Genomic DNA, 56,282 nt, shown 5'->3' on the forward strand with positions numbered 1-56,282 from the left:
CGCCGTGGCCTTTGGTGTGCCCTTCATCGCCAACCCGGACCTGCCAGCCCGCCTGAAGGCCGATGCGCCGTTGAACGAAGCGCACCCGGAAACCTTCTACGGCAAGGGCCCGGTCGGCTATATCGACTACCCGACTCTGTAAGCCTGCATCGCTCGATAAAAAGCCCCGACTCTCGCGAGCCGGGGCTTTTTCATGGCCTGCACATTCGTTGTAGCCGCTGCCGCAGGCTCGGGCCGCGTACGCACGGTCGCCCCGAAGGGGCGCGACCATCTCAAGTTCGATGAAGGTCCTGCGGACCTTGTCGCGGACTGCGGCAGGGGCTACAGAAAGCCATTCAGCGTTTGCGCTGGGCCCAGGCCACCGCCAGGCCGCTGAGGCAGATGACCGCGATACCGACCAGGGCGTACTGGTCCGGGGTATGGTCGAAGATCAGGTAGCCAAAGAGCCCGGCGAAAAGAATCTGCCCATAGCTGAAAGGCGCCAGCATCGCCGGCGCGGCATGGCGGAACGCCTGGGTCAGCAACATGTGGCCGAGCATGCCGCAGGTGCCCAGGCCGATCATGAACAGCCCATGAACCAGCGTCGGCGTGCTCCAAAAGAACGGCAGCAGCGCGCTCATGATCAGGCTGTTGAGGATCCCGGTGAGAAAGTTGCTGGTGGTCGGGCTGTCAACACCACTGAGCTTGCGGGTCAGCAACTGGTAGAAGCCGAAGCACAGCGCCGACCCCAGCGGCAGCAGGATTGCCGGCGTGAACAACGCGCCCCCGGGACGCACCACAATCAGCACCCCGACGAACCCCGCCAGCACTGCCAGCCACTGGGCGCGACTGACCCGCTCTCCCAGAAACGGCACCGACAGGGCAGTCACCAGCAAGGGCGCCAGGAAGTTGACCGCGGTCGCTTCTGCCAGGGGTATATAGCGCAGGCCGGTGGTGAACAGCAGGCTGGTGCCGATCAGGCACAAGGCCCGCAGCAATTGCAGCCCGGGGCGCTTGGTGCGCACCACCGCAGAGAAACCACTGCGCGGCACGAAGACCACCAGCATCAACAGGGTGTGCACCACATAGCGGGCCCAGACCACCATGACGATGGGATAAAAAGCCGACAGGTATTTGGATAACGTGTCGTGGCTGGCAAACAACAGGACCGCCAGGCAGATCAGGGCGATCCCCTTGATGGGGTGTTCCGCGCCGTTGAACGGTGAAGGGCTCACACTCATTCACACACCCGCAACAAAATCCCTACAAAATACGTAGCTCGCTATCTATCAACCTGCAGCAAGCCCGTATATAAAAGCACCCCATTGTGAAGTGCGACCCCGGGTATGAACGTCCCTCGCCTTAAATGTTGACACAACCGGACTCAATTACGCATTTTGTCTTAATGACGGAGGTTGGGGCTCAAGCGCAGCATATCCAGCCCGATGTCGATCCAGCGCTCTGCTTCGGTGTGCAGGGCGAAGCTGTCAGGGGCCAGCAACCACTGGTAGAGAATGCCATCGATGAACGCATGCAACGTGATAGCTGCCCGCGCCGCATCGAGATTCTCGGGCAATTGCCCACGATTCACTGCATTACGCAACGCCAGCTCGATGTGTACGTTGCAGTCCAGGCTGGCAGCGCGACGCTGGCGGCGCAGGTCGCACATTTCGTCGGTGAACTCGCACTTGTGAAACAGGATTTCATTGATGCGTCGGGTTTTCGGGTCCAGGGCAACTTGATGAAACAAATGAATGAGCAGCTTGCGCATGCAGCCCAACGGGTCCATTTCATCTACATTCTCACTGGCCGCGGCCATTTCATCCAAAGGTTCACGCAGGCTGTCGAGCATGGCCTGCACCAGATCGGCCTTGTTGCTGAAGTGCCAATAGATGGCACCTCGCGTGACTCCCGCCAGCGCCGCGATGTCGGCCAGGGTGGTACGCGCCACGCCACGCTCGTAAAAGGCCTTTTCGGCGGCCTCGAGTATCTGGCTGCGAGTTTCTTGAGCTTCCTCTTTGGTACGACGGACCATGGCAGTAAAACCTCGATCAGGATCTTTCAGCGATGCGTGAAGACCTTCTGAATAAATATGGAACGGCATCTCGAGTGCCGTTTGCCCAGCCTACAATTCAACACCTACAGGGGCTTTTGTAACCGGATGGGTACGCCGCAGGGGTATTTACAAACAACCATGAACGTAAGTATATTCCTTAGCAAGCTACTTATCCACTCAGCCAAGCATTTTTACCCTTCCACTTTTCTTGTGCGCATCTTGCGTGCCTGACCCGAGGATTTTCATGCAACTCAAGCCAGCTGTTACCGCTCTGGTCACTGCCGTCGCCCTGGCATCGCTGCTCAGCGGATGTAAAAAGGAAGAGGCGGCGCCTGCCCCTCAAGCCCCTCAGGTCGGCGTCGTTACCCTGCAACCACAAGCCTTTACCTTGACTTCCGAACTCCCGGGCCGGACCACTGCGTTCCGCATCGCCGAAGTTCGCCCACAGGTAAACGGGATCATTCTCAAGCGTCTGTTCAAAGAAGGTGGAGACGTCAAGGAAGGTCAGCAGCTTTATCAGATCGATCCATCGGTCTATGAGGCAACGCTGAAAAGTGCCGAGGCTAATCTGCAATCGACCAAGTCGATTTCTGATCGCTACAAGCAACTGGTCAACGAGCAGGCCGTAAGCCGCCAGGAATACGACACTGCCGTGGCCAACCGCCTGCAGTCGGAAGCCTCGCTGCAAAGCGCCCAGATCAACCTGCGCTACACCAAAGTGCTGTCGCCACTGACCGGCCGAATCGGCCGTTCCTCGGTGACCGAAGGCGCTCTGGTGAGCAATGGCCAGGCCGATGCCATGGCCGTGATCCAGCAGCTGGACCCAATCTACGTCGACGTTACCCAGTCCTCGGTGGAACTGCTGGAACTGCGTCGCGAACTGGAAAGCGGCCGCCTGCAGAAAGTCGGCGACAATGCCGCCAAGGTCAAACTGACCCTGGAAGACGGCAGCCAGTACAAGCTCGACGGCAAGCTGGAATTCTCCGAAGTCTCGGTGGACGAAACCACCGGCTCGGTGACCCTGCGCGCAGTGTTCCCGAACCCTGAGCACACCCTGCTGCCTGGCATGTTCGTCCACGCCCAACTGCAAGCCGGGGTGAACAGCGCGGCGATCCTGGCTCCCCAGCAAGGCGTGACGCGCGACCTGAAAGGCACCCCGACCGCCCTGGTGGTTGGCCCGGATAACAAGGTCGAGCTGCGTCAACTCAAGGCCAGCCGCACGGTCGGCAGCCAGTGGTTGGTGGAAGATGGGCTGAAAGCCGGCGATCGCCTGATCACCGAAGGCCTGCAGTTCGTCAAGCCGGGCATTGAAGTCAAGGCCAGCGAAGCAACCAACGTTCCAGCGAAGAACCCGGCCCCTGCACAGGCAACTGACAAAGCTGCAGGCGGCAAAGGGGAGTAAACCATGTCGAAATTTTTTATCGACCGTCCGATCTTCGCCTGGGTAATCGCCCTGGTGATCATGTTGGTCGGGGCTCTATCGATCCTCAAATTGCCGATCAACCAGTACCCGAGCATCGCGCCGCCAGCGATCGCCATCTCCGTGACCTACCCAGGCGCTTCCGCACAGACCGTGCAGGACACCGTGGTTCAGGTGATCGAGCAGCAGCTCAACGGTATCGACAACCTGCGTTATGTGTCCTCGGAAAGTAACTCCGACGGCAGCATGACCATCACCGCGACCTTCGAACAGGGCACCAACTCGGACACCGCGCAGGTTCAGGTACAGAACAAGCTCAACCTGGCCACTCCGCTGCTGCCTCAAGAAGTGCAGCAGCAGGGTATCCGCGTGACCAAGGCAGTGAAGAACTTCCTGCTGGTGATCGGCGTGGTTTCCGAGGACGGCAGCATGTCCAAGGACGACCTGTCGAACTACATCGTGTCGAACATGCAGGACCCGATCTCGCGGACCGCGGGCGTCGGTGACTTCCAGGTATTCGGTGCCCAGTACGCGATGCGGATCTGGCTCGACCCGGCCAAGCTCAACAACTACAACCTGACCCCGGTGGACGTGAAGACCGCGGTTGCCGCGCAGAACGTCCAGGTATCGTCCGGCCAGCTCGGCGGCCTGCCTGCCCTGCCCGGCCAGCAACTCAACGCCACCATCATCGGCAAGACCCGCCTGCAGACTGCCGAGCAGTTCAAGGCGATCCTGCTGAAGGTCAACAAGGACGGCTCGCAAGTGCGTCTGGGCGATGTCGCGGACGTCGGCCTGGGTGGCGAGAACTACGCCATCAGCGCCCAGTTCAACGGCAAGCCGGCGTCCGGCCTGGCAGTGAAACTGGCCAACGGCGCCAACGCCCTGGACACCGCCAAGGCCCTGCGCAACACCATCAAGGACCTGGAACCCTTCTTCCCGCAAGGGATGAAGGTAGTGTTCCCGTATGACACCACCCCGGTGGTGACCGAATCCATCAAGGGTGTGGTTGAAACCCTGGTGGAAGCGATCGTCCTGGTGTTCCTGGTGATGTTCCTGTTCCTGCAGAACTTCCGCGCCACGGTGATCACCACCATGACGGTGCCGGTGGTACTGCTGGGTACCTTCGGCATCCTTGCGGCGGCCGGTTTCAGCATCAACACCCTGACCATGTTCGGCATGGTGCTGGCCATCGGCTTGCTGGTGGACGACGCCATCGTCGTGGTGGAGAACGTCGAGCGGGTGATGCACGAGGAAGGGCTGTCGCCCAAGGAGGCGACGAAAAAGTCCATGGGCCAGATCCAGGGAGCCCTGGTGGGTATCGCCCTGGTGCTGTCCGCGGTCCTGCTGCCAATGGCCTTCTTCAGCGGCTCCACCGGGGTGATCTACAAGCAGTTCTCGATCACCGTGGTCTCGGCCATGGCCCTGTCGGTGCTGGTTGCCCTGATCTTCACTCCGGCCCTGTGCGCCACCATGCTCAAGGCCGTACCGCAAGGCGAACACGCCACCGAGAAGCGCGGCTTCTTCGGCTGGTTCAACCGCACCTTCGATCGCAGCGTGAAGAGCTACGAACGCGGCGTGGGCAACATTCTGCGCCACAAGGTTCCGTACCTGCTGGCCTACGTGCTGATCGTCCTGGGCATGATCTGGCTATTCACCCGCATCCCGACCGCGTTCCTGCCGGAAGAAGACCAGGGCGTTCTGTTCGCCCAGGTACAGACGCCGGCCGGCTCCAGTGCCGAGCGGACCCAGGTGGTGGTGGACGAAATGCGCGCCTACCTGCTGGACAAGGAAAAGGACACCGTGGCTTCGGTGTTCACCGTGAACGGCTTCAACTTCGCCGGTCGCGGCCAGAGCTCGGGCATGGCCTTCATCATGCTCAAGCCGTGGGGCGAGCGTTCCGCGGAAAACAACGTGTTCAACCTGGCAGCCCGCGCCCAGCAGCACTTCTTCAGTTTCCGTGACGCGATGGTGTTCGCCTTCGCCCCTCCGGCGGTACTGGAGCTGGGTAACGCCACCGGTTTCGACGTGTTCCTCCAGGACCGCGCCGGTATCGGCCATGAGAAACTGATGGCTGCACGCAACCAGTTCCTCGGCATGGCAGCCCAGAGCAAGGTGCTGTCCCAGGTGCGTCCGAACGGCCTGAACGATGAACCGCAGTACCAGTTGACCATCGACGACGAGCGCGCCAGTGCCCTGGGCGTGACCCTCACCGACATCAACAACACCCTGTCGATTGCCCTGGGCAGTAGCTACGTCAACGACTTCATCGACCGTGGTCGGGTGAAGAAGGTGTACATCCAGGGTCAGGCCGGTGCCCGCATGAGCCCCGAAGACCTGAAGAAGTGGTACGTACGCAACAGCGCCGGAACCATGGTGCCGTTCTCCTCCTTCGCCAAGGGCGAGTGGATCTACGGCTCGCCCAAGCTGGCCCGTTACAACGGCGTGGAAGCCATGGAAGTGCTCGGTGCCCCGGCCCCTGGCTACAGTACCGGTGAAGCCATGGCCGAAGTCGAAGCCATTGCCGCGAAGCTGCCGGCGGGTGTCGGTATCTCCTGGACCGGCCTGTCCTACGAGGAACGTCTGTCGGGCTCCCAGGCACCTGCGCTGTACGCCTTGTCCCTGCTGATGGTGTTCCTGTGTCTGGCGGCGCTGTATGAAAGCTGGTCGATTCCGATCGCAGTGATGCTGGTTGTGCCCCTGGGGATCATCGGTGCACTCATGGCAACCAGCATGCGCGGCCTGTCCAACGACGTGTACTTCCAGGTGGGTCTGTTGGTGACCATTGGTCTGGCGGCGAAAAACGCCATTCTGATCGTCGAGTTCGCCAAGGAACTGCACGAGCAGGGCCGCAGCCTGGTAGACGCCGCGGTGGAAGCCTGCCGGATGCGTCTGCGGCCGATCATCATGACCTCCCTGGCCTTCGTCCTCGGGGTCGTGCCACTGGCCATCTCCACGGGCGCCGGCTCGGGTAGCCAGCATGCGATCGGTACCGGGGTGATCGGCGGTATGCTCACCGCGACTATCCTGGCGATCTTCTGGGTGCCATTGTTCTTCGTCACCGTATCGTCCATGGGCCGCAGGAAAGCGGACCTGTCAGAAACTACTGCAACCCCTAATGAGGCTGGCCAATGAGCAAGTCGCTACTCTCCCTGGCAATCACCGCCATCGCGCTAAGTGGTTGCTCGCTGATCCCGGATTACCAGCGCCCGGAAGCGCCGGTGGCGGCGCAGTTCCCCCAAGGCCCTGCCTACTCGCCAAAGGAGGCCGCCAACGTGGCGGCCGCCGAACAGGGCTGGCGGCAGTTCTTCCATGACCCGGCGCTGCAGCAACTGATCCAGACGTCCCTGGAAAACAACCGCGACCTCAAGGTCGCGGCGCTGAACATCGATGCCTATGCCGCGCAGTACCAGATCCAGCGTGCGGACCTGTTCCCGGCGGTTTCGGCCAACGCCAGCGGCAGCCGCCAGCGCACTCCGGCACGCATGTCGCAGACCGGCGAAGCCGGGATCACCAGCCAGTACTCGGCCACCGTGGGCGTCAGTGCCTATGAACTGGACCTGTTCGGCCGCGTTCGCAGCCTGAGCGAGCAAGCCCTGCAGACCTACTTCTCCAGCGAAGAAGCCCGGCGCAGCACCCAGATCAGCCTGGTGGCCAGCGTGGCCAACGCCTACATGACCTGGCAGGCCGACAAGGAACTGCTGAAGCTGACCCAGGACACCCTCGCCGCCTACGAGGAAAGCTACCGGCTGACCTCGCGCAGCAACGAAGTGGGTGTGGCGTCGGCCCTGGACCTGAGCCAGTCGCGGACTTCGGTGGAAAACGCCCGGGTCCAGCTGGCGCGCTACACCCGCCAGGTGGCCCAGGATGAAAACAGCCTGACCCTGCTGCTGGGTACGGCGATTCCGGCCAATCTGCCGAAGGCCCAGCCGCTGTCGGCCGACCTGCTGAGCGACCTGCCGGCAGGCTTGCCGTCGGAGCTGCTGCAACGGCGTCCGGACATCCTCGAAGCCGAGTACAAGCTGAAAGCGGCCAATGCCAATATCGGCGCGGCGCGGGCAGCGTTCTTCCCGAGCATCAGCCTGACCGCCAATGCCGGTACCTTGAGCCCGGATCTCTCGGGCCTATTCAAGGGGGGCTCGGGCACCTGGCTGTTCCAGCCGCAGATCAACCTGCCGATCTTCAACGCCGGCAGCCTGCGCGCCAGCCTGGACTACTCGAAAATCCAGAAAGACATCACCGTCGCGCAGTACGAGAAATCCATCCAGACCGCCTTCCAGGAAGTCTCCGATGGCCTGGCGGCACGCCAGACCTACAACCAGCAGTTGCAGGCCCAGCGTGATTTCGTCAACGCCAACCAGGACTACTATCGTCTGGCCGAGCGCCGCTACCGTATCGGGGTCGACAGCAACCTGACCTTCCTCGATGCCCAGCGGTCGCTGTTCAGCGCCCAGCAGGCACTGATCACCGATCGCCTGTCGCAGCTCACCAGCGAGGTCAACCTGTACAAGGCCCTCGGCGGTGGCTGGAGCGAACAGACAGCGAAGAACGAGCCACTGGCGGAAAAAGCCCCGGCGCTGCACCTGTTCTGAAGCGTCACCTGGCCATATGAAAAACCCACCTGACGGTGGGTTTTTTTATATGTACCAACTGGAACATTTGTGTTCGATTACCGCCCAAAAAGTGTTTCGTCCAATTGATTGGCCCTGATCCGCGACGCACCATTCCCGGCACCTGGACACACCAATAACAACAGGTCCGATGCCATGCCCCCACGCCCTGCCCGCTACGGCTGATACCTCTGGTTCCACCCTGCTCCCCTGAAACCTGTGCCCAGACCCTTTGCGCGGCACTGGCCAGCTGCACCCCTAACAATTAGAGAGACCGACGAATGAAGCCAAGCACCCCGCCGTCCTACCTTCTGCCCAGCCTCCTGGCCCTGGCGCTGAGCAGCACCGCCCTGCCGGCACTGGCCGCAGAGTCGGGCTTTCTCGAAGATGCCCAGGCCAACCTGACCCTGCGCAACTTCTATTTCAACCGCAACTTCACCAACCCGACCAAGGCCCAGGGCAAGGCCGAGGAATGGACCCAGAGCTTCATCCTCGATGCAAAATCCGGCTTCACCCAGGGCACCGTCGGTTTCGGCATGGACGTGCTGGGCCTCTACTCGCTGAAACTCGACGGCGGCAAGGGCACCGGCGGCACCCAACTGCTGCCCCTGGATCACGACGGCCGCCCGGCGGACAACTTCGGACGCCTGGGAGTAGCCTTCAAGGCGCGACTGTCTCAGACCGAGGTCAAGGTCGGCGAATGGATGCCAGTGCTGCCGATCCTGCGGTCCGACGACGGCCGCTCGCTGCCACAGACCTTTCGCGGCGGCCAGATCACCTCGAAGGAAATTGCCGGCCTGACCCTCTATGGCGGCCAGTTCCGCGCCAACAGCCCGCGTGACGACAGCAGCATGAGTGACATGAGCATGTTCGGCAAAGCGGCCTTCACCTCCGACCGTTTCAACTTCCAGGGCGCCGAATATGCCTTCAACGACAAGCGCACCCAGATCGCCCTGTGGAATGCCCAGCTCAAGGACATCTACAGCCAGCAGTTCGTCAACCTGATCCACAGCCAACCCCTGGGCGACTGGACCCTGGGCGCCAACCTGGGCTTCTTCTATGGCAAGGAAGACGGCAGCGCCCGCGCCGGCGACATGGAGAACCGCACCTGGTCCGGCCTGTTCTCGGCCAAATATGGCGGCAACACCTTCTATGTAGGCCTGCAGAAGCTCACTGGCGACAGCGCCTGGATGCGGGTCAATGGCACCAGCGGCGGCACCCTGGCCAACGACAGCTACAACGCCAGCTACGACAACGCCAAGGAGAAGTCCTGGCAGGTGCGCCATGACTACAATTTCGCCGCGCTGGGCGTTCCCGGCCTGACCCTGATGAACCGCTACATCAGCGGCAGCAACGTGCACACCGCCACCGTCAGCGACGGCAAGGAATGGGGCCGGGAAAGCGAAGTGGCCTACACGGTCCAGAGCGGCACACTGAAGAACCTCAACCTGAAGTGGCGCAACTCCACCATGCGCCGGGACTTCAGCAACAACGAGTTCGACGAGAACCGCCTGATCATCAGCTATCCCCTCAGCCTGCTGTAAGCCCCTCCAACACGGGGCCGAGCCAAAAGGCCGGCCCCTGCAGTTGTCGGCCTTGAACCGTGGCGCCCAAGGAGAGGTCCGCTGGTCGGGCTTAGTAAAAAAAATCCAATACACAGATAAAGTAAAGGGGTATTCACTTCAGGCGGGCAGTGCTCGCTTCCAGGAAAGGAAACCTATTAATTCAGTTCCGTTATCCATCGGATGTCGTACGTGAAGCTGACGTAGCCTTGGAGGGTCTGCGTTATGAGCAAGCACATCGTCATTGTCGGAGGAGGTGTAGGCGGTACCATCCTGGCCAATCAACTGGTCAGCAAGCTCTACCCGGAGATACTCAGGGACGAGGTCAAAATCACCCTGCTGTCCGAATCGCCGGATCATTTCTACAAGCCCGCCTTCATGTATGTGGCGTTCAACCTGTTCTTCCAAGAAGAACTCAAGCGACCCGAACGCTCCCTGCTACGCCCCGAAATAACCTTCCGGGTCGACCCCGTCACCCGCTTCGATTTTGCCGGCCAGAGCCTGCACACTCGCAGCGGCAAACGTCTTGGCTACGATTTCCTGGTGATCGCCACCGGCTGCGTGCCGGCACCGGAACGGATCGAGGGGCTCAAGGAAGCCGGCGACCACTTCTACCAATACCAGCCTGCCCGGCAACTGGCACAGCGCCTGAGCCGGATCGACAAGGGCCGGGTGTTCATCACCGTGTCGTTTCCGCAAACACCCAATGTTCCTCATCAATGCGGCATCGCGCCGGTAGAAACGACCCTGATGCTCGATGACTTCCTGCGGCGGCGCGGAGTACGGGATCGGGTCGAGATCATCTACACCTACCCCAGCACCGCGCAGCTACTGCGCAATTGCCTGTTCCTGCAACGCCCGGTCGGCGAGGTGCTGCCGGATATCTTCGAACAGAGGAACATCCGCTTCCAGCGCGGCTTCACCCTGGCCAGGGTCGACCCGGACCGGCGCATCGCCTACTCGGAGGAAGGCGCTGAGCAGCCTTTCGACATTCTCATGGCCACCCCGCCGATCCGGGCCGTGGACGCCGTGCTCGAATCCGGCGCGTCTCAGGCACAGGGCCAGGAGGGCTGGTTGCCGACCCATCACGAAACCCTGCAAGTCTATGGCCTGGAGCGGGTCTATGTGATTGGCGATACCGTCGACCTGCCGATCAGCAAGGCCGGCGGCGCCTGCCACAACCAGGCCCCGGTGATTGCCAACAACATTGCCGGAGAAATCCGCCTGGGCTCTCCCGAGGCGGTTTATGACGGTAGGGTCCAGGCGGTCGCGCAGATGGGCCTCAATGCCGGCATGCCCCTTTGGTACGACTATGCCCACGACGTTCTGCCCACCCCGTCGAGCAAGTTGGGTGGCCTGCTGCGCACCGGATTCAATCGCGGCCTTTACTGGGCCGTAGCCCGCGGAATGCTTTGACCCTGCACAGGGAGGAGACAACGCCATGGACAGCTTTGATCCAAGCATGCCTGGTCCAAGGGCGACCCAGCCTGAAGTCGCCAGCACGCCAGGCCTGGAAGCCCTGATGAAAAAGCTCCAGCCGCTGCTGGACAGCGCTCGCCTGGACAACATGGTCGACCTGTTGTCCCTGCTTTGCGACCTGATCGACATGCTCGATCAGGCGATGATCGAAAAACTTGCGCAACAGTTTGAAGAAGCCACCGCTGCCAGCTGGATGCTGGGCAATGCACTACGCATGGCCAAGGCCGAAACCTCAGCGCAAGGTACCGCTCCCAGCCTGTACGGGCTGCTCTCGCTGCTGCGTGAGGAGGACACGCGACGTGGCGCAGCCCTGCTCCTCAGAACCCTGAATGTCATTGGACGACAACTTTAAAAAGGATGTTTACATGAGTACCAAGCCTCAGCCGACCACGGCCAGGAACCTCAGCACCCAATGGGATCCCCAGGCCTACCAGCAGTTCGTGCGCCTGCGAGAACGACCGGCGGTCGAGCTACTGGATCATGTCGCCCTGCAGCAACCCCATCACATCTACGACCTGGGTTGCGGAACAGGTATCGCCACTCAACTGCTGGCGCAGCGCTGGCCCTACGCGGAGCTGACAGGCGTGGACAGCTCCTCGGAAATGCTTGCCGAAGCCAGCTGCCTGCCGATCAAGGCGCTGTGGCGCAGGTGCGACCTGCTGCAATGGAAAGCCGAACAGCCTGCAGACCTGTTGTTCGCTGCCGCAGTGCTGCACTTCATGAGTGACCACGAACACCTGCTGCCGCGCCTGTTGAACCAGCTCAACCCCGGCGGCTGCCTGGCGGCGCATATGCCCAATTGGCGCGACGCCCTGTGGTATCAGTTGATACTCGAAAGCCTGGAACAGGCAGGACCGGACGGCAAGCCGCTGGGCACCCCGGAGCTGCGGGCGTTCATGGCCGAGCGCCGGGTACTGTCGCTGGATAGCTACTACCGTTTGCTGGCGCCCCTGACTCGGGAACTGGACATCTGGGAAACCGAACACCTGCAGGTCGTGGAAGGCCAGTCGCCGATCTTCGACTGGGTCAAGGTCTCGGCCTTGCGCCCCGTACTCCTGAGCCTGGACGAGCGGCAACGACAATGCTTCCTCAACCATTACCTGGCACGGGTACATCGCTACTATCCGCCCGAAGGCGATGGCCGGACGCTGTTCCCGTTCAAGCGGGTGTTCATTCTGGCCACCGTCTGAAATCGCGCGGTGCAGCCCCGGCGCCTCAACTGCGGGATTCGATGCCCAGTTCGTCCCACACCGATTCCGCCAGGTGGAAGGTGGCGTTGGCCGCCGGGATTCCGCAGTAGATCGCGCTCTGCATGATCACTTCCTTGATCTCGCTGCGGCTCACCCCATTGTTGGCTGCGGCCCGCAGGTGCAGCTTGAGCTCCTCGTTGCGGTTCATGCCGATCAGCATGGCGATGGTGATCAGGCTGCGGGTGTGTCGCGGCAGGCCCGGGCGGGTCCAGATGTCGCCCCAGGCATGGCGGGTGATCATTTCCTGGAACTCCGAGTTGAACTCGGTCAGGGCATTGAGGCTGCGGTCCACATGGGCATCGCCCAACACCGCGCGGCGAACCTGCATGCCTTCGTCATAACGCTGTTTCTCGTCCACAAAGGGCTCCTTGAATCGACTCTCAGACCAGCAGAAAATCCACGACCCGGGCGCTGAAAGCGTCGCCGGCCTGGACGTTGGACAAATGCGCGGCATAGAACTCGGCATACTCCGCGCCCGCCACATGCTGCTGGATGAAGTGCCCGCCGGACGGTGGTGTCACGGCGTCTTCAGTGCCGGCAATCACCAGGGTGGGCACCTTGATCGCCCCCAGCTGTTCACGGAAATCCGCGTCCCGCACCGCCGCGCAGTTGGCCGCATAGCCTTGCGGCGAGGTGGTCGCGAGCATGTCGGTGATCAGCTTGGCCTGGTCAGGGTGAGCTTCGGCAAAGTCGCTGGTGAACCAGCGGGCGATGGAGGCATCGCGCAGTGCCACCATGGCTGCCTGGCCGTCACGTAGCACGGTCTCGATCCGCGGGTTCCATACGGACGGGTCGCCGATCTTCGCCGCGGTGTTGCACACCACCAGCTTGTGCAGCCGCTCGCCGGCATTGATCCCCAGCCACTGGCCGATCAGCCCGCCCATGGACAGGCCACAGAAATGCGCACGCTGGATATCCAGCGCATCCAGCAGCACCACCACGTCGCGGCCCAGTTGCTCGATGCTATAGGGACCTTCGGTGACCAGGGAACGGCCGTGGCCACGGGTGTCCATGCGCAGCACCTGGAAGTGCCGGGTGAAGGCCGCCATCTGCTTGTCCCACATGTGCAGGTCGGTGCCCAGGGAGTTGGACAGCACCAGTACCGGCGCGCCCTCGGGCCCTTCGAGTTGATAGTGCAGTTCGCCCTCGGCGAGTTTCACGAATCCCACAGCAGTCTCCTTCAGGCCTTCAAGGCAAAATGTTCAGCCACGGCGCGCTCGACCCAGGCCTGCGCCTGGCCCAGGTAGTGCGCCGGGTCCAATAGACGATCCAGGTCCGCCGCCGACAGCTCGGCGGTAACCTGGGAATCCTCCCCCAATACCCCACGCAGATGGCGTTTCTCGGCCACTGCGCGCTTGCAGCATTGTTCCAGCAGATGGTGGGCGGTTTCCCGCCCCAGGCGCTGGGCCAGGGCAATGCTCACCGCTTCGGCCAGCACCAGGCCCTGGGTCAGGTCGAGGTTGTGCGCCATGCGCGCGCTGTCGACCTCCAGGCCTTCGGCCACCAGTAATGCTTGTTGCAACGCGCCAGACACCAGGCAGCAGATCTCCGGCAGGGTTTCCCATTCGGCGTGCCACAGGCCCAGGCTGCGCTCGTGCTCCTGGGGCATGGCGGCAAACATCGTCGCCAGCAGGCCGGGAACCCGGGTCGCGGCGCTGATCAGCACCGCCGCGCCCACCGGGTTGCGCTTGTGCGGCATGGTGGACGACCCGCCCTTGCCCGGCGCCGAGGGCTCGAAGACCTCCGCCGCCTCGGTCTGCATCAGCAGGCTGATATCCCGCCCCAGCTTGCCCAGGCTGCCGGCCAACAGGCCCAGCACCGAAGCGAACTCCACCAGCCGGTCGCGCTGGGTGTGCCAGGGCTGCTCCGGCAGGGCCAATTGCAGCTCGTCGGCCAGGGCCTGGGCAATCGGCAACGCCTGCTCGCCCAAAGCCGCCAGGGTTCCGGAAGCGCCGCCGAACTGCAGCACCAGCAAACGCGGCTTGAGCTGCTGCAGGCGCTCGCGGCTGCGGGTCAATGCCCCCAGCCAGCCGCCGATCTTCATCCCCAGGGTCACCGGCGTGGCATGTTGCAGCCACGTGCGGCCGGCCATCGGGGTCGTGGCGTAACGTTGGGCCTGGACAACAAGGATGTCCCCCAGGCGCTCCAGGTCCTGCTCCAGCAGGAGCATGGCGCGGCGCAGTTGCAGCACCAGCCCGCTGTCCATCACGTCCTGGCTGGTAGCCCCCAGGTGCACAAAGCGCTCGGCCTCGCCATCGCTGCGGGCGATCTGCCGGCCCAGGGCCTTGACCAGGGGAATGGCCGAGTTGCCGGCCGTGGCAATCGCCTCGCCCAGCATCTGGAAGTCATACAGCCCGGCATGGCAGGCGGCCTCGATGGGCGCTACTGCACTGGCCGGGATCACCCCGACGCGGGCCTGGGCCCGGGCCAGGGCGGCTTCGAAATCGAGCATGGCCTGGACCCGCCCCTGATCGCAGAACACCCCGCGCATTTCCCGGGCAGTAAAGTAGGCATCGAACAACTGATTGCTCGCAGTCAGGGTCATAAACAGTCCTTGGCAAACCTGCGCCCGAGCCGGGCGCAGGTACACAGGTCAAAGGTCGTGGTGCAGGTAGGCGGCCTGTTTCGGCAGGCGCAGGCTGAACAGGAAGGCAATCGCCATCATCGCCGTGACATACCAGTAAAAGGTGTTTTCCATGCCCATGTTCTTGAAGTTCAGGGCCACCCATTCCGCCGAGCCACCGAAGATCGCATTGGCCACCGCATAAGCCAAGCCCACCCCGAGTGCGCGCACTTGCGGCGGGAACATCTCGGCCTTCACCAGGCCGCTGATGGAGGTGTAGAAACTGACGATGGCCAGGGCCAGGGTGATCAGCACAAAGGCCAGGAACGGGCTGGTGACGGTCTTCAAGGTCAGCAGGATCGGCACTGTGAACAGCGTACCCAGGGCACCGAACCAGAGCATCGAGTTACGCCGGCCGATCTTGTCCGCCAGCATGCCGAACAGCGGCTGCATGCACATGTAGAGAAACAGCGCGCCGGTCATGATGTAGCTGGCGGTCTTGGCGTGCATGCCCGCGGTGTTCACCAGGTACTTCTGCATGTAGGTGGTGAAGGTGTAAAAAATCAGCGAGCCGCCGGCGGTGTAGCCGAGCACGGTGATAAACGCCGCCGAGTGGTTCTTGAACAGCGCAGCGATGCTGCCGGCGTCCTTGTCCTCACGGATTTCCTTGCTGGTGGTTTCCTTCAGCGAACGGCGCAGCAGCAGCGAGATCACCGCGGCGATGGCACCGATCACGAAGGGAATGCGCCAGCCCCAGGCCTTGAGCTCGGCCTCATCGAGAAACTGCTGGAGGATCACCACCACCAGCACCGCCAGCAGTTGCCCGCCGATCAGGGTCACGTACTGGAAGGAGGCAAAGAAGCCGCGCTGGCCCTTGAGCGCCACCTCACTCATGTAGGTGGCGGTGGTGCCGTACTCGCCGCCCACCGACAGGCCCTGGAACAGGCGCGCCACCAGCAGCAGGAACGGCGCCCAGGCACCGATGCTGGCGTAGGTGGGCAAGAAGGCGATCACCAGGGAGCCGGCGCACATCATCAGCACCGAGATCATCATCGAGTTCTTGCGCCCATGACGGTCGGCGACCCGGCCGAACAGCCAGCCGCCGATGGGCCGCATCAGAAAGCCGGCGGCGAACACCCCGGCGGTGTTGAGCAACTGCACCGTCGGATCGTCGGAGGGAAAGAAGGCCGGGGCGAAATAGATGGCGCAAAAGGCATAGACATAGAAGTCGAACCATTCCACCAGGTTGCCGGAGGAGGCGCCGACAATGGCAAAGATCCTTTTGCTGCGTTCCTCTCCGGTGTAGTGACTTGTCGTTGTTGTCATGGTTTTTTCACTCATGGGGGACAGTGTGAGTCTAGACACACTTGGCAACATTCCCGTTCCCTGCGGATAGCGCCCTGCCCGCTCCCGGGCAAGGGTCAATCGACCCTGTCAACCTGTAGCGACTGTAGCCGCTGCCAAGCCACGGCGAGGCTGCGAAAAGGCCCGAAGGGCCTTGCTTGGCGGCCTCAAGCCGAACCTCTGCCGGTCTCAAGCCCGCCGCGCCTGCTACGCAACCCGCGGCAGTGGCCACACAAGGTCGGGTCAGTAGTCGAAGAACACGGTTTCGGCGTCAGTACCCTGGAGGATCACGTTCCACTGGTAGTGACCGTCAGCATCGGCCTTGGCCAGCAAGGTGCCTCGGCGCTCCTCGGGCACGCAGGCCAGCAGCGGATCGCTGGCGTTGGCCGGCTCCCCCTCGAAGTAGATGCGGGTCAGCAGGTGCTTGACCAAACCGCGGGCGAACACCAGTACCACCAGATGCGGGGCCTGGGTCGTGCCTTTCAGGCCCGGCACCGTGCCCGGCTTGATGGTGGTGAAGCGAAAGCGCCCTTCGGCGTCCACCGGCACCCGGCCAAACCCCTGGAAGTTCGGGTCCAGGGGTTTGGCCTGATCGTCTTCGGGGTGGCGGTACTTGCCGGCGGCGTTGGCTTGCCAGACTTCCAGCATGGCGTCGTTGACGAAGTTGCCGTTGCCGTCCACCACCTGGCCGGTGATCGCCACCCGCTCGCCCAGGGTGCCTTCCTCGGTCAGGTCTTCGCGGTTCAGCCAGGTCAGGCCGATGTGGTAGTAGGGGCCGACGGTGTGGGATGTAGTCGCGGTCAGGGTCACGTTATTTCTCCATCGGCGTGGCGTCGCGGCCGCGCAGGACAATGTCCCAACGGTAACCGAGGGCGTAGGAAGGAATGGTTTTCTCCAGGTCGAAGCTGGCGATCAGGCGTTCCTTGGCGCGGGTGTCCGGCACGCAGTTGTAGATCGGGTCATAAGCCAGCAGCGGGTCGCCAGGGAAATACATCTGGGTCACCAGGCGGGTAAGAATGCTCGGCCCGAACAGCGAAAAATGGATATGCGCCGGGCGCCAGGCATTGTGGTGGTTGCCCCAGGGGTAGGCCCCGGGCTTGATGGTCTGGAACTGGTACCAGCCGTCGGCGTCGGTAACGGTGCGCCCGGTGCCGGTGAAGTTCGGGTCCAGGGGCGCATCGTGCAAGTCGCGGTCGTGGTTGTAGCGACCGGCCGCGTTGGCCTGCCAGATCTCCACCAGGATGCCCGGCACCGGCAGGCCGTTCTCGTCCAGAACCCGGCCGTGGATGATGATGCGCTCGCCCTGGGGCTGCCCTTCGTGCTGGGCCGTCAGGTCGTTGTCCCGTTCCTGGATCGACTCGGCGCCGATGCTCGGGCCGGTGATTTCCGACAGCGAGTGGGGAATGAACACCAGCGGCTTGGACGGCGAGCGGGTGTTGGTCGACTGGTAGGCCGGGTGCAGGTAATCAGGCTGAGTGCCCGCTTGCGGGCGCCGGTAACCGGGCTTGTCACTCATGGTGGTTCCTCGTTCTCTTCTTATATAAGGCAGGCAGTCAAACGCGCTCGATAGCCAGCGCCAGCCCTTGGCCGACGCCGACGCACATGGTCGCCAGGCCTTTTTTACCGCCGCTCTTTTCCAGCTGGTGCAAAGCCGTCAGCACCAACCGCGCACCGCTCATGCCCAGGGGGTGGCCCAGGGCAATCGCGCCGCCGTTGGGATTGACCTGGGGCGCATCGTCCGCCAGGCCCAGCTCGCGCAGCACCGCCAAGCCCTGGCTGGCGAAGGCTTCGTTGAGTTCGATCACGTCGAAGTCGCTGACCGCCACGCCCAGGCGCTCGATCAGCTTACGCACTGCCGGCACCGGGCCGATGCCCATGACCCGCGGCGCAACCCCGGCGCTGGCCATGCCCAGTACTCGCGCACGCGGGGTCAGGCCGTGTTTCTTGACGGCTTCGGCCGAGGCCAGGATCAGCGCCGCCGCACCGTCGTTGACCCCGGAGGCATTGCCGGCGGTGACGGTCTTGTCCGGGCCGTTGACCGGCTTGAGCTTGGCCAAGGCTTCCAGGGTGGTGTCGGCACGGGGATGCTCGTCCTGCTCCACCACTGTCTCGCCCTTCTTGTGGGCGATGCGCACCGCAACGATTTCCTCAGCGAAGAAACCGGCGGTCTGGGCCGCCGCGGCACGCTGCTGGCTGCGCAGGGCGAAGGCGTCCTGGTCAGCGCGGGACACTTTGTAGTCATCCGCCACGTTGTCGGCGGTCTGCGGCATGGCATCCACACCGTACTGGGCCTTCATCAGCGGGTTGATGAAACGCCAGCCGATGGTGGTGTCTTCCAGCTTCATGTTGCGCGAAAAGGCGGTATCGGCCTTGCCCATGACAAAGGGCGCGCGGGACATGGACTCGACGCCACCGGCAATCGCCAGCTCCATCTCGCCGCTGGCAATGGCGCGGAACGCCGTGCCGATGGCGTCCATGCCCGAGGCGCAGAGGCGATTGAGGGTGACGCCGGGCACGCTGTCCGGCAGGCCGGCCAGCAGCAGAGCCATGCGCGCCACGTTGCGGTTGTCCTCGCCGGCCTGGTTGGCGCAGCCGAGGAACACCTCGTCCACGGAGCTCCAGTCCACGCTGGGGTTGCGCTCCATCAAGGCCTTGATCGGCAGCGCCGCCAGGTCGTCAGCGCGCACTGTCGAGAGGCCGCCACCAAAACGGCCGATGGGGGTGCGAATGGCATCGCAGATGAATACGTCGCGCATCAGGCTTCTCCAGGGGCTTGGCCATGGGCCGCGGCGGTGCGCGCTTCCAGGTCACGCAGGGCGGTCAGTTCAACCTCGGTGGGTGCTGCGGTCTCGGCCACCTGGTCGGCGAAGCGGATCGCCCAGCCAGTGGCGGCCACCACCTGCTCGCGGGTCACGCCCGGGTGCAGCGAAGTGACGATGAATTCGTGGGTACCGGCTTCCGGCTCCATGATGCACAGGTCGGTGATGATGCCCACCGGCCCCGCCCCTGGCAGGCCCAGGCGCTTGCGCGAATCGCCGCCTTCGCCGTGGCCGACCGAAGTCACGAAGTCGAGCTTGTCGACGAAGGAGCGCGAGGATTGCTTGAGGATGATCAGCACGCTCTTGGCCGAACCGGCGATCTCCGGAGCACCGCCGGCGCCCGGCAGGCGCACCTTGGGCCGGTGGTAGTCGCCGACCACGGTGGTGTTGATATTGCCGAAACGGTCGACCTGGGCCGCGCCGAGGAAACCCACGTCGATGCGCCCGCCCTGCAGCCAGTAGCGGAAGATCTCGCCGGTAGGCACCACGGTGTCGGCGGTTTCCGCCAGCTCGCCGTCACCGATAGAGAGTGGCAGGACGCTGGGCTTGGCGCCGATCGGGCCGGACTCGTAGATCAGCACCACGTCCGGTGATGAGGTCAGGCGTGCCAGGTTGGCGGCCTTGGACGGCAGGCCGATGCCGACGAAGCACACCGAGCCGTTCTGCAAGCGACGGGCCGCGGCCACGGTCATCATTTCATTGGTGGAGTAGGTCATTACTGGGCCTCCGAAGCTGCGGCCAGCTTGGCCTGGAATTCGCTGAAATCGGCACTGCCGTGGATGTATTCGTTGATCCAGGCGGTGAACGCCTCACGGTCGCGGGCGATCGGGTCCCAGGCCTGGTAGAAGCGGTTGTCGCGCTCGGAGTAGCCGTGGGCGTAGGACGGATGGGCGCCACCAGGCACATGGCAGACCGCGCTCAGCGCCCAGGTCGGCAGTACGCAGGCGTTCATCGGCGCGTTCAGGTCGTCGACGATTTCCTCGACGGTGACGATGCAGCGCTTGGCGGCCAGGGCGGCCTCTTTCTGTACCCCGAGAATGCCCCACAGCAGCACGTTGCCCTTGCGGTCGGCCTTCTGCGCGTGGATTACCGTGACGTCCGGGCGCACCGAAGGCACCGCCGCCAGCACTTCACCGGTAAACGGGCAGGTCAAGGTCTTGATCAGGGGGTTGACCTTGGGCAGGTCGGAACCAGCGTAGGCCCGCAGGACGGCAAAGGGCAGGCCCGAGGCGCCGGCAACATAGGCGTTGGCCAGGTCGGCGTGGCTGTGTTCCTCGATCTCCAGGGGCTGTGGCCATTGCTTTTCCACGGCGTCGCGCAGGCGGTGCAGGGAGCCCACGCCCGGGTTGCCCCCCCAGGAGAAAATCAGCTTGCGAGCGCAACCGGCACCGATCAACTGGTCGTAGATCAGGTCAGGGGTCATGCGCACCAGGGTCAGGTCTTTCTTGCCCTGGCGGATGATTTCATGACCTGCGGCCGTAGGAATCAGGTGGGTGAAGCCTTCGAGCGCGACGGTGTCGCCGTCGTTGACGAATTGCTTCACCGCGTCGTGCAGCGAAAGGATTTCAGCCATGGATGGGGTCTCCCGATTGTTATTCAGCGACTGGAGAAAAAGGCGCTCTGGGCGCGCCGCAGTGACTGAAGATTAAGCCGGGGCCAAACCCCAAACAATCCGATAATCGACTGAGCGTTCGATTATCGAACAGATTGTTGCAGGGCTATCGATTGCTTTTCCTCAACCCCGCCACAGCCCTGCCGGCCTTCTGGGGCCGCTGCCGCGGGCGAGGATAACGTTCGAAGAACCCTCTGCGCCCTTCAGGAGCAGCGGGCCCTTCGAGCCCGGCCGCAGCCTGCGGCAGCGGCTACAGGGTAGTCCGCGGTCAGGTCGCGTCTGCGTGACTGACCATGCCCTTGATCACCACCGCGGTGGTGGCCAGGGCCGCCGGAATCACCAGGGCAGTCAGCACTTGTTCGAAGTTCCAGCCCAGGCCCAGCAGGGTCGCTCCCATCCACGCACCGAGAATGGCGCCGAAACGGCCGATGCCAAGCATCCAGGAGACCCCGGTGGCACGCCCCTGGGTCGGGTAGAAGCGCGCGGCCAACGACGGCATTGCCGATTGCGCACCGTTAACGCACATGCCGGCGATCAGCACCAGGGTGGCCAACAGGGTGATGTTGCCCAGGCTCTGCCCGACGGCGTAGGCAAAGACCCCAGCCAGCAGGTAGAAACAGCCGATCACCTTATGCGGGTTGAAACGGTCCATGGCCCAGCCCACGGCCACCGCGCTGAGGACGCCGCCAAACTGGAACAGGGCGCCGATAAAGGCCGCCTGTTCCATGCTCGCCCCGCTGTCGCGCATCAGGGTCGGCAGCCAGCTGGTGAGCAGGTAGACAATCACCAGCCCCATGAAATAGGTCAGCCACAGCAACAGGGTGCCGACGCTATAGGTGCCGGAGAAGATCACCGCGAACACGTTGCGCGCCTTCACGGTCTTCTGTTCCGGCACGCTGAAGCTGCCAGCCTCGCCGACTATGGCCGGGGCAATCGGCGCCAGGGTCTTGCGCACCTTGTCGGTGCCGCGATTGCGCACCACCAGGTAACGCGCGGACTCCGGCAGCCAGAGCACCAGCACCAGGGCCAGGATCAGCGGCAGGACCCCGCCGATCAGCAGCAGGCTGTGCCAGCCGAAGGCCGGGATCAGCTTGGCGGAAATGAAACCGCCGCCGGCCATGCCCAGGTTGAAACCGCAGAACATGCTGGTCACCAGCAACGACTTGTGGCGTTCGGGGGTGTATTCCGAAAGCAGCGTAGTGGCGTTGGGCATGCCCGCCCCCAGGCCCAGGCCAGTAAGGAAACGCAGGACCAGCAACTGGTCGACGTTGGTGCTGTAGGCCGAAGCCAGGCTGAAGGCACCAAACAGCAGCACCGCCCCCACCAGCACCACCTTGCGGCCGAAACGGTCGGCCAGGGGGCCGGAGCCCAGGGCGCCGAAGACCATGCCGATCAATGCAGCGCTCATGACCGGGCCGAGGCTGGCGCGGTCGATGCCCCAGTCCTGGGACAGCGCCGGGGCGATGAAGCCCATGGCCGCGGTGTCCAGGCCATCGAGGAAGACAATCAGGAAACACAGGATCACCACGCGCCACTGGTAACGGGACAGCGGCTGGGCATTGATGAAGGACTGCACATCAAGGCAGTTCCCTACAGCGGATTGGGGTTGGTTCATTGTTGTTATTTCCACGCTAAAACGCAGGCGAGCACAGGCCGCCAGGGCTGATCAGATCACTAAAGGGGTGGCGATATCAGGCGATGCGAGCGGGACGGCAGGAACGGTCGCGGCAACGATGCAGGGAAAGCGTGCTCATGAGTGTTGGCCTCTTCTTTATTATTGGGCGGGCCACCAGCGGCGGGCGAAGATGCCAGCTTGCCGCCGATGACGCTGCCGCGACATTAATGAGCCAGGGGAAACAGCGTCAATTCGCCAAAGGCGTATCTGTGCGTTTATCGAACAGCTTAAGCAAACAACTGCGCGCTCAGATCGCGGCTGGCGCTCAGCAAACCGGGGAGAAAGCGCTGCTCCAGCTCAGCACGGCTGACCCGCCCGGCGTGGGTACTGACGTTCAGCGCCGCCAGCACCTGGCCGGAAGCGTCATACACCGGTACCGCAATGGAGCGCAGGCCCTGCTCCAGTTCCTGATCAACGATGCACCAGCCCTGCTGGCGCACTTGCTGCAGGCACTCCAGCAAGGCTTCCGGGGTGTGCAGGGTGCGGCTGGTCTTGGCTTGCAGGTCCGCATGGTCGAGGTATTCATGCAGCGACGAATCGTCCAGGGCCGCGAGTAGGATGCGCCCCATGGAGGTGCAATAGGCTGGCAAGCGGCCGCCGACAGACAGGTCGACCGAGATCAGCCGCTGGGTCGTGGCGGAACGGGCGATGTAGAGAATGTCGTCGCCTTCCAGGGTGGCCATGTTGCACGCCTCGTGCAGTTGCTCGCTCATGCGGTCCAGGTAGGGCTGGGCGGAGACCGCCAGAGGCGTCGACGAAAGATAGGCGTGGCCCAGGGTCAGCACCTTGGGCAGCAACGAATAGGTACGCCCGTCGGTGGTGGCGTAACCCAGCTTGATCAGGGTGTGCAGGCAACGGCGCACCGCAGCCCGGGGGATTTCCGTGCGATGGCTGATCTGGGCGATGGTCAAGTGCCGCTTGCGCTCCTGGAACGCCTGCACCACCGCCAGGCCCCGGGCCAGAGAGGTCATGAAATCCGGGTCACCGGTCAACGCCTGAATCCTCTTTGCCGCAGACGCCACGATCGGCGGGGCCACTGAGGTAAAGGAATTACGCATCTGATCGTTCATTTCAGGCTCTCTGCGACGAAATTCTTCGGTATTACAAGCCGTATTGGCGAAGAAGCACAAGCTGGGGCCGGCAACATTGGGCGATTATCGAACCATCGACCGATAATCGCAATCCGCCAAGCCTGGCATCCGCGGCAGTGAGCCCGTGGGTTTATTGCAAAAAACCATAGTAATAATCACCAGTGGAATGACCGGTTATCCCGAGTCTTTTGCAACCGACCACTTGCATCAAGATGCAGACTCCCCATATAGACTTGTACCAGCGGAGTAAGAATCAGGCTTTCCTCGTGTAGGAAATGATTAGAACTTTTGTGTCACAAAACGCTCACAATAAAGTTGGTCATTTTAAACTTGCCATCCATAGAGTTATTCTTCGCCGAAGCTATACTGCCGGAGTGAGGAATGTGGAGTCAGTTGCCCCATGCTCCTCTCTCGGGTGGCTTGAAACGGTAATCGGTCACCTGCCGCAAGCGCTTGACCCCTAACCAGATTCGGCCAGCCCGCTTGCTACCAACAACACTGTTGCTACGACAGTTGTTTTCATCCGGTGACGTGGCCGCATGCAATTAACGGCACGCTTGAGAGACTCGAAGTCAAGGCCAGACTGGCACTGACTTCAGCTCCGCGTAGATGCCCGCAAGCAATGCGTCGCACCGGACTGGACCTTCACTCAATTAGGTAACACTGTGACGAAAGATGAACTGCGCGCGGAACTTGAGCGCCAGGAGCAACGTTACAAGGAAGTTTACGGCGGCGAGATCACCCGTTATGCCGCCCAGCCGGAACCTGAACGCAAACCTTGGCGCAAACGCGCCAGTATTCTCGATCAGGCCTTCACCCAAGAACTGCAAAAGATGGAAAAAGAGCTCAAGGCCGAACAGCCGTAATGCTGGCAGCCTGACTCATTCAGGGCTTGCTCTACTTGCCCGCCCGATCATCCCGGCGGCCAGGCAGACCATTGATGCTCGTTACCCCGGGCCCATGGCCATCTCGCCTATCCACAGCGAGAGAGGCTACCGGGCAAGCCCTTTGGTTGAAATTTCATACACGCGTTTTAACCCTCTGATTTCCGCGCCCAGGCCATCGGATTGACCGCTCGTGCCCAATAAACTCAATGGCTTGCCGTGCTTGAGGGGGATGTGCGAAAACTCTGCTCCCGGTCAGTTTTTTCGTTGAAGAATGTTACCGGCGAGCACCTTGTGCATTGATTAGCGGGGTTTTCTGGCATAATCGCGCCCCCTTATGACCGGGTCAGAAAACCTTCATGATCGATTTATTCAGCGGACTGGATGCTTGGGTGCTTGTGAGCCTCTTGCTCGCCCTGGCTTTTGTCCTCGCCTACGAGTTCATCAACGGCTTTCATGACACCGCAAATGCGGTTGCCACTGTTATCTACACCAAGGCCATGCCGCCGCACCTGGCCGTGTTCTTCTCCGGTGTGTTCAATTTCCTCGGCGTGCTGCTGGGCGGGGTTGGCGTGGCCTATGCCATCGTCCACCTGCTGCCGGTCGAGCTGCTGATCAACGTCAACACCGGCCACGGCCTGGCCATGGTCTTCTCGTTGCTGGCCGCGGCCATTACCTGGAACCTGGGCACCTGGTACTTCGGCATTCCGGCCTCCAGTTCCCATACCCTGATCGGCTCCATCCTCGGTGTAGGCCTGGCCAATGCCCTGCTCAGCGACATCCCCCTGGGGGATGGCGTGAACTGGCAGAAGGCAATCGACATCGGCGCTTCCCTGGTGTTCTCGCCGATGGCGGGCTTCATTATTGCAGCGCTGGTACTGATCGGCCTGAAATGGTGGCGGCCGATCTCGAAGATGCACAAGACTCCAGAACAGCGCCGCAAGGTCGATGACAAGAAGCACCCGCCGTTCTGGAACCGCCTGGTACTGGTGATCTCGGCCATGGCCGTGAGCTTCGTGCACGGCTCCAACGACGGCCAGAAAGGCATCGGCCTGATCATGCTGGTACTGATCGGTATCGTGCCTGCCCAGTTCGTGATGGACCTCAACAGCACCACCTACCAGATCGAGCGGACCCGCGACGCCACCCTGCACCTGAGCCAGTTCTACGAGCGCAATCACGAGTCCCTGGGTGAGTTCCTGGCCCTGGGCAAAAGCGTGAAAGACGACCTGCCGGGCAAGTTCCGCTGCAATCCGCAGCAAACCGAACCGACCATCGCCGCGCTCCTGAGCAGCCTCAAGGGCGTTTCCGACTACCATTCGTTGTCGCCGGAAAGCCGCATCGAAGTGCGTCGCTACCTGCTTTGCCTGGATGACACCGCGAAAAAGGTCGGCAAGCTGCCAGGCATCTCGGCCCGTGAAAAGGCCGACCTGGACAAGCTGCGCAAAGACCTGACCGCCACCACCGAATACGCACCGTTCTGGGTCATCCTGGCTGTCGCCCTGGCTCTGGGCCTGGGCACCATGATCGGCTGGAAGCGCGTAGTGCAGACCATTGGCGAGAAGATCGGCAAGCAGGGCATGACCTACGCCCAGGGCATGTCGGCACAGATCACCGCCGCCGGCCTGATCGGCCTGGCGAACATCTTCAGCCTGCCGGTTTCCACCACCCACGTACTTTCCTCCGGCGTGGCCGGGACCATGGTCGCCAACAAGAGCGGCCTGCAGAGCGGAACGGTACGGACCATCCTCCTGGCCTGGGTCCTGACCCTGCCGGCGACCGTGGCCCTGTCCGCCGGCCTGTTCTGGGCAGCCTCCAAGATCCTGGGTACCTGATACCCCAGCCGGCAACAAAAAAGGTGCGTCCCCAGGGACGCACCTTTTTTTATGCCTTGAGCTTTCTTGCAGGCAAAAAAAAGGGCAACCGAAGTTGCCCAAAATGCCTTGCGTGCTCGTTGCCCTGGAAAGACTTAAGGCTTCTTGCGCTTATTCGCGTCTTTCCAGATAAAGAATCCAAACCCTGCGAAAAACAGAACCATGAGGCCGACAGTCAGCACTCCGGCGATCACCACATTGTCGAAAAACATGACTGGCCTCCTGCTCTTGCCCTGTTGCGATGGGGCTAAGTTAACCAAACGGGAGGCGGGGGAAATTGACCGGGGTCAATGTCGCCCATGACTGGGCGCGAGGAAGGGGGAATAAGTGACTTACATCAACAGAAAGCGCCCTGATCAGCGCTTTTTCGGTTTGTTTTTCGGTTTTTTCTTGGCCTTGCCCAAGGGCATGGCGTGTTCGAATGCCTGGCGTACTTCGTTCAGGCGCTTTTCATTGAGATCATGCACACGCTTGGCACGCTCGGCGTTCAGGTCGATCAGCTTGTCGTCTTGATTCATGGCTTGGCTTGCATCACTCGTGGTCAATATCGGCCGCACGCCTTGAAGCGGTGGGCGGCCCTGGCGAATGTGCCAATAATGCGACGTGGCGCCGCACCTGACCAGTGATCAGACCAAGGCGACTGCAATAAAGTCGCTGCCGGGAAGACTTTTTATCCGCACAATGGCCGCCCCTCCCCACAGGAAACCGCATGTGGAAATGCCCAAGCACCTGCCCCCGCTGCTGGCCCTGCGCGCCTTCGAGGCCGTGGCCCGGCACCTGAGTTTCAGCAAGGCGGCCCAGGAACTGTGCGTCAGCCAGAGCGCGGTCAGCCATCAAGTGCACAAACTCGAACAGCACCTGGGCCAGCCGCTGTTTGTACGACGCACCCGGGCCATCGACCTGACTACCGCCGGCGCCAGCTATTACCAACAGATCCAGCCGGCCCTGGAGCAGATCGCCGAAGCCACCCGGACGCTGTTGGCAGCAGAGCCATCGCAGGTTCTGCGCATCGGCCTGCTGGCCTCCTTCGCCACCTTGTGGCTGGCGCCGCGCCTGTCGGCCTTCAGCCGCCGCCACCCTCAGATCCAGCTGGAGCTGCAACCGGCCATCAACCTGGCAGATGTGGCCGGTGCCGAGGTCGACCTGGCCATTCGCTATGGCAAGGGCCACTGGCCCAACGTCCAGGCCACGCGCTTTCTCGCCGAGCAACTGTCACCGGTGTGCAGCCCCGAATTCAAGGCCGGGGCCCTGGCCAACGGCACCTTGCTGATGGCCCGCTCCCACCGGCCCTTTGAATGGGACGACTGGAGCAGGCAGAACGCCGTCGATCTCAGCCCTCACCCCAGCGTCATGCTCCACGACTACAACATCGTGGTGGAAGCGGCGGTGGCCGGCCAGGGCATCGCCATGGGCCGCCGCCAGTTGATCCGGCGCCACCTTGCCCAGGGCAGCCTGGTGGATGCCTTCGACCTCCCGGCTCTGCACAACGATCAGATCGGCTACTGGCTGGTGACCGCCGAAGGTCCGGCGAATCCGGCGGCGCAGTGCTTCGCCCAATGGCTGCTGGAGCAAGGGTGCGACCCATGAAAAATTCAGATACGTCGGATTAGATCTATCCGTTTGTCGCCCCCAGGCTGAACACCGATGCTGCACGCCTTCCATTCGAGGACTTGCCATGCGCGACTCTCTGCAGCAACGAGTACAACAACTGGGTCTTGAACTGCCGATCCCCGGCCAGCCCATTGCCAACTACGTCAACCATACCCAGAGCCAAAACCTGCTGTTCATCTCCGGGCAAACACCGCAAGCAGAGCAGCATCCCCATCTGCTGGGCCGACTCGGTGACAACCTCAGCATCGAGCAAGGTGCCCAGGCCGCGGAACTGGCGGCCCTGGCCCTGCTGGCGCAACTCTCGGCGGCCCTGGGTGACGACTTGTCGCGGCTGCAACGCATCAGCCGGCTGGGGGTGTTCATTGCCGCCAGCGCCGACTTCAAGGGCCATGGCCAGGTCGCCAATGGCGCCTCCAACCTGCTGGTCAATGCCCTGGGCGAGAAAGGCCGGCATGCCCGCACTTCGGTGGGCGTCGCCAGCCTGCCTGCCGGCGTCGCCGTGGAGGTCGACGGGATTTTCGAGCTCAAGCCGTGATGCCCCTGAGCCCGGACCACATCGCCCGGCTACGGGAGGCCACACCGGGTTGCACCCGGGTCTGTCACTTCAACCATGCCGGGGGGTCCCTGCCCAGCCAGGGCACCCTGGACGCCATGTCCGGGCAACTGCAGCGGGAGGCCCACAGCGGGCCGATGGAAGCGGCCGGCGCCGGCGCCCAGTTGCAGGAGCAGGCGCGACAGACCGCCGCCCGAGTGCTCAACACCTGCCCGCAAGCCATCGCCTTTACCAGCAGTGGTTCGGCGGCCTGGGGCATGGCCTTCAACGCCCTGCCCGCCTGGCAGCCGGGCGACCGGATCCTGGTGGGGCGCCAGGAATGGGCCGGCAACCTGGCCTGCATGGCCCCGGCCGTGGCCGCCGGCGCGCAGCTGGAAGTCATTCCCTGTGACAGCCACGGTGCGGTTTCAGTCCCGGCGCTGGAGTCCATGCTCGACTCCCGGGTGCGCCTCATCGCCTTGACCTGGCTACCGGCCAATGGCGGGCTGATCAACCCGGCCGCAGCCATCGGCCAACTGGCGCGCCAATGGCACATCCCCTACTTCATCGATGCCGGCCAGGCTCTGGGCCAGGTGCCCTGCGACGTGCAGGCGCTGAACTGCGATGTGCTCAAGGGCGCGGGGCGCAAGTACCTGCGCGGCCCGCGAGGCACGGCCCTGCTCTATATAAGGCCCGGCTTCCTCGAGCAGTTGAATCCGCTGCCGCGGGACGTGCTGTCGGCGCCCTGGGACGGCCAGGGCTTCGCTCTGCGCAACGATGCCCGGCGCTTTGAAACCAGTGAAGTGTCGATGGTGCTGCTGGCTGGCCTGGCCAATGCCCTGCAGGAGTTCGAAAGCATCGGCGTGGCCGCCATTGCGCAAAGGATCAATGCCTTGAGCGAGCCGCTGCGCAAGAAGCTGCAGCGCTTGCCCGGCCTGCAACTCCAGGACCTGGGCAGCCCGGGGCAGCAATCGGGCCTGATCGCCTTCACTCTCGAAGGTTGGGACGGGCTGGCACTCAAGGAGGAACTGGCGCGGCGCGGCATCAATATCGGCGCCAATGGCGTCAACTACACACCACTGGACATGCAGGCCCGAGGCCTGGGCAACATTGCCCGGATCGCCTTGAGTTACTTCAATACACAAGAGGAAATCGAGCGCCTGTTGCAGGCCCTCGGGGAACTGGCGGGGAACAAGCGCTCCTAGACCTCGACATCCACCCACAGGCCCTGGCGCGGAGCATCTTCGATCAACGGCACCACCGGCACGGTGTTGTCGGCGTTCAGTTCATCGCCGGGCACTGCCAGGTGCTCTTCGGGGTCGTCCTCGGCCTCACGCTCACGGCGCTGCTTCTGTTGCTGGCGCCGCTGTTCCTCGCGCAGCAGCAGGGCGGACTCCTCGGGGTCGCGCTTTTGCAGGTCGATGGTGCTTTCGTTGGAGCTTTCCTGCACCGGTACCACAGGCGGGATGTCCGGTCGCTGGCGGATCGGATCCTGCTGGGCGGTGATCGGCACGGCACTCAAGGGGAGCATCGGTGGCAGCATATTATTGGTCTCCTGTCGGCAGGCTGTCGGCTGCGGCATGGGCGACTTGAGCCATCGGTCGCAAAACTGTGACCCAGTCGTCAGCCGATAGTGCCCCGCCACCCGACGAATGCACGCCGTACGCTACCTTTTAATCCAGGGGATTGATCAGAGTTCTTTGGACTGGAAGCGTCGTTCCGTTAAGATAGTCGGCTTTTTCAAAGCGGGAGTCAGGCAGCATGGCGCAGCAGTATCAACCGGGGCAACGCTGGATTAGTGACAGCGAAGCCGAGCTGGGTTTAGGCACCGTTCTGGCACAGGACGGTCGCTTGCTGACCGTGCTCTATCCGGCCACTGGCGACACCCGCCAGTATGCGCTACGGAATGCGCCCCTCACTCGCGTGAGGTTCTCTCCGGGTGACAGCATCACCCACTTCGAAGGCTGGAAAATGACCGTACAGGAAGTCGATGATGTCGACGGCCTGCTGGTCTACCACGGCCTCAACGGGCAGAACGAAGCCGTCACCCTGCCGGAAACCCAACTCTCGAACTTCATCCAGTTCCGTCTGGCCAGCGACCGTCTGTTCGCCGGGCAGATCGACCCGCTGGCCTGGTTCTCCCTGCGCTACCACACCCTGGAACACACCAGCCGCCAGCTGCAGTCCTCGCTCTGGGGCCTGGGTGGCGTGCGCGCCCAACCCATCGCCCACCAGTTGCACATTGCCCGTGAAGTCGCCGACCGCATCGCGCCGCGGGTCCTGCTGGCGGACGAAGTGGGCCTGGGCAAGACCATCGAGGCCGGCCTGGTGATCCATCGCCAACTGCTCTCGGGTCGCGCCAGCCGGGTGCTGATCCTGGTACCGGAAAACCTCCAGCACCAGTGGCTGGTAGAGATGCGCCGGCGCTTCAACCTGCAAGTGGCACTGTTCGATGAAGAACGCTTTATCGAAAGCGATGCCAGCAACCCGTTCGAAGACACCCAGCTGGCCCTGGTGGCCCTGGAGTGGCTGGTGGACGACGAGAAAGCCCAGGACGCGCTGTTCGCCGCCGGCTGGGACCTGATGGTGGTGGACGAAGCCCACCACCTGGTGTGGCACGAAGACCAGGTCAGCCCGGAATACGCCCTGGTGGAACAGCTGGCAGAGACCATTCCCGGCGTGCTGCTGTTGACCGCAACCCCGGAACAACTGGGCCAGGACAGCCACTTCGCCCGCCTGCGCCTGCTGGACCCGAACCGTTTCCACGACCTCGCGGCCTTCCGCGCCGAGAGCGAGAACTACCGCCCGGTGGCCGAAGCCGTGCAGGAACTGATGGATAAAGGCCGCCTGTCTCCCGAGGCGCACAAGACCATCCACGGTTTCCTCGGCAACGAAGGCGAAGCCCTGCTGGCCGCGGTCAACGACGGCGACAGCGAAGCCAGCGCACGCCTGGTGCGTGAACTGCTGGACCGCCACGGCACCGGCCGCGTGCTGTTTCGCAACACCCGCGCCGCGGTGCAGGGTTTCCCCGAGCGCAAGCTGCACGCCTACCCGCTGCCATGCCCGGACGAATACCTGGAACTGCCCCTGGGCGAACACGCCGAGCTGTACCCGGAAGTCAGCTTCCAGGCCCAGCCCGACGTCAGCGATGACGAACAACGCTGGTGGAAGTTCGACCCGCGGGTCGAGTGGCTGATCGACCAACTGAAAATGCTCAAGCGCACCAAGGTGCTGGTGATCTGCGCCCACGCAGAAACCGCCATGGACCTGGAGGACGCCCTGCGCGTGCGCTCCGGCATCCCAGCCACGGTATTCCACGAGGGCATGAACATCCTCGAACGTGACCGTGCCGCCGCCTACTTCGCCGATGAAGAATTCGGCGCCCAGGTGCTGATCTGCTCGGAAATCGGCAGTGAAGGCCGCAACTTCCAGTTCGCCCACCACCTGGTGCTGTTCGACCTGCCGTCGCACCCGGACCTTCTGGAGCAGCGTATCGGCCGTCTCGACCGGATCGGCCAGAAGCACGTGATCGAACTGCACGTGCCGTACCTGGAAACCAGCCCGCAAGAGCGCCTGTTCCAGTGGTACCACGAAGCCCTGAACGCCTTCCTCAACACCTGCCCTACCGGCAACGCCCTGCAGCACCAGTTCGGCCCACGCCTGCTGCCGCTGCTGGAAAATGCCGATGACGGCGAGTGGCAAGCACTGATCGATGCCGCCCGCGGCGAGCGTGAACGCCTGGAAGCCGAGCTGCACACCGGTCGCGACCGTCTGCTGGAGTTGAACTCCGGTGGTGCCGGCGAAGGCGACGCCCTGGTGGAAGCGATCCTCGAACAGGACGACCAGTTCGCCCTGCCGATCTACATGGAAACCCTGTTCGACGCTTTCGGCATCGACAGCGAGGACCATTCGGAAAACGCCCTGATCCTCAAGCCCAGCGAGAAGATGCTCGACGCCAGCTTCCCCCTGGGCGACGACGAAGGCGTGACCATCACCTACGACCGCAACCAGGCGCTGTCTCGCGAGGACATGCAGTTCATCACCTGGGAACACCCCATGGTGCAGGGCGGCATGGACCTGGTGCTGTCCGGCTCCATGGGCAACACCGCCGTGGCACTGATCAAGAACAAGGCGCTCAAACCCGGCACCGTGCTGCTGGAGCTGCTGTACGTCAGTGAAGTGGTCGCCCCGCGCTCACTGCAACTGGGCCGCTATCTGCCGCCGGCTGCCCTGCGCTGCCTGCTGGACGCCAATGGCAACGACCTGTCGGCGCGGGTCGCCTTCGAGACCCTGAACGACCAGCTGGAAAGCGTGCCCAAGGCCAGCGCCAACAAGTTCATCCAGGCCCAGCGCGATCAATTGGCGCCGAAGATCAACGCCGGCGAAGCCAAGGTCGCACCGCGTCACGCCGAACGCGTGGCCGAGGCGCAACGCCGCCTGGCAGCCGACACCGACGAAGAACTGGCGCGCCTGACCGCGTTGCAGGCGGTCAACCCGACTGTCCGTGACAGCGAGCTGGTGGCCCTGCGTCAACAGCGCGAACAGGGCCTGGCCATGCTGGAAAAAGCCGCCCTGCGCCTGGAAGCGATCCGGGTGCTGGTGGCGGGCTGATAGCCCGGTTGTCAGCACTGAACAAAAGGCCCGCACTGTGCGGGCCTTTTTTTTGCCTGTCGCCTGCCAATGCAGCAACGCGCCCTAGCGGCTCACTGCACCATCGTTGATCGCCGGCAGGCTCACCTCTGCTGGGGCATCAGCGGCATCCCCACAGGCCAGACCCTCTTTCATCCGCTGGGCGTCACGGACAAAACAGCGCGCTGCCTGGAACAGAAACAGCAGGGTCAGGAACAGGGCCACGGGAATCAGGTACATCGCGTCGTGCAGACCGATGGCCTTGAACTCCTCGGTCATCAGCTCTGCGCCTGCGGCATACATTGCCGAATGGGCGAAGTGGTCGGAGAGCGCCCCCACCACCACCGGCCCCAGGCCGCCCCCCAGCAGGTACAGGCCGGCGAAGAACAGGGCCATGGCGGTGGCGCGCAAGCGCGGTTCGACCACATCCTGCAGGGCGGTATAGACGCAGGTATAGAAGTTGTAGGCAAACAGCCAGCCGACACTGAATACCGCGACGAACACCCCGACCTCCACCCGCCCGGCATGCAGTGCCCACCCGGTGGCGAGGGTCGAGATGATCAGGCTGCAGGCCGCGAACAACAAACGACCATTGGCTACCCGCTGATGAATCTTGTCGGCGATCCAGCCACCCAGGGTCAGGCCCACCAGGCCGGTCACCCCGACGATCAGCCCGGTGGCCATGGCGGCTTCCTGCAAGGGCATGAGGAAGTAGCGCTGCAGCATCGGCACCAGGAACGAGTTGCAGGCATAGGTGGCGAAGTTGAAAGTCAGCCCGGCCAGAGTCAGCCAGAGAAAGGTCGGTATCGCCAGCACCCGGCGAATGGGCCGGTCAATCCGCACCTGGGCCACTTTCACCGTTTCCGCCGCGCCGCGCTTGGGTTCCTTGATGAAGAACATGAACACCGCCAGCACCAGCCCTGGTACCGCCGCAATGAAGAACGGCGCCCGCCAGCTGTCGAAGGCCTTGACCATGGCACCGATGGTGAAGAACGCCAGCACCAGCCCCAGAGGCAGGCCGAGCATGAAGATACCCATGGCCCGGGCCCGGCGGTGAGCGGGGAACAGGTCGCCGATCAGCGAGTTGGCGGCCGGGGCGTAGCTGGCCTCGCCAATCCCCACGCCCATGCGCACCAGCAAAAAGCTCCAGAAGCTGCCGACCATGCCGTTGACCGCGGTGAGCCCGCTCCACACCGCCAGCCCCCAGCCCATCAGCTTGCTGCGCGAGCCGGTGTCGGCCAGGCGCCCCAGGGGCAAGCCGGCAATGGCATAGACGATGGTGAAGGCGGTGCCGATGATCCCCAGCTGGAAGTCGCTCAGGTGCCATTCCATGCGGATCGGCTCGATGATGATGGCGGGGATGGTGCGATCGAAGAAGTTGAACAGGTTTGCCAAAAACAACAGGAACAGAATGCGCCAGGCATTTGCCGCTTGAGTCGAATTATCCATGGATCGATCTCTTTTATTGTTATTGGGCCAGACGCGAGCGGGCCTGGAAGCTGCAATCTAGTCAGCCGTACCCACGCTGTCTGTAATCATTCGCCAGCCTGATACCAAGGCATCGCAGGCAGGCGCGGGGATGGCACTTGCGGCTCCCCGTAACAAGCCGCCCGAACTTCGCCACAGCCCCCGCTACCCGGGCCTTTCCCAGTCTTTTCAAGGGCTTGGCCAAGGCCGAAAAAATACCTTGCGCCCCCCCTTCCCAAGGCCGATGCGAAGCCTAGAATAGCCGCCTTGCCAGCCCCCCTTATCAACCCCTCCCCCATCGAATACGCCAATGTCCGAAGCCAGTCCGTGTCTGAATTGCGGTGCCTGCTGTTCATACTTTCGTGTGTCTTTTTTCTGGGGCGAATGCGCCTCATCCGGCGGGACTGTCCCCGACGAGCTGGTGCAAAGCATCAGCCCCAGCCGGGTGGCAATGCTCGGAACCGACTGCAAATCCCCGCGCTGCATCGCCCTTGAAGGCGAGGTCGGCCAGGGTGTGAGCTGTTCGATCTATGACCAGCGCTCCAGCCCGTGCCGCGAGTTCGAGGCTTCCTGGACCGACGGCCAGCCCAACAGCGACTGCGACGCCGCCCGCGCCGCCTTCGGCCTGGCCCCCCTGGAACCGGCGGACACCGAGCCCTGGTACGAGGAAAGCGCTTAGCACCTTTGGCGATAGGGCCCATAAGCAAATCATTAGCAGCAGCGTGCCACCTCCCATTGCAGCCAGCGGGTGCCTTCTATACTCCAAGCACTCGTTGGCGCGCGGCTCCGCCGACCTCAGATGACTCAGAGATGGGCAGGCTATGGACTGGCTGGGCGTGCATTTCATTACCGAGCTTCCACAGGCCGGGCAAGTGGTCCTGCATTGCACCCACAACCCGGTTCTGGTGCTTCTGGCCTACCTGGTAGCCTGTGCCGCCAGCTTCGCCACCCTGGACATGGCCGAACGTGTCAGTCATGCCGAGCGACCGGCCAGCCAGCGCCTGTGGCGCTGGGTCGGAGCCTGCTGCCTGGCCGGGGGGATCTGGGCCATGCACTTCATCGCCATGCTGGCGTTCGAGGCGCCGCTGCAGATCCACTACGACCTGCCCCTGACCCTGCTGTCGCTCCTGATCGCGCTGGTCGCCGCCTGGCTGGCGATGAACACCCTGAGCCACGCGCACATGCCGCTGTGGCGCTATGGCGTTGCTTCGACCTGGATCGGCCTGGGCATCGCCGCCATGCACTACGTCGGCATGGCGGCCATGCGCAGCAGCGCCAGCCTGTACTACGACCCCTTACTGATGGCGCTGTCGGTGCTGGTGGCGATCGCCTGCAGCCTGGCGGCGCTGCTGCTGTCCCGTCACCTGCGCGAAGGCAGCGGCATGTTCCACCAGTTGCTCAAGTACGCCAGCAGCCTGGTGCTGGGCGCTGCCATCGTGCTCATGCACTTCACCGGCATCTGGGCCGTGACCCTGGTGCTGCCCGCCGGCAGCCTGCCCGCCCCCGCCACATCCGACGGGCATCTGCAACTGGGCCTGACCCTGAGCGCGATCGTGCTCTTGATCATCGGCAGCGGCATCAGCGCGGCCCTGGCCGACAAGAAGCTGCAACACAAGGAGCGGGACCTGCGGCGGGTCAATGCCCTGCTTTCGCAACTGGACCAGGCCCGGGTTTCACTGCAGCAGGTGGCCCACTACGACGCCCTGACCAACCTGATCAACCGCCGCGGCTTCAACCAGCTGTTCGCCGAAAAGCTCATCGAGAAAACCACCTTTGGCGGCATGCTGGCGGTGATGTTCCTCGACATCGACCACTTCAAGCGCATCAATGACAGCCTCGGCCACGATGCCGGGGACGAGTTGCTGAAAGTCATCGCCGGGCACATCAAGAGCTCCACCCGCAGCCATGAAGACGTGGTGGCACGCCTGGGCGGCGACGAGTTCTGCATCCTCATCAATCTGTACGACCGCGAAGAAGCCCGGCAGATGGCCCAGCGCATCATGCAGAAAATGAAGGAGCCGATCGAACTGGGAGGGCGGCGCATGGTGATGACCACCAGCATTGGCATCAGCGTCTTCCCCGATGACGGCAAGACCTGCGAGGAGTTGCTCAAGAACGCCGACCTGGCCCTGTATCAATCCAAGGATTGCGGGCGCAACAGCCTGCATTTCTTCAACTCCCACCTCAAGACCCGGGCCACCCTGGAACTGCAACTGGAAGAGGAATTGCGCAACGCCCTGCGCGATGACCAGGGCCTGCTGCTGTATTACCAACCTATCTACGACCTCAAGAGCGGCAGGGTCACCAAGCTCGAAGCCCTGATCCGCTGGCAGCACCCGCAACATGGGCTGCTGACCCCGGATCGCTTCATCTCCATTGCCGAAGCCAACGGCATGATCGCCGAGCTGGACAACTGGGTGCTGCGCAAGGCCTGCGCGGACCTGGCCTACCTGTCGCGCCATGGCTGTGGCGAACTGAATATCGCGGTCAACTGCTCGGCCCTGAACCTGACCCGCGAAGAGCTCGCCGGGGAGATCGAAAGCGCCCTGCGCCAGGCCCAGGTGGCGCCGCAGCGGCTGGAGCTGGAAGTCACGGAAAACGCCCTGATGGGCAATATTGCCAGCACCCTGGCGCTGCTCAAGCAGATCCGCGGGCTGGGGGTGTCGCTGTCGATCGACGACTTCGGCACCGGCTACTCATCCCTGGCCTATCTCAAGCGCTTGCCCCTGAACACCCTGAAGATCGATCGCTCGTTCATCCAGGACATCCCCAAGTCGACCCAGGACATGGAGATCGTCCAGGCGATCATCATCATGGCCCACACCCTGCACCTGCAGGTGGTCACCGAAGGGGTCGAAACCCCGGAACAGCAAGCGTTTCTCCAGCACCATGGCTGCGACTACCTGCAGGGCTACCTGCTCAGCCATCCGGTGCCGCTGCGGGAGTTGCGCGGGGTGCTGGAGGAGCTCGACCAGCGCCACGCCGCGCCGATCAATCCGCGGGCGCCGGGTCCCGATAAAGGCGAACCAGGGTCGCTGGATCTTTTTCCAGATAGCCCTGCCCACCATGCAGACGCATCAACTGCGCAGCTAATCCGCTGATCGGCGTCGCCGAGCCCTGTTCGCGGGAAAACTTCACCGCTCCATCCAGGTCCTTGAGCAGGGTGCGCACATGCCACTTCACCGGCTCGAACCGGCTTTCAGCCATTTGCGGGGCCAGGATCTGCAAAGGTTTCGAGTCGGCAAAGCCACCGGCCAGAGCCTCGGCGATCAACCGCGCATCCACCCCCGAGCGCTCGGCCAGGGCCACCACCTCGGCGATCACCAGGGCGTTGCAGGCGACGATCATCTGGTTGCAGGCCTTGGTCACCTGCCCGGCGCCCACCGCCCCCATATGCGTGACCCGCTGCCCCAGGGTCAGCAGCACTGGCCGCACCCGCTCGACGTCCGTCGCCGCACCGCCAACCATGATGGCCAGGCTGCCGGCCTCGGCGCCCGGGGTACCGCCGGACACCGGCGCATCGACCCAGGCCACGCCGCGGCTCGCGGCCAGTTCGGCGGCCATTTCCCGGGTAGCCGTGGGTTCCAGGCTGGAGAGGTCCAGCAGCAGCTGGCCGGCCCGGGCGCCCTGGGCGATACCCTCGGGGCCAAACACCACCTCGCGCACCACCTCGGTATTGGCCAGGCACATCAGCATCAGGTCGGCATCGGCGCACAGCTGCGCCGGCGTGGCAACTTGTCGCGCCCCGGCAGCCACCAGGGGCGCGCATTTTTCCGGGTTGCGGTTCCACACCGTCAGCGGATAGCCCGCCGCCAGCAGCCGGCGGCACATCGGCAAGCCCATCAGGCCGATTCCGGCAAAGCCGAGTGAAGGTAACGCTGACATCATATTGCCCTCATTTGATTAAAGATCACCGAATACTGGCCGATTCATCATGATTCAGGAAAGGATTCCCCCGAGCGTCGCTCAGAAAAAAACCTGACGCCTTGGGCAAAATTCGCGCTCCACGCAGCGACGAGGTCCCATTCCGTGATGGTTCGACGACACCTCGTCCACGAGCCAACCTGACCAGGCATATGGCGCACAATGACTTCTAAAAACAAACCTGCCAACGCAGTCTCCGAGATGACGCTGACCTCCCCCACAACTAGCCCCTCAGACCCGAAGCCATTGTCCAGTTCACGCCCCCTGTCGACTCAGCAGTACCTGTATTTCACCGAAACCAATACCGACCGCATCCTCGACAACCTCGACGGTCTGCGCGACACGGTGTTCCCGCGGCCACCGCACCTGGAAGGCGAGCCGGACAACCGTCGCGACCAGGAATTTCCTTCGGTCTGCCTGATCGGCCTGGGCCGCTGCGGCTCCAACATCGCCCTGGATGTGGCCGAGCTGGTGTACAACGCCCGCAAGTTCTACCTCAACGAATTCAATAACGAAGACAAGGCCTACGAAGGCGGCTACAGCCCGGGCCAGTGGATCCGCCAGAACCTGCGCCTGGGCCAGAACAAGGCCAGCAAGCCGGTGTTCCTGGTGGAACCGCTGGTGATGCTCGGCGACCTGGACAAGGACATTGCCGGGCGCATCCGTTTCTCGCGCAAGGGCGAGAAAAGCGGCTTCATCCGCGACTACAGCAAGATGAAGATCATGGACCTCTCGGAAGTCCACGCCGGTGGCGCCGGTAACGCGCCGATCCTCGGCCAGTACCTGGCCAAGATCATCCTCAACAAGGACACCCAGCGCTTCTCCAGCCCCGACTGGAAGATGATCCACTCGTACCTGATCGACTCCTGCGGGATCAAGGCCAACCAGTCGCGCCTGTACTTCTCGATCTTCAGTGCCGGCGGCGGCACCGGCTCGGGCATGGCCTCGGAATTCGGTCTGGCCCAGCAGTACTCGTACATGAACAAGACCTTCGACACCAAGCCGATGGACGAGCACGACAGCAAGAGCGGGCACTCCTTCGTCTTCGAGCCGATCTTCACCAGTGGCATCTGCGTGCTACCGAACATTTCGGACCATCGCAGCGAAATGTCCGAGGCGCTGCACATCAACGCCGGCCGCCTGCTGTGCAAATACCTTTCGGAAGAGTGGGACTTCTCCTACAACTTCGACAATGAAGACAGCAGCGAAGCCAGCGTCATGGGACGGATCCGCCCCTGGAACGCGATGATGCTGATCTCCAACGACATCATGCGCTACGCCGAAGAAAGCGATGACGGCAACATCCAGAACATCGACGTCAACGCCATGGAGAAGCACGCCAACCAGTACATCTCCCAGCAGATCTTCAACATCCTCACCGCCCAGGCGGTGACCACCGACTACGACCAGAACTACTTCCGGCGGGCCGGCATCGACATCGGCGAAACCATCCGCCTGGATGCCAACGACCTGTTCATGAGCCTGGCGGGCCCGGTGGCGATCGCCTATGCCGAGTCCGTGGTGCCGGAGCAGCCGGTGCCCACCGGCGACAAGTTCAAGGTGTTCGAAAAAGAACCCCAGCGCCTGAACATCGACGACCTGTTCTTCCGCTCCATCGACCTGCCGCACTTCAACAAGGTGACCCAGGCCATCGAGGGCATCAGCCTGCTGCCGATCGAGTCCAAGCGCTACCGCGCGGCCCTGGAGCAATACAAGGCTTCGGGTTATGACGCCGCGGCGCTGCATGACCTGCACTTCTTCAAGAACTGCTCGTCGGTGGTATCGATCGTGTCCCTGCCCAAGGACTACAAGCTGTCCTACATGGACCTGAACCGGCTCAAGACCCACCTCAACAGCCTGTTCCCCAACACCACCCTCAAGCGCTACGCGCTGGTGATCGGCGCTTCGGCCAACCTGTCGCTGACCACCCTGATCGCCAAGAGCCCGTGCCTGTCGGATGACTTCCTGACCCTGATCGTGGCCTTTATCAAGCGTTGCTTTGCGCGTAATCCATACCGTTTCGACGACACCCTGGACAACTCGGTGCTGGATTTCATCGTCAGTGACCAGTTCGATGAAGACCGCATCGACGATCTGCTCAACGAATTCGAGAACCCGGCGAAGATCCTCGACACCAACTGGTATGCGATCAAGCCGATGTACGAGAAGAAGTACCGCGAGCTGATCAACGACAAGGACAAGTTCGTCTCGATCAACGACATCCGCCTGTCCCGGGATTGCGTGAAGAAGGCCATCAAGTACCTGCGGGAAATCTACCGCCACCGTATCGGCAAGACCCGGGTCATCTCGCTCAACAGTCACACGGGCAAGACCGCGTATTAAGAAGGGCTTCGCCGGCCAGCCGGCTCCTGCACGGCAGGGAAAAACCTCCTGTCCTGTGGGAGCCGGCTGGCTGGCGAATGGTCAATTTGCTCACATCGCGAAACAATTAAGCAGCTCGTCGGCCGGGCTTGAAACTGTTCCCCTTCCGTGAACGTCACCCTGAGGGAAAAGCCCGTGGGGCCTTTCTCTACGGCAAGGTGCCATCACTGGATTCACGGTTACTCGGCTACACACTTTTGTCCGACAAAAACCCGCCCCTTATCGGTGCACGCTCCTAGCGTTATGCCCTTTCCTGGATCAGGATCCAGGGTGAAACCACCACCGCCCACAGCGTCGGATCACGTTCCAGCAGATCGGATGCCCGCGTCGCAGACAGTTTCTCGACCTTTCCTTCGGCCAGCCAGGCCGCCACTTTTTCTGCCTGGTTCTCGGCCACGGCCTGGGCCGCCTCGATCAGATCCAGGTCGGCCTCGACCCACAATAGGGCACCCTTGGCGAAGAACGGCTCCAGTTCCTTCCAACTGATAGATGCGGTCTCACCAAGCAGCTTGGCATAGAGGGTGCTAGGTTCTTGAGTCATGGGACTGTCCAGAAATGAAATCGGCGCAATCATAACGTCGGGGCTCTGGCAGAAAAACCCAGAAGCAAGCGCGACACCGATCGAGAAGCTCAGAAGCGCCAGGGACTGACGCCGAACCGGGCGCAAGCCACGCCGCAAATCTGTCTTTTTCTTTCAATTAAGCGACACCCCGCGTTTTTGCCCCCAGCAGCCAGCTTTTCAAGCGAACAACCGGCGCTCTACACTGTACCGGTACAGTTGCCAGGGGCATTTTCCGACGGGTATTCACGAAATATCTGATTCGGTTCTGCGACCAAGGCCGCCGGAACTATAAAAATTACAACAGTAAGAGTGGAGCACTATGAATAAGGCTACTAAGCAGATTTCCAAACTGTTTGCCGCTATGGTCCTGGCCGGGGTTGCCAGCCATTCGTTCGCAGCTGACACCATCAAGATCGGTATCGCCGGCCCCAAGACCGGCCCTGTAGCCCAATACGGCGACATGCAGTTCAGTGGCGCGAAAATGGCCATCGAACAGATCAACGCCAAAGGCGGCGTCAACGGCAAGAAGCTCGAAGCCGTTGAATACGACGATGCCTGTGATCCCAAGCAAGCCGTGGCAGTCGCCAACAAAGTGGTCAACGATGGCGTCAAGTACGTGGTCGGCCACCTGTGCTCCAGCTCCACTCAACCTGCTTCCGACATCTACGAAGACGAAGGCGTGATCATGATCACCCCGGCTGCCACCAGCCCGGACATCACCGCCCGTGGTTACAAGATGGTGTTCCGCACCATTGGCCTGGACAGCGCCCAGGGCCCTGCCGCCGGTAACTACATCGCCGACCACGTGAAACCCAAAGTGGTTGCCGTGCTCCACGACAAGCAGCAGTACGGTGAAGGCATCGCCACCGCCGTGAAGCAGACCCTGGAGAAGAAAGGCACCAAGGTCGCCGTATTCGAAGGCATCAACGCCGGCGACAAGGACTTCTCTTCGCTGATCGCCAAGCTCAAGCAGGCCAACGTCGACTTCGTCTACTACGGCGGCTACCACCCTGAGCTGGGCCTGATCCTGCGCCAATCCCAGGAAAAAGGCCTGAAGGCCAAGTTCATGGGCCCGGAAGGCGTGGGTAACGACTCCATTTCGCAGATCGCCAAGGATGCTTCCGAAGGCCTGCTGGTCACCCTGCCTAAATCCTTCGACCAGGACCCGGCCAACGTGGCCCTGGCTGACGCGTTCAAGGCCAAGAAAGAAGACCCGAGCGGTCCTTTCGTATTCCCTTCCTACTCCGCAGTTGAAGTCATCGCCGGCGCCATCACCAACGCCAAGAGCGAAGACGCGGCCAAGGTGGCTGAAGCCATCCACGCCGGCACCTTCAAAACCCCTACCGGCGACCTGAGCTTCGACGCCAAGGGCGACTTGAAAGACTTCAAGTTCGTGGTCTACGAGTGGCACTTCGGCAAACCTAAAACCGAAGTTTCCCCTCAGTAAGGCGCGGCCTGACTGACTGCCAATAAAGCCCACGGCGTGCCGTGGGCTTTGTTTTACGAATGTATGGGCCTGTGTTCCGTGATCCGGAATCCCGCCCACCTGAAAATCTCAAAACCGTCATCAGCGGTTCGCTGGCAAAACCCAGCCCGAAGTGGGTGCAGATCCACGGGGCCTGGGCGGGAAAATGACTCCACCAGTGAAATGCGTATCAGGTTTTTAGGAGCGTTGTAATGCCTGACATCTATCACTTTTTCCAACAGCTGGTTAACGGTCTCACCGTTGGCAGCACGTATGCCCTGATCGCCATCGGCTATACGATGGTTTACGGCATCATTGGAATGATCAACTTCGCCCACGGCGAGGTGTACATGATCGGTTCCTACGTGGCGTTCATCGCCATCGCCGGGCTGGCCATGATGGGACTCGACAGCGTCCCGCTCTTGATGACCGCAGCCTTCATCGCGAGCATCGTCGTCACCAGTGCCTACGGCTACAGCATCGAACGGATCGCCTACCGCCCCTTGCGGGGTAGTAACCGCCTGATCCCGCTGATCTCCGCCATCGGCATGTCGATCTTCCTGCAGAACACCGTTCTGCTGGCGCAGGACTCCAAGGACAAATCCATTCCCAACCTGATCCCGGGCAACTTCTCCATCGGGCCAGGCGGCGCACATGAAGTGCTGATTTCCTACATGCAGATCGTGGTATTCGTGGTGACCCTCATCGCCATGCTCGGCCTGACGCTGTTCATCTCCCGTTCTCGCCTGGGTCGCGCCTGCCGCGCCTGTGCCGAGGACATCAAGATGGCCAACCTCCTGGGGATCAATACCAACAACATCATCGCCCTGACCTTCGTGATCGGCGCCGCGCTGGCGGCCATCGCCGCCGTGCTGCTGAGCATGCAATACGGTGTGATCAACCCCAACGCCGGTTTCCTGGTGGGCCTGAAGGCCTTCACCGCAGCGGTCTTGGGCGGCATCGGCAGTATCCCGGGCGCGATGCTCGGCGGGCTGGTGCTGGGGGTGGCCGAAGCCTTTGGTGCCGACGTGTTCGGCGACCAGTACAAGGACGTCGTGGCGTTCGGCCTGTTGGTTCTGGTGCTGTTGTTCCGTCCGACCGGCATTCTGGGCCGTCCGGAGGTTGAGAAAGTATGACTAGGAATCTTAAATCGGCGCTGTTCAGCGCCTTGTTGGTCTGGGCTGTCGCCTACCCGGTGCTGGGCCTGAAACTGACCATCGTCGGCATCAACCTGGAAGTCCACAACACCAGCCCGACCATTCTTGCCACCATCGCGGTGTGCTCGGTGCTGATGTTCCTGCGGGTGCTGTTCCATAGCCAGATCAGCGCCGCCTGGAAGTCCTCTCCCAGCATGCCGTTGATCCCGGCCAAGGCCAGCAACTTCCTGACCCTGCCCAGCACCCAGCGCTGGATCATCCTGGCGTTGATCCTTGGCGCCCTGGTCTGGCCGTTCTTCGGCTCCCGCGGGGCGGTGGACATTGCCACGCTGATCCTGATCTACGTGATGCTGGGCCTGGGCCTGAACATCGTGGTCGGCCTGGCCGGCCTGCTGGACCTGGGTTACGTGGGTTTCTACGCCGTCGGCGCCTACAGCTATGCGCTGCTGTCGCACTACTTCGGCCTGAGCTTCTGGATCTGCCTGCCGATCGCCGGCCTGATGGCGGCCACTTTCGGCTTCCTGCTGGGCTTCCCGGTGCTGCGCCTGCGGGGTGACTACCTGGCAATCGTGACCCTGGGCTTTGGCGAGATCATCCGTCTGCTGCTGCGCAACATGACCGATCTCACCGGCGGCCCCAACGGCATCAGCAACATCGAGAAGCCGACCTTCTTCGGCCTGACCTTCGAGCGCAAGGCAGCAGAAGGCATGCAGACCTTCCACGAGTTCTTCGGCCTGCAGTACAACTCGATCAACAAGGTGATCTTCCTCTACCTGGTGGCCCTGCTGCTGGCACTGGCGGCGCTGTTCGTCATCAATCGCCTGCTGCGCATGCCCATCGGCCGTGCCTGGGAAGCCTTGCGTGAAGACGAGATCGCCTGCCGTGCCCTGGGCCTGAACCCCACCGTGATCAAGCTCTCGGCCTTTACCCTGGGCGCCGCGTTCGCCGGTTTCGCCGGCAGCTTCTTCGCCGCGCGCCAAGGCCTGGTGACCCCGGAATCCTTCACCTTCATCGAGTCGGCGATCATCCTCGCCATCGTCGTGCTGGGTGGCATGGGCTCGCAGCTGGGTGTGATCCTGGCGGCGATCGTGATGATCCTCTTGCCTGAAATGATGCGTGAATTCAGCGAATACCGGATGTTGATGTTCGGCGCCATGATGGTGCTGATGATGATCTGGCGTCCTCAAGGTCTGCTGCCCATGCAACGTCCTCACATGGAGCTGCGCAAATGAGCCGTGAGATCCTCAAAGTAACCGGCCTGTCGATGCGCTTCGGCGGCCTGCTGGCGGTCAACGGCGTGGCCCTGACCGTCAAGGAAAAACAAGTGGTGGCATTGATCGGCCCGAACGGTGCCGGCAAGACCACGGTGTTCAACTGCCTGACCGGTTTCTACCAGCCCAGCGCCGGCAGCATCCTCCTGGACGGCGAGCCGATCCAGGGCCTGCCGGGCCACAAGATCGCCCGCAAGGGCGTGGTGCGTACCTTCCAGAACGTGCGGCTGTTCAAGGACATGACCGCGGTCGAGAACCTGTTGATCGCCCAGCACCGGCACCTGAACACCAACTTCCTCTCCGGGCTGTTCAAGACCCCGGCGTTTCGCAAGAGCGAGCGCGAGGCCATGGAGTACGCCGGCTACTGGCTGGACAAGGTCAACCTGCGGGAGTTCGCCAACCGCCCCGCCGGCACCCTGGCCTATGGTCAGCAACGGCGCCTGGAAATCGCCCGCTGCATGATGACCCGCCCGCGGATCCTCATGCTCGACGAGCCAGCCGCCGGCCTCAACCCCAAGGAAACCGAGGACCTCAAAGCGCTGATCAGCGTGCTGCGTGAAGAGCACAACGTCACCGTGCTGCTGATCGAACACGACATGAAACTGGTCATGAGCATTTCCGACCATATCGTGGTGATCAACCAGGGCACGCCCCTGGCCGACGGCACGCCGGAACAGATCCGCGACAATCCCGAAGTGATCAAAGCCTACCTGGGGGAAGCGTAAATGCTGCAGTTCGAAAACGTTTCCACCTTCTACGGCAAGATCCAGGCGTTGCACAGCGTCAACGTCGAGATCCGCCAGGGCGAGATCGTCACCCTGATCGGCGCCAACGGTGCCGGCAAGTCCACCCTGCTGATGACCCTCTGCGGCTCGCCCCAGGCCCACAGCGGCAGCATCCGTTACCTGGGTGAAGAACTGGTGGGGCAAAGCTCGGCGCAGATCATGCGCAAGAGCATTGCCGTGGTGCCGGAAGGCCGCCGGGTATTCGCCCGCCTGACCGTGGAAGAGAACCTCGCCATGGGCGGCTTCTTCACCGACAAGGGCGACTACCAGGAGCAGATGGACAAGGTCCTGGAGCTGTTCCCACGGCTCAAGGAGCGCTTCACCCAGCGCGGCGGCACCATGTCCGGCGGTGAACAGCAGATGCTCGCCATCGGCCGTGCGCTGATGAGCAAGCCCAAGCTGCTGCTCCTGGACGAACCGTCCCTGGGCCTGGCGCCGATCATCATCCAGCAGATCTTCGACATCATCGAACAGCTGCGCCGCGACGGCGTGACGGTGTTCCTGGTGGAGCAGAACGCCAACCAGGCGCTGAAGATCGCCGACCGCGCCTATGTGCTGGAAAACGGCCGGGTGGTGATGCAAGGCACCGGTGAATCGCTGCTGACCGATCCGAAGGTGCGTGAAGCCTACCTGGGCGGCTAAGCACCTGCGTCACTGAAAACGGCCCTTCGGGGCCGTTTTTTTTATTCCGGGATAAAAAACTGCCCCGGGCTGTAACGAATCCCCATGAGCCTTCTCTAGAGGGGTAAGCAAGCACAGATGCTTCCTTACCCCAACCGTACTGGAGAAACATCATGAGCAACACTCGTACCCTGTCCGCCACTGCCCTGGTCCTGGCCCTGGGCTCTGCCCTCAGTGTCGCCGCCCTGCCCACCACCGCCCATGCCGCGGACGACATGGAAAAGTGCTTCGGCGTGGCCATGAAGGGCAAGAACGATTGCGCCGCGGGCGCCGGCACCACCTGCGCCGGGACCTCCAAGGTCAACGACCAGGCCAACGCCTGGAAGCTGGTACCCAAGGGCAGCTGCGAGAAAACCGCCAGCAGTACCTCGCCTACCGGGTTCGGCCAGCTCGAAGCCTTCAAAGCCAAGTCCTGATCCTGCGCCTGCCTGAGTGTCGACGATGAACACCGCCCCGCTGCACCACCCTGGCCACGACATTCAGGCGCGCGCCTCCAGCCTGCCGCCCCGCGCCGGGCTGGGGCTCAAGACCGAGCATTTCAAACACGTGCTGGAAGAGCAGCCCGACATCGGTTTCTTCGAGGTGCATGCGGAGAACTACATGGTGGCGGGCGGCCCTTTCCACCATTACCTGGGCCTGATCCGCGAACGCTACCCGCTGTCGCTGCACGGTGTCGGCCTGTCCATCGGTGGCGAAGGCCCCCTGGACCTGGCTCACCTGGAGCGGCTGGCCGGCTTGATCGAACGTTATCAGCCCCAGTCCTTTTCCGAACACCTGGCCTGGTCCAGCCACGGCCCGGTGTTCCTCAACGACCTGCTGCCCCTGGCCTACGACGGGCCCACCTTGCGCCGGGTCTGCGAGCACATCGACCAGGTGCAGAACCAACTGGGACGAACCATGCTGCTGGAAAATCCGGCCACCTACCTGCAATTCCAACGCTCGACCCTGGACGAGACCGACTTCATCCGCGAAGTGGTCCAGCGCAGCGGCTGCGGCCTGCTGCTGGACGTCAACAACCTCTATGTGTCGTGCATCAATCACCAGCGCGATCCCCTGGCCTACCTGCAAGCACTGCCGCTGCAGGCAGTGGGCGAGATTCATCTGGCCGGGTTCGCCGAAGACCGGGACAGCCTCGGTGACCGTCTGTTGATCGACGATCATGGTGCCCCGGTCGACGCTGCGGTCTGGGCCCTGTACCAGGAGGTGCTGGGGCTCATCGGCCCGATGGCCACCCTGATCGAGCGCGACAACCACCTGCCGGCCTTTGCCACCCTGATGGCCGAGGCCAGCCAGGCAGAGGCGCTGTTGCTCGGCGCCCAGGTGCAGCCATGAGCGGCCAGGGGGAATTCGCCAGGGCCCTGCTGAGAGCCGAACCGGGCTGCCCACAGGGGCTGTCCAGCAGCAACGGCGCCGATCCGGCCAGCCGCTTCGCGGTCTATCGCAACAATGTGCAGGCCTCGTTGAGCAACGCCCTGGCCGAGTCATACCCGGTCGTCATGCAATTGGTTGGTCGCGAGTTTTTCAACGCCATGGCCGCGCTCTACATCCGGGACTTCGCCCCCGCCAGCCCTCTGCTCAACGACTATGGCCGGGACCTGGGCGACTTTATCCAGGGCTTCGGGCCGGCCGCCGGCCTGCCCTACCTGGCCGACATGGCCCGCCTTGAACGGCTGCGGGTCGAGGCCTACCACGCCGCCGACGCCCGCCCCCTGGAGCCGTCACGGCTACTGGCGGCGATGAACCAGCCCGACCGCCTCGGCCAGGCGCAACTGCTCCTGCATCCGTCACTGCGCACCCTGCACTCCGGCTACGCCGTAGTGAGCCTGTGGGCGGCGCACCAGAGCGACCAGCCCTGGCCGGCTTTCGACCTGCAGCAGGGGCAGAACGCCCTGGTGCTGCGCAACGCCCTGGAGGTCGAGGTGATCGCCGTGGATACCGGCGCCATGACCTTCATTGAAGCCCTACGCAACCACTGGCCGCTGGAAATCGCCGCGGCCCATGCCCTGGACGCCCAGGCCGACTTCGACCTGGGCCAGTGCCTGGGCCTGCTGCTCGGCCACGGCGCTCTTATCGACCTGCAACCCCAGAAGAAGGCCTGACCATGAGCACCCAGACAGAAACACCCATTGCCGGACTGGTGAATCGGATCATTCAAGGGTTTGAGCGCATTCCCTACAGCCTGATCGCCTTTATCGCGCGTTTTTCCATTGCCGCGGTGTTCTGGAAATCCGGACAGACCAAGGTCGAGGGGCTGGCCATCGACCTGGTCGATGGCACCTTCCAACTGGGCTGGCCGCGCCTGGCGGATTCGACCATTCCCCTGTTCAAGAGCGAGTACCACGTGCCCCTGTTGACGCCGGAAGTGGCGGCGCACCTGGCGGCCTTTGCCGAGCATTTTTTCCCGATGCTGATCCTGCTGGGCCTGGCCACGCGCTTTTCCGCCCTGGCGTTGCTGGGGATGACCCTGACCATCCAGCTCTTCGTCTACCCGGACGCCTACCCGACCCACGGCACCTGGGCGGCGATCTTCCTGCTGTTGATGGCCCGCGGCCCGGGCGTGTTGTCCCTCGACCACCTGCTGGCCCGGCATTTTCGCCACCGTCCTCTGTAGCCGCTGCCGCAGGCTGCGAAAAGGGCCGCAGGCCCATCAAGTTCACAAACGACGGTAAAGCCGGAGGAAGCTACAAACGATCCAGCGCCTCACCGCTGCGACGAAACCAGTCCATCAGGTAATCGGCCAGCACCTGGGTACGCTTGGGCAGGCCGCCCTGATAGGAGTGCACCAGGTACATCGGCATGCTGCGGGTCTGGTAGTCCCGCAACAGCCAGCGCAGGCGGCCGTCCGCCAGTTCGCTGTGCAGCACATAGGACGGCAGCCGGGCGATCCCCGCGCCTACCAGGGCAGCCTTCTTCAGGAGGTTGTAGTGGTTGCTGGCGAAGGGGCCGCTGACCCGCACCCGCAACAGTTCATGGCGCTGGTGGTACAACCACTCTTCCCGACCGCTGTAATGGCTATTGAGCAGGCAGCGATGCCCGGCCAGCTCCTGAGGCGTGCGCGGCTCGCCGTATTGCTCCAGGTAGGCCGGGCTGGCGCAGGTCATTTCATGCCAGGCCAACAGCGGCCGGGCCACCAGGCGCTGGTCGTTGGCCACCTCCGAGCGCACGGCCAGATCGAAACCCTCCCGGGTCAGGTCGCGGTAGCTGTTGTTCAGGTCCAGCTCGATCTGCACCTGGGGATAGTGCCGGGAGAACTCCAGCAGCAGGCCGTCGAAAAAGGTTTCCCCCAGGGAGACCGGGACGGTGAGGCGCACCGGCCCGGCCATATCGTCCTTGAGCCGGGCCAGGGCCTGGTGGGCCCGCTCGACCTGAGCCACCAGGGCCTGGGCCTGGGGTAGCAACGCCGCGCCGGCGGCCGTGAGGTCCAGGCGCCGGGTGGTGCGTTGCAGCAGTACCACGGCGTAGCGGGCTTCCAGGGCGCTGATGCGTTTGGAGAGCTGGCCCTTGCTGCACCCCAACCGCTGGGCCGCCAGGGTAAAGCTGCCGGCTTCCACCAGCACCGCAAATGCCGCCAGGTCATCCATCTCGCTCATGGATTGTTTCCATTTGAAAACCAAAGGTTGCCTATTAGCGCGTTAATCCATGAAAAAAACCACTCTAGACTGCAACCTCACCCCCCTTTTCGAGGAACAGCCCATGAAGATTCTCTTGATCGGTGCCAATGGCACCATTGGTTCGGCGGTCGCGCGGGAGCTGGAACAACGTCACGAAGTGGTGCGCATCGGCCGTACCAGCGGTGATTTCCAGGTGGATATCAGCGACAGCCAGTCGATCCGCGCGCTGTTCGAAAAGACCGGGCGCTTCGATGCGCTGGTGTGCGCCGCCGGTAACGTGACCTTCGCGCCGCTGGGGGAAATGACTGCCGAGCACTTCAGCCTGGGCCTCGAGGACAAGCTGATGGGCCAGGTCAACCTGCTGCTGATCGGCCGCGAGTACGCCAACGACGGCGCCTCCTTCACCTTCACCACTGGCGTACTGAGCCATGACCCGATCCGCAGCGGCGCCTCGGCCGCCCTGGTCAACGGCGCCATCGACAGCTTCGTGAGGGCCGCTGCCATCGAACTGCCCCGGGGCCTGCGGGTCAACTCCATCAGCCCCAACGTGCTGCTGGAAGCCATGGGCAGCTACGCGCCCTACTTCCGTGGCTTCAAGCCGGTGCCGGCGGCCGACGTGGCCCTGGCCTACGCCAAGAGCGTGGAAGGCCTGCAGACCGGCCAGACCTACCGCGTCGGCTAAGCCCGTTTGTGCAAAAGCCGGCTTGTGCGGGAGCTGGCTCGCCTGCGCAGGCGTCCTACCGAACCACACAAGGCTCCTGGGCCTCTTCGCCGGCAAGCCGGCGCCTACAGTGGATGGCGCTACTGCGTTCAATCCGGGGTTGTGGTGGCCGGGCGGGCTGCGTAACGTGTCGGACTTCCGCCTGGAGGCCCAATGATGCGCACCGCCCGTTCCCTGCTTTGTTTCGCCCTGTTGCCGCTGTTTGCCGGCTGCCAGATGCTGCCGATGTTCAACCAACAGCCCCAGGCGCCGTCCATGGCCGGGTTGACCCGGATGCAGGGTGAACTCAGTGCCGCCGATGGCAAGCTGCTGTTCAAACCCTGCACCGAAGACCGCCGTTATGTGGTCAACGATGGCGGCAACACCAGTGTGCTGCAGGAAGCGGCAACCCTGGCCGAGAAGCAGGGCAAGCTGTTTGCCGACCTGCGGGGCAAGTTCTCCGCCAGTGCCAGCAGCGACGGCCAGCTGGACCTTCGCCAGCTGTACCGCGTCGAGCGCTCCGCCAGCGCCTGCAGCGATCCGAACTTCCAGCGCCTGATCCTGCGGGCCGGTAGCAAGAACCCGGCGTGGAACGTCGATGTCAGCGCCAAGGGCATGATGATCGAACGCGCCGGCCAGCCGACCCTGGCCCTGCCCTATCTGGAAGAACAGCTGGGGGATGGCCGCTTCAACCTCACCAGTGAAGCCAATCACCAGCGCGTGGAGCTGTGGGTGGCCCCGCAACGCTGCGTCGACCCCGTCACCGGCAGCGTTCAGCACCTGAGCGCAGAGCTGCGGGTGGACGGCCAGGTGCAGCGCGGCTGCGGCTATTTCGGCGGCTCGCGCAACGACTGATTCGACGAGCAGCGGTTTTAGCCTCACGGCCAAGGTGGTTTGCGGCTTATAATCGCCGGTTTGTGCAAAGCAAGCCGGCGCACTGTTGCGCACCGCCTACCCCGGATCCTGTCATGTTACGAATCACCGAACTCAAGTTGCCGATCGACCATCCCGATGAAGACCTGCGCGCCGCCATCGTGCAGCGCCTGGGGATCGCCAGCGATGAGCTGCTCGATTTCACCTTGTTCAAGCGCAGCTACGATGCGCGCAAGAAGTCTTCCGAGCTGTGCTTCATCTACACCATCGACCTCAGCGTGCGCGACGAAGCGCCGCTGCTGCTCAAGTTCGCCGACGACCGTAACGTCAACCCGGCGCCGGATGTCAGCTACAAGGTGGTGGGCCAGGCTCCGGCCGACCTCAGCCAGCGGCCGATCGTGGTGGGCTTCGGCCCCTGCGGGATCTTCGCCGGCCTCTTGCTGGCGCAGATGGGCTTCAAGCCGATCGTCCTCGAGCGTGGCAAGGAAGTGCGCCAGCGCACCAAGGACACCTGGGGCCTGTGGCGCAAGAGCGTGCTCAACCCCGAGTCCAACGTGCAATTTGGCGAAGGCGGCGCCGGGACCTTCTCCGACGGCAAGCTCTACAGCCAGATCAAGGACCCGCAACACCACGGCCGCAAGGTGCTCCACGAGTTCGTCAAGGCCGGTGCGCCGGACGAGATCCTCTACGTCAGCAAGCCGCACATCGGCACCTTCCGCCTCACCGGCGTGGTGGAAAACATGCGCCAGCAGATCATCGCCCTGGGCGGTGAAGTGCGCTTCGAGCAGCGGGTTACCGACGTGCTGATCGAAGACGGTCAACTGCAAGGTGTGGAACTGGCCAGCGGCGAACAACTGCATTCGCGGCACGTGATCCTGGCCCTGGGCCACAGCGCCCGCGACACCTTCCGCATGCTCCATAGCCGCGGCGTGTACATGGAAGCCAAGCCGTTCTCGGTGGGCTTTCGTATCGAGCACCCGCAATCGCTGATCGACAGCGCGCGCCTGGGCAAGTACGCCGGCCACCCGAAACTCGGCGCCGCCGACTACAAGCTGGTGCACCACGCCAAGAACGGCCGTTCGGTCTACAGCTTCTGCATGTGCCCGGGCGGTACCGTGGTGGCGGCGACCTCCGAGCCGAACCGGGTGGTGACCAATGGCATGAGCCAGTACTCGCGCAACGAGCGCAACGCCAACTCCGGCATCGTCGTGGGCATCACCCCGGAAGTGGATTACCCGGGCGGCCCGCTGGCAGGCATCGAGTTGCAGGAGCGCCTGGAGTCCCACGCCTTTGTCCTGGGTGGCAGTAACTACCAGGCCCCGGCGCAGCTGGTGGGCGACTTTATCGCCGGCAAGCCCACCACCGCCCTGGGCAGCGTCGAGCCGTCCTACAAGCCCGGCGTGACCCTGGGTGACCTGGCCCTGGCCTTGCCGGACTTTGCCATCGAGGCCATTCGTGAAGCCCTGCCGGCCTTCGAACGGCAGATCAAGGGCTACTCGCTACATGACGCGGTGCTGACCGGTATCGAGACCCGCACCTCATCGCCGCTGCGCATTACCCGCGACGCCTCGATGCAGAGCTTGAATGTGAAGGGGCTGTACCCGGCCGGTGAAGGCGCCGGTTATGCCGGTGGGATTCTCTCCGCCGGGGTCGACGGGATTCGCATTGCCGAAGCCGTGGCCCGCGACATTCTCGGCATCCAGGCCTGAGGGACGGGCCCTTTCGCCGGCAAGCCGGCTCCTACCGCCTACCGTAGGAGCTGGCTTGCCAGCGAAGGCGTCGTCCAGAACAACGCAAGGCTCAAGGGCCTCTTCGCCGGCAAGCCAGCGCCTACGACAAGTTCAGATACCGGCGCGCAATACGCTGGCAGGTAGCGCCTCACCACGCTCGACACTGGCGGCTACCGCCTCGATCAACACCGTCAGTTCATAACCCTGCTCTGCCAGCCACTGCTCATCGTAGTAGGTGGTTGCATAGCGCTCGCCCCCATCACACAGAATCGCCACGATCGACCCCGACTCGCCGGCCGCAACCATCTGCTGCGCGGCCATCAGCGCGCCGATCAGGTTGGTGCCGCTGGAGCCGCCAACCCGACGACCCAGGCGCTGGGCCAGATAATGCATGGCCGCCAGGGACAGGGCATCCGGCACCTTGACCATGGCATCGATCACCTTGGGCAGGAACGAAGCCTCGACCCGCGGCCGGCCGATGCCCTCGATCCGCGAACCGCAGTCCAGGCGCAGGCTGGCGTCGCCACTCTGGTAATAGTCGAAGAACACCGAGCGCTCGGCGTCGGCACACAGCACCCGAGTGCAGTGCTGGCGATAGCGCACGTAGCGCCCCAGGGTCGCGGTGGTACCACCCGTGCCCGGGCTGGAAATCAGCCAGCTGGGCTCCGGGTACCGCTCGAAACGCAACTGCTGGAATATCGACTCGGCGATGTTGTTGTTGGCCCGCCAGTCGGTGGCGCGCTCGGCATAGGTGAACTGGTCCATGAAATGGCCGCCGCTCTCCCGGGCCAGGCGCTCGGACTCGGCGTAGATCTGCGTCGGGTCCTGCACCAGGTGGCTCTTGCCACCATAGAAGGCGATCTGGGCAATTTTCTCCTGGGAAGTGGTCGCCGGCATCACGGCAATGAACGGCAGCCCCAGCAGCCGGGCGAAATAGGCTTCGGAGATCGCCGTGGAGCCACTGGAGGCCTCGATCACCGGCGCGCCGGGCTTGAGCCAGCCATTGCACAGGGCATAGAGGAACAGCGAGCGGGCCAGGCGATGCTTGAGGCTGCCGGTGGGATGGCTGGATTCATCCTTGAAATACAGCTCGATGCCCGGCAGGCCCGGTAACGGCAGCGGGATCAGGTGAGTGTCGGCGCTGCGCTGGAAGTCGGCTTCGATGATACGGATGGCCTCACGGGCCCACTGGCGATTGTCGCTCATGCTCTATTCTCGTTGGATCGCACGCCGTACCGGCGCAAGAAGATGAAATGCACCCAGCATAGGTGATCCAGGCTCGCGACGGGCAGGCGCCTTTTCCTGGAAAAAATGCCCCGTCAGCCGCTGCGGACGGACATGTTAGGAAATATCCTGCCCCCCTTACAGGTACAGCTATGAAGCAATTGGAAACACAACTGCAAGGGGGATTTTTCAGCAGCCCGCTTGCCTTCTGCATATAACAAAAAAGAATATAACTTTTGTTTTAACAACTAACTGTACGGGTTAGGGTGTGCCACCTTTTTAGTTTTTAGATGGAGAGCGACCTTGCCTCTGCGTAGCACTTTCACTCGTTTCTTTGCCATGGAAGCTGCCAGCGGTCTGTTATTGATCGCCGCTGCCATCCTGGCCCTGATTATCAACAACTCCCCCCTGTCCTGGCTGTACAACGGCCTGCTGGAAACCCCGGTGGTGGCCCAGGTTGGCGCCCTGAAGATCGCCAAGCCGCTGCTGCTGTGGATCAACGATGGCCTGATGGCACTGTTCTTCCTGCTGATAGGCCTGGAGGTCAAGCGCGAAGTGCTGGAGGGGCAGTTGGCCAAGCCGTCGCAGATCGTCCTGCCCGGCGCAGCGGCCATCGGCGGCATGCTGGTGCCGGCGCTGATCTACTGGTTCCTCAACCGTGACAACCCGCCCGCCCTCAATGGCTGGGCGATTCCCACCGCCACCGACATCGCCTTCGCCCTCGGGGTGCTGGCCTTGCTGGGCAAGCGGGTGCCGACCTCGCTGAAACTGTTCCTGATGACCCTGGCGATCATCGATGACCTGGGAGCGATCGTGATCATCGCGATCTTCTACTCCGGCACGCTGTCGACCCTGTCGCTGATGCTGGCTGGCGCCTGCATCGCCGCCCTGGTAGCGATGAACCGGATGGGCGTGGTCAAGCTCGGACCCTACATGATCATCGGCCTGATCCTCTGGGTCTGCGTGCTCAAGAGCGGGGTCCACGCGACCCTGGCCGGCGTGACCCTGGCCTTCTGCATACCCTTGCGCACCCGCAACGCCGAACCCTCGCCGCTCAAGGCGCTGGAACACGCCCTGCATCCCTGGGTATCGTTCGGCATCCTGCCGCTGTTCGCCTTCGCCAATGCCGGGCTGTCGCTGAGCGGCGTGACCCTCGAAAGCTTCACCCACCATGTTCCCATGGGGATCGCGGTCGGCCTGCTGCTAGGCAAGACCATCGGCGTCTTCGGCCTGACCTGGATGGCAGTGAAAACCGGTATCGCTGCCTTGCCGTCCGGGGCCAACTGGGGCCAGGTGCTCGGCGTGGCGATTCTGTGTGGTATCGGCTTCACCATGAGCCTGTTCGTCGGCTCCCTGGCCTTCGAGCCCGGCAGCAGCGAATACGCCGGCATGGACCGCATGGGCATCCTGACCGGTTCACTGTTTGCGGCCCTGATCGGTTACGCCGTCACCGCCGCTGCCAG

51 protein-coding genes (2 of these 51 cut by a window edge) are annotated in these 56,282 nt (G+C 63.0%); 30 read left to right on the forward strand and 21 right to left on the reverse strand.

What is annotated here, in order from left to right:
- Nucleotides 1–142: the end of an alkene reductase gene (locus AC1RCO_RS09820; protein WP_011059677.1), read on the forward strand. It extends 908 nt beyond the left edge of the window; the window shows 142 of its 1,050 coding nt (coding positions 909–1,050); its start codon lies off the left edge, out of view; it ends in the stop codon at nt 140–142.
- Nucleotides 143–335: 193 nt separating this feature from the next.
- Here AC1RCO_RS09820 and AC1RCO_RS09825 read toward each other — a convergent pair whose 3' ends face one another.
- On the reverse strand, nt 336–1,220 hold the full coding sequence (locus AC1RCO_RS09825; RefSeq protein WP_011059676.1) for a DMT family transporter: 885 nt from the start codon (nt 1,218–1,220) through the stop codon (nt 336–338).
- Between the two features lie 161 nt (nt 1,221–1,381).
- Nucleotides 1,382–2,014, reverse strand: coding sequence for an efflux system transcriptional repressor EmhR (gene emhR / locus AC1RCO_RS09830; RefSeq protein ID WP_011059675.1), 633 nt, complete (start codon nt 2,012–2,014; stop codon nt 1,382–1,384).
- Between the two features lie 265 nt (nt 2,015–2,279).
- Between emhR and emhA the strand changes: the two genes are divergently transcribed.
- The 7 genes from emhA to AC1RCO_RS09865 all read left to right on the forward strand — a co-directional run bounded on the left by emhA (nt 2,280) and on the right by AC1RCO_RS09865 (nt 12,293).
- Entirely contained in the window at nt 2,280–3,437 is a 1,158-nt protein-coding gene (gene emhA, locus AC1RCO_RS09835) for an efflux RND transporter periplasmic adaptor subunit EmhA (RefSeq protein ID WP_015634435.1), read from the forward strand.
- Nucleotides 3,438–3,440: 3 nt separating this feature from the next.
- On the forward strand, nt 3,441–6,587 hold the full coding sequence (locus tag AC1RCO_RS09840) for an efflux RND transporter permease subunit (protein ID WP_492617663.1): 3,147 nt from the start codon (nt 3,441–3,443) through the stop codon (nt 6,585–6,587).
- Entirely contained in the window at nt 6,584–8,044 is a 1,461-nt protein-coding gene (gene adeC, locus AC1RCO_RS09845) for an AdeC/AdeK/OprM family multidrug efflux complex outer membrane factor (protein ID WP_169892646.1), read from the forward strand. The genes AC1RCO_RS09840 and adeC overlap by 4 nt, the downstream gene beginning before the upstream one ends.
- 299 nt (nt 8,045–8,343) lie before the next feature.
- A complete protein-coding gene (locus AC1RCO_RS09850) occupies nt 8,344–9,606 on the forward strand; it encodes an OprD family porin (RefSeq protein WP_041116337.1) in 1,263 nt (420 codons plus the stop codon).
- 243 nt (nt 9,607–9,849) lie between these two features.
- Entirely contained in the window at nt 9,850–11,040 is a 1,191-nt protein-coding gene (locus tag AC1RCO_RS09855; protein WP_041116335.1) for an NAD(P)/FAD-dependent oxidoreductase, read from the forward strand.
- A 25-nt stretch (nt 11,041–11,065) separates the two neighbouring features.
- Nucleotides 11,066–11,455, forward strand: a complete 390-nt coding sequence (locus AC1RCO_RS09860) for a helical membrane plugin domain-containing protein (RefSeq protein ID WP_065364447.1) — start codon at nt 11,066–11,068, stop codon at nt 11,453–11,455.
- Between the two features lie 13 nt (nt 11,456–11,468).
- Nucleotides 11,469–12,293 (forward strand): methyltransferase domain-containing protein, encoded by an 825-nt coding sequence (locus tag AC1RCO_RS09865; RefSeq protein WP_015634429.1) that lies wholly within the window; start codon nt 11,469–11,471, stop codon nt 12,291–12,293.
- A gap of 25 nt (nt 12,294–12,318) precedes the next feature.
- Here the strand turns inward: AC1RCO_RS09865 and pcaC are convergent, their stop codons facing one another.
- From pcaC to pcaR, 11 genes are all read right to left on the reverse strand, one after another.
- Complete coding sequence (gene pcaC, locus AC1RCO_RS09870; protein ID WP_011059667.1) at nt 12,319–12,711, reverse strand: 4-carboxymuconolactone decarboxylase; 393 nt, start codon at nt 12,709–12,711, stop codon at nt 12,319–12,321.
- Nucleotides 12,712–12,733: 22 nt separating this feature from the next.
- Nucleotides 12,734–13,522, reverse strand: coding sequence for a 3-oxoadipate enol-lactonase (pcaD, locus tag AC1RCO_RS09875; protein ID WP_492617664.1), 789 nt, complete (start codon nt 13,520–13,522; stop codon nt 12,734–12,736).
- Between the two features lie 11 nt (nt 13,523–13,533).
- Nucleotides 13,534–14,898, reverse strand: a complete 1,365-nt coding sequence (locus AC1RCO_RS09880; RefSeq protein ID WP_492617665.1) for a 3-carboxy-cis,cis-muconate cycloisomerase — start codon at nt 14,896–14,898, stop codon at nt 13,534–13,536.
- Between the two features lie 48 nt (nt 14,899–14,946).
- Nucleotides 14,947–16,257 carry an MFS family transporter gene (locus AC1RCO_RS09885; protein ID WP_255313395.1) on the reverse strand — a complete coding sequence of 437 codons (1,311 nt, stop codon included), beginning with the start codon at nt 16,255–16,257 and terminating at the stop codon, nt 14,947–14,949.
- Between the two features lie 246 nt (nt 16,258–16,503).
- Nucleotides 16,504–17,070 (reverse strand): protocatechuate 3,4-dioxygenase subunit alpha, encoded by a 567-nt coding sequence (gene pcaG, locus AC1RCO_RS09890; protein WP_053156683.1) that lies wholly within the window; start codon nt 17,068–17,070, stop codon nt 16,504–16,506.
- A gap of 1 nt (nt 17,071) precedes the next feature.
- On the reverse strand, nt 17,072–17,776 hold the full coding sequence (gene pcaH / locus AC1RCO_RS09895) for a protocatechuate 3,4-dioxygenase subunit beta (protein WP_041116326.1): 705 nt from the start codon (nt 17,774–17,776) through the stop codon (nt 17,072–17,074).
- Between the two features lie 37 nt (nt 17,777–17,813).
- Nucleotides 17,814–19,019: a 3-oxoadipyl-CoA thiolase gene (pcaF, locus tag AC1RCO_RS09900; RefSeq protein ID WP_492617767.1), complete on the reverse strand. Its 1,206-nt coding sequence runs from the start codon at nt 19,017–19,019 to the stop codon at nt 17,814–17,816.
- The gene (locus AC1RCO_RS09905; protein ID WP_011059660.1) at nt 19,016–19,795 is read right to left on the reverse strand and encodes a CoA-transferase subunit beta; all 780 of its coding nucleotides are present in this window, start codon (nt 19,793–19,795) and stop codon (nt 19,016–19,018) included. The genes pcaF and AC1RCO_RS09905 overlap by 4 nt, the downstream gene beginning before the upstream one ends.
- Nucleotides 19,795–20,652 (reverse strand): CoA transferase subunit A, encoded by an 858-nt coding sequence (locus tag AC1RCO_RS09910; protein WP_492617666.1) that lies wholly within the window; start codon nt 20,650–20,652, stop codon nt 19,795–19,797. Before AC1RCO_RS09910 ends, AC1RCO_RS09905 begins: the two co-directional genes overlap by 1 nt.
- Before the next feature lie 307 nt (nt 20,653–20,959).
- Nucleotides 20,960–22,306, reverse strand: coding sequence for a 4-hydroxybenzoate transporter PcaK (pcaK, locus tag AC1RCO_RS09915; RefSeq protein ID WP_011059658.1), 1,347 nt, complete (start codon nt 22,304–22,306; stop codon nt 20,960–20,962).
- Between the two features lie 287 nt (nt 22,307–22,593).
- Nucleotides 22,594–23,436: a pca regulon transcriptional regulator PcaR gene (gene pcaR / locus AC1RCO_RS09920; protein WP_011059657.1), complete on the reverse strand. Its 843-nt coding sequence runs from the start codon at nt 23,434–23,436 to the stop codon at nt 22,594–22,596.
- Between the two features lie 686 nt (nt 23,437–24,122).
- On the opposite strand from pcaR, the gene AC1RCO_RS09925 reads away from it, so the two are divergent.
- Nucleotides 24,123–24,323 carry a hypothetical protein gene (locus tag AC1RCO_RS09925; RefSeq protein WP_011059656.1) on the forward strand — a complete coding sequence of 67 codons (201 nt, stop codon included), beginning with the start codon at nt 24,123–24,125 and terminating at the stop codon, nt 24,321–24,323.
- A 377-nt stretch (nt 24,324–24,700) separates the two neighbouring features.
- Complete coding sequence (locus AC1RCO_RS09930; RefSeq protein WP_011059655.1) at nt 24,701–26,176, forward strand: inorganic phosphate transporter; 1,476 nt, start codon at nt 24,701–24,703, stop codon at nt 26,174–26,176.
- Between the two features lie 134 nt (nt 26,177–26,310).
- On the opposite strand, the gene ccoM is transcribed toward AC1RCO_RS09930, so the two are convergent.
- Nucleotides 26,311–26,427, reverse strand: a complete 117-nt coding sequence (ccoM, locus tag AC1RCO_RS09935) for a cytochrome c oxidase subunit CcoM (protein ID WP_015634423.1) — start codon at nt 26,425–26,427, stop codon at nt 26,311–26,313.
- Nucleotides 26,428–26,571: 144 nt separating this feature from the next.
- The gene (locus AC1RCO_RS09940; RefSeq protein ID WP_015634422.1) at nt 26,572–26,733 is read right to left on the reverse strand and encodes a hypothetical protein; all 162 of its coding nucleotides are present in this window, start codon (nt 26,731–26,733) and stop codon (nt 26,572–26,574) included.
- A 199-nt stretch (nt 26,734–26,932) separates the two neighbouring features.
- Between AC1RCO_RS09940 and gcvA the strand changes: the two genes are divergently transcribed.
- The 3 genes from gcvA (at nt 26,933) to AC1RCO_RS09955 (ending at nt 29,563) form a co-directional block, all read left to right on the forward strand.
- Complete coding sequence (gcvA, locus tag AC1RCO_RS09945) at nt 26,933–27,802, forward strand: transcriptional regulator GcvA (protein WP_492617768.1); 870 nt, start codon at nt 26,933–26,935, stop codon at nt 27,800–27,802.
- Nucleotides 27,803–27,890: 88 nt separating this feature from the next.
- Nucleotides 27,891–28,361 carry a RidA family protein gene (locus tag AC1RCO_RS09950; RefSeq protein ID WP_015634420.1) on the forward strand — a complete coding sequence of 157 codons (471 nt, stop codon included), beginning with the start codon at nt 27,891–27,893 and terminating at the stop codon, nt 28,359–28,361.
- Nucleotides 28,361–29,563, forward strand: a complete 1,203-nt coding sequence (locus AC1RCO_RS09955; RefSeq protein ID WP_492617769.1) for an aminotransferase class V-fold PLP-dependent enzyme — start codon at nt 28,361–28,363, stop codon at nt 29,561–29,563. Before AC1RCO_RS09950 ends, AC1RCO_RS09955 begins: the two co-directional genes overlap by 1 nt.
- Here the strand turns inward: AC1RCO_RS09955 and AC1RCO_RS09960 are convergent.
- Nucleotides 29,560–29,901: a hypothetical protein gene (locus AC1RCO_RS09960; protein WP_011059650.1), complete on the reverse strand. Its 342-nt coding sequence runs from the start codon at nt 29,899–29,901 to the stop codon at nt 29,560–29,562. The genes AC1RCO_RS09955 and AC1RCO_RS09960 overlap by 4 nt on opposite strands.
- A gap of 218 nt (nt 29,902–30,119) precedes the next feature.
- Between AC1RCO_RS09960 and rapA the strand changes: the two genes are divergently transcribed.
- The gene (gene rapA, locus AC1RCO_RS09965; RefSeq protein WP_011059649.1) at nt 30,120–32,969 is read left to right on the forward strand and encodes an RNA polymerase-associated protein RapA; all 2,850 of its coding nucleotides are present in this window, start codon (nt 30,120–30,122) and stop codon (nt 32,967–32,969) included.
- 84 nt (nt 32,970–33,053) lie between these two features.
- Here the strand turns inward: rapA and AC1RCO_RS09970 are convergent, their stop codons facing one another.
- A complete protein-coding gene (locus AC1RCO_RS09970) occupies nt 33,054–34,436 on the reverse strand; it encodes a spinster family MFS transporter (RefSeq protein ID WP_011059648.1) in 1,383 nt (460 codons plus the stop codon).
- 328 nt (nt 34,437–34,764) lie between these two features.
- Here AC1RCO_RS09970 and AC1RCO_RS09975 point away from each other — a divergent pair, with 328 nt between their 5' ends.
- Both AC1RCO_RS09975 and AC1RCO_RS09980 read left to right on the forward strand, forming a co-directional pair.
- Nucleotides 34,765–35,133: a YkgJ family cysteine cluster protein gene (locus AC1RCO_RS09975; RefSeq protein ID WP_015634416.1), complete on the forward strand. Its 369-nt coding sequence runs from the start codon at nt 34,765–34,767 to the stop codon at nt 35,131–35,133.
- Nucleotides 35,134–35,275: 142 nt separating this feature from the next.
- The gene (locus AC1RCO_RS09980) at nt 35,276–37,555 is read left to right on the forward strand and encodes a putative bifunctional diguanylate cyclase/phosphodiesterase (protein ID WP_492617667.1); all 2,280 of its coding nucleotides are present in this window, start codon (nt 35,276–35,278) and stop codon (nt 37,553–37,555) included.
- Here the strand turns inward: AC1RCO_RS09980 and AC1RCO_RS09985 are convergent.
- Nucleotides 37,446–38,342 (reverse strand): NAD(P)-dependent oxidoreductase, encoded by an 897-nt coding sequence (locus AC1RCO_RS09985; RefSeq protein WP_036996633.1) that lies wholly within the window; start codon nt 38,340–38,342, stop codon nt 37,446–37,448. The two genes, AC1RCO_RS09980 and AC1RCO_RS09985, sit on opposite strands and share 110 nt — an antisense overlap.
- 198 nt (nt 38,343–38,540) lie before the next feature.
- Here AC1RCO_RS09985 and AC1RCO_RS09990 point away from each other — a divergent pair, with 198 nt between their 5' ends.
- Nucleotides 38,541–40,721 carry a hypothetical protein gene (locus tag AC1RCO_RS09990; protein ID WP_011059644.1) on the forward strand — a complete coding sequence of 727 codons (2,181 nt, stop codon included), beginning with the start codon at nt 38,541–38,543 and terminating at the stop codon, nt 40,719–40,721.
- Nucleotides 40,722–41,001: 280 nt separating this feature from the next.
- Here the strand turns inward: AC1RCO_RS09990 and AC1RCO_RS09995 are convergent, their stop codons facing one another.
- Nucleotides 41,002–41,301, reverse strand: coding sequence for a DUF2288 domain-containing protein (locus AC1RCO_RS09995; RefSeq protein WP_019094472.1), 300 nt, complete (start codon nt 41,299–41,301; stop codon nt 41,002–41,004).
- A 340-nt stretch (nt 41,302–41,641) separates the two neighbouring features.
- Here AC1RCO_RS09995 and AC1RCO_RS10000 point away from each other — a divergent pair, with 340 nt between their 5' ends.
- From AC1RCO_RS10000 to AC1RCO_RS10040, 9 genes are all read left to right on the forward strand, one after another.
- Nucleotides 41,642–42,769, forward strand: a complete 1,128-nt coding sequence (locus tag AC1RCO_RS10000; RefSeq protein ID WP_011059642.1) for a branched-chain amino acid ABC transporter substrate-binding protein — start codon at nt 41,642–41,644, stop codon at nt 42,767–42,769.
- Between the two features lie 230 nt (nt 42,770–42,999).
- A complete protein-coding gene (gene livH, locus AC1RCO_RS10005; protein WP_011059641.1) occupies nt 43,000–43,923 on the forward strand; it encodes a high-affinity branched-chain amino acid ABC transporter permease LivH in 924 nt (307 codons plus the stop codon).
- Nucleotides 43,920–45,176: a high-affinity branched-chain amino acid ABC transporter permease LivM gene (locus AC1RCO_RS10010; protein WP_011059640.1), complete on the forward strand. Its 1,257-nt coding sequence runs from the start codon at nt 43,920–43,922 to the stop codon at nt 45,174–45,176. Before livH ends, AC1RCO_RS10010 begins: the two co-directional genes overlap by 4 nt.
- On the forward strand, nt 45,173–45,940 hold the full coding sequence (livG, locus tag AC1RCO_RS10015) for a high-affinity branched-chain amino acid ABC transporter ATP-binding protein LivG (RefSeq protein WP_047284217.1): 768 nt from the start codon (nt 45,173–45,175) through the stop codon (nt 45,938–45,940). The genes AC1RCO_RS10010 and livG overlap by 4 nt, the downstream gene beginning before the upstream one ends.
- On the forward strand, nt 45,941–46,642 hold the full coding sequence (locus AC1RCO_RS10020; RefSeq protein WP_015634412.1) for an ABC transporter ATP-binding protein: 702 nt from the start codon (nt 45,941–45,943) through the stop codon (nt 46,640–46,642). It begins immediately after the preceding gene.
- A 152-nt stretch (nt 46,643–46,794) separates the two neighbouring features.
- Nucleotides 46,795–47,097 carry a BufA1 family periplasmic bufferin-type metallophore gene (locus tag AC1RCO_RS10025; protein ID WP_011059637.1) on the forward strand — a complete coding sequence of 101 codons (303 nt, stop codon included), beginning with the start codon at nt 46,795–46,797 and terminating at the stop codon, nt 47,095–47,097.
- 25 nt (nt 47,098–47,122) lie between these two features.
- Nucleotides 47,123–48,013: an MNIO family bufferin maturase gene (bufB, locus tag AC1RCO_RS10030; RefSeq protein WP_220223807.1), complete on the forward strand. Its 891-nt coding sequence runs from the start codon at nt 47,123–47,125 to the stop codon at nt 48,011–48,013.
- Complete coding sequence (locus AC1RCO_RS10035; RefSeq protein WP_065364456.1) at nt 48,010–48,780, forward strand: HvfC/BufC N-terminal domain-containing protein; 771 nt, start codon at nt 48,010–48,012, stop codon at nt 48,778–48,780. The genes bufB and AC1RCO_RS10035 overlap by 4 nt, the downstream gene beginning before the upstream one ends.
- Nucleotides 48,781–48,782: 2 nt before the next feature.
- Nucleotides 48,783–49,292, forward strand: coding sequence for a DoxX family protein (locus AC1RCO_RS10040; protein WP_065364457.1), 510 nt, complete (start codon nt 48,783–48,785; stop codon nt 49,290–49,292).
- 70 nt (nt 49,293–49,362) lie between these two features.
- On the opposite strand, the gene AC1RCO_RS10045 is transcribed toward AC1RCO_RS10040, so the two are convergent.
- On the reverse strand, nt 49,363–50,271 hold the full coding sequence (locus AC1RCO_RS10045; protein WP_072451117.1) for a LysR family transcriptional regulator: 909 nt from the start codon (nt 50,269–50,271) through the stop codon (nt 49,363–49,365).
- 103 nt (nt 50,272–50,374) lie between these two features.
- Here AC1RCO_RS10045 and AC1RCO_RS10050 point away from each other — a divergent pair, with 103 nt between their 5' ends.
- The 3 genes from AC1RCO_RS10050 (at nt 50,375) to AC1RCO_RS10060 (ending at nt 53,574) form a co-directional block, all read left to right on the forward strand.
- The gene (locus tag AC1RCO_RS10050) at nt 50,375–50,974 is read left to right on the forward strand and encodes a short chain dehydrogenase (RefSeq protein WP_011059632.1); all 600 of its coding nucleotides are present in this window, start codon (nt 50,375–50,377) and stop codon (nt 50,972–50,974) included.
- Nucleotides 50,975–51,169: 195 nt separating this feature from the next.
- Complete coding sequence (locus tag AC1RCO_RS10055; RefSeq protein WP_041120567.1) at nt 51,170–51,847, forward strand: COG3650 family protein; 678 nt, start codon at nt 51,170–51,172, stop codon at nt 51,845–51,847.
- 113 nt (nt 51,848–51,960) lie between these two features.
- On the forward strand, nt 51,961–53,574 hold the full coding sequence (locus AC1RCO_RS10060) for an NAD(P)/FAD-dependent oxidoreductase (protein WP_011059630.1): 1,614 nt from the start codon (nt 51,961–51,963) through the stop codon (nt 53,572–53,574).
- A 132-nt stretch (nt 53,575–53,706) separates the two neighbouring features.
- On the opposite strand, the gene AC1RCO_RS10065 is transcribed toward AC1RCO_RS10060, so the two are convergent.
- The gene (locus tag AC1RCO_RS10065; protein WP_011059629.1) at nt 53,707–54,801 is read right to left on the reverse strand and encodes a PLP-dependent cysteine synthase family protein; all 1,095 of its coding nucleotides are present in this window, start codon (nt 54,799–54,801) and stop codon (nt 53,707–53,709) included.
- 321 nt (nt 54,802–55,122) lie between these two features.
- Here AC1RCO_RS10065 and nhaA point away from each other — a divergent pair, with 321 nt between their 5' ends.
- On the forward strand, nt 55,123–56,282 hold the 5' portion of the coding sequence (nhaA, locus tag AC1RCO_RS10070; RefSeq protein ID WP_011059628.1) for a Na+/H+ antiporter NhaA. It continues 28 nt past the right edge of the window; 1,160 of the gene's 1,188 nt are visible here — the first part of the coding sequence; the start codon lies at nt 55,123–55,125; the stop codon falls past the right edge of the window.

The sequence above is a fragment of the Pseudomonas sp. GW823-FHT03E05 genome, from assembly GCF_058796855.1.

What these genes read in the sequence shown, in the direction of transcription:
- AC1RCO_RS09825 (WP_011059676.1), bottom strand. Translation starts at nt 1,220, where the DNA reads ATGAGTGTGAGCCCTTCACCGTTCAACGGCGCGGAACACCCCATCAAG.
- emhR (WP_011059675.1), bottom strand. Translation starts at nt 2,014, where the DNA reads ATGGTCCGTCGTACCAAAGAGGAAGCTCAAGAAACTCGCAGCCAGATA.
- emhA (WP_015634435.1), top strand. Translation starts at nt 2,280, where the DNA reads ATGCAACTCAAGCCAGCTGTTACCGCTCTGGTCACTGCCGTCGCCCTG.
- AC1RCO_RS09840 (WP_492617663.1), top strand. Translation starts at nt 3,441, where the DNA reads ATGTCGAAATTTTTTATCGACCGTCCGATCTTCGCCTGGGTAATCGCC.
- adeC (WP_169892646.1), top strand. Translation starts at nt 6,584, where the DNA reads ATGAGCAAGTCGCTACTCTCCCTGGCAATCACCGCCATCGCGCTAAGT.
- AC1RCO_RS09850 (WP_041116337.1), top strand. Translation starts at nt 8,344, where the DNA reads ATGAAGCCAAGCACCCCGCCGTCCTACCTTCTGCCCAGCCTCCTGGCC.
- AC1RCO_RS09855 (WP_041116335.1), top strand. Translation starts at nt 9,850, where the DNA reads ATGAGCAAGCACATCGTCATTGTCGGAGGAGGTGTAGGCGGTACCATC.
- AC1RCO_RS09860 (WP_065364447.1), top strand. Translation starts at nt 11,066, where the DNA reads ATGGACAGCTTTGATCCAAGCATGCCTGGTCCAAGGGCGACCCAGCCT.
- AC1RCO_RS09865 (WP_015634429.1), top strand. Translation starts at nt 11,469, where the DNA reads ATGAGTACCAAGCCTCAGCCGACCACGGCCAGGAACCTCAGCACCCAA.
- AC1RCO_RS09880 (WP_492617665.1), bottom strand. Translation starts at nt 14,898, where the DNA reads ATGACCCTGACTGCGAGCAATCAGTTGTTCGATGCCTACTTTACTGCC.
- AC1RCO_RS09885 (WP_255313395.1), bottom strand. Translation starts at nt 16,257, where the DNA reads ATGAGTGAAAAAACCATGACAACAACGACAAGTCACTACACCGGAGAG.
- pcaH (WP_041116326.1), bottom strand. Translation starts at nt 17,776, where the DNA reads ATGAGTGACAAGCCCGGTTACCGGCGCCCGCAAGCGGGCACTCAGCCT.
- AC1RCO_RS09905 (WP_011059660.1), bottom strand. Translation starts at nt 19,795, where the DNA reads ATGACCTACTCCACCAATGAAATGATGACCGTGGCCGCGGCCCGTCGC.
- AC1RCO_RS09910 (WP_492617666.1), bottom strand. Translation starts at nt 20,652, where the DNA reads ATGGCTGAAATCCTTTCGCTGCACGACGCGGTGAAGCAATTCGTCAAC.
- pcaK (WP_011059658.1), bottom strand. Translation starts at nt 22,306, where the DNA reads ATGAACCAACCCCAATCCGCTGTAGGGAACTGCCTTGATGTGCAGTCC.
- pcaR (WP_011059657.1), bottom strand. Translation starts at nt 23,436, where the DNA reads ATGAACGATCAGATGCGTAATTCCTTTACCTCAGTGGCCCCGCCGATC.
- AC1RCO_RS09930 (WP_011059655.1), top strand. Translation starts at nt 24,701, where the DNA reads ATGATCGATTTATTCAGCGGACTGGATGCTTGGGTGCTTGTGAGCCTC.
- ccoM (WP_015634423.1), bottom strand. Translation starts at nt 26,427, where the DNA reads ATGTTTTTCGACAATGTGGTGATCGCCGGAGTGCTGACTGTCGGCCTC.
- AC1RCO_RS09940 (WP_015634422.1), bottom strand. Translation starts at nt 26,733, where the DNA reads ATGAATCAAGACGACAAGCTGATCGACCTGAACGCCGAGCGTGCCAAG.
- gcvA (WP_492617768.1), top strand. Translation starts at nt 26,933, where the DNA reads ATGCCCAAGCACCTGCCCCCGCTGCTGGCCCTGCGCGCCTTCGAGGCC.
- AC1RCO_RS09950 (WP_015634420.1), top strand. Translation starts at nt 27,891, where the DNA reads ATGCGCGACTCTCTGCAGCAACGAGTACAACAACTGGGTCTTGAACTG.
- AC1RCO_RS09955 (WP_492617769.1), top strand. Translation starts at nt 28,361, where the DNA reads ATGCCCCTGAGCCCGGACCACATCGCCCGGCTACGGGAGGCCACACCG.
- AC1RCO_RS09960 (WP_011059650.1), bottom strand. Translation starts at nt 29,901, where the DNA reads ATGCTGCCACCGATGCTCCCCTTGAGTGCCGTGCCGATCACCGCCCAG.
- rapA (WP_011059649.1), top strand. Translation starts at nt 30,120, where the DNA reads ATGGCGCAGCAGTATCAACCGGGGCAACGCTGGATTAGTGACAGCGAA.
- AC1RCO_RS09970 (WP_011059648.1), bottom strand. Translation starts at nt 34,436, where the DNA reads ATGGATAATTCGACTCAAGCGGCAAATGCCTGGCGCATTCTGTTCCTG.
- AC1RCO_RS09975 (WP_015634416.1), top strand. Translation starts at nt 34,765, where the DNA reads ATGTCCGAAGCCAGTCCGTGTCTGAATTGCGGTGCCTGCTGTTCATAC.
- AC1RCO_RS09980 (WP_492617667.1), top strand. Translation starts at nt 35,276, where the DNA reads ATGGACTGGCTGGGCGTGCATTTCATTACCGAGCTTCCACAGGCCGGG.
- AC1RCO_RS09985 (WP_036996633.1), bottom strand. Translation starts at nt 38,342, where the DNA reads ATGATGTCAGCGTTACCTTCACTCGGCTTTGCCGGAATCGGCCTGATG.
- AC1RCO_RS09990 (WP_011059644.1), top strand. Translation starts at nt 38,541, where the DNA reads ATGACTTCTAAAAACAAACCTGCCAACGCAGTCTCCGAGATGACGCTG.
- AC1RCO_RS09995 (WP_019094472.1), bottom strand. Translation starts at nt 41,301, where the DNA reads ATGACTCAAGAACCTAGCACCCTCTATGCCAAGCTGCTTGGTGAGACC.
- AC1RCO_RS10000 (WP_011059642.1), top strand. Translation starts at nt 41,642, where the DNA reads ATGAATAAGGCTACTAAGCAGATTTCCAAACTGTTTGCCGCTATGGTC.
- livH (WP_011059641.1), top strand. Translation starts at nt 43,000, where the DNA reads ATGCCTGACATCTATCACTTTTTCCAACAGCTGGTTAACGGTCTCACC.
- AC1RCO_RS10010 (WP_011059640.1), top strand. Translation starts at nt 43,920, where the DNA reads ATGACTAGGAATCTTAAATCGGCGCTGTTCAGCGCCTTGTTGGTCTGG.
- livG (WP_047284217.1), top strand. Translation starts at nt 45,173, where the DNA reads ATGAGCCGTGAGATCCTCAAAGTAACCGGCCTGTCGATGCGCTTCGGC.
- AC1RCO_RS10020 (WP_015634412.1), top strand. Translation starts at nt 45,941, where the DNA reads ATGCTGCAGTTCGAAAACGTTTCCACCTTCTACGGCAAGATCCAGGCG.
- AC1RCO_RS10025 (WP_011059637.1), top strand. Translation starts at nt 46,795, where the DNA reads ATGAGCAACACTCGTACCCTGTCCGCCACTGCCCTGGTCCTGGCCCTG.
- bufB (WP_220223807.1), top strand. Translation starts at nt 47,123, where the DNA reads ATGAACACCGCCCCGCTGCACCACCCTGGCCACGACATTCAGGCGCGC.
- AC1RCO_RS10035 (WP_065364456.1), top strand. Translation starts at nt 48,010, where the DNA reads ATGAGCGGCCAGGGGGAATTCGCCAGGGCCCTGCTGAGAGCCGAACCG.
- AC1RCO_RS10040 (WP_065364457.1), top strand. Translation starts at nt 48,783, where the DNA reads ATGAGCACCCAGACAGAAACACCCATTGCCGGACTGGTGAATCGGATC.
- AC1RCO_RS10045 (WP_072451117.1), bottom strand. Translation starts at nt 50,271, where the DNA reads ATGAGCGAGATGGATGACCTGGCGGCATTTGCGGTGCTGGTGGAAGCC.
- AC1RCO_RS10050 (WP_011059632.1), top strand. Translation starts at nt 50,375, where the DNA reads ATGAAGATTCTCTTGATCGGTGCCAATGGCACCATTGGTTCGGCGGTC.
- AC1RCO_RS10055 (WP_041120567.1), top strand. Translation starts at nt 51,170, where the DNA reads ATGCGCACCGCCCGTTCCCTGCTTTGTTTCGCCCTGTTGCCGCTGTTT.
- AC1RCO_RS10060 (WP_011059630.1), top strand. Translation starts at nt 51,961, where the DNA reads ATGTTACGAATCACCGAACTCAAGTTGCCGATCGACCATCCCGATGAA.
- AC1RCO_RS10065 (WP_011059629.1), bottom strand. Translation starts at nt 54,801, where the DNA reads ATGAGCGACAATCGCCAGTGGGCCCGTGAGGCCATCCGTATCATCGAA.